The organism is Marinobacter segnicrescens, assembly GCF_900111555.1.
In the GTDB taxonomy this organism is placed as follows: domain Bacteria; phylum Pseudomonadota; class Gammaproteobacteria; order Pseudomonadales; family Oleiphilaceae; genus Marinobacter; species Marinobacter segnicrescens.
Map to the genome: position 1 here is coordinate 1 of NZ_FOHZ01000007.1, position 57,021 is coordinate 57,021.

At 60.7% G+C, this 57,021-nt stretch carries 54 protein-coding genes (1 of these 54 only partly in view); 23 read left to right on the forward strand and 31 right to left on the reverse strand.

Annotation, left to right across the window (positions count from 1 at the left end):
* Positions 1-412: 412 nt before the first annotated feature.
* From BM036_RS08785 to BM036_RS08805, 5 genes are all read right to left on the reverse strand, one after another.
* Complete coding sequence (locus BM036_RS08785; RefSeq protein WP_091850596.1) at positions 413-2,662, reverse strand: NADP-dependent isocitrate dehydrogenase; 2,250 nt, start codon at positions 2,660-2,662, stop codon at positions 413-415.
* A 303-nt stretch (positions 2,663-2,965) separates the two neighbouring features.
* Entirely contained in the window at positions 2,966-4,960 is a 1,995-nt protein-coding gene (locus BM036_RS08790; protein ID WP_091850598.1) for an acetoacetate--CoA ligase, read from the reverse strand.
* Positions 4,961-4,973: 13 nt separating this feature from the next.
* Positions 4,974-5,753, reverse strand: a complete 780-nt coding sequence (locus BM036_RS08795) for a 3-hydroxybutyrate dehydrogenase (protein ID WP_091850600.1) — start codon at positions 5,751-5,753, stop codon at positions 4,974-4,976.
* 150 nt (positions 5,754-5,903) lie between these two features.
* Positions 5,904-7,376, reverse strand: coding sequence for a sigma-54 interaction domain-containing protein (locus BM036_RS08800; protein ID WP_091850602.1), 1,473 nt, complete (start codon positions 7,374-7,376; stop codon positions 5,904-5,906).
* 91 nt (positions 7,377-7,467) lie between these two features.
* Complete coding sequence (locus BM036_RS08805) at positions 7,468-7,830, reverse strand: DUF6164 family protein (protein ID WP_091850604.1); 363 nt, start codon at positions 7,828-7,830, stop codon at positions 7,468-7,470.
* 83 nt (positions 7,831-7,913) lie between these two features.
* On the opposite strand from BM036_RS08805, the gene BM036_RS08810 reads away from it, so the two are divergent.
* From BM036_RS08810 to BM036_RS08825, 4 genes are all read left to right on the forward strand, one after another.
* A complete protein-coding gene (locus BM036_RS08810; RefSeq protein WP_091850606.1) occupies positions 7,914-9,293 on the forward strand; it encodes a DUF2868 domain-containing protein in 1,380 nt (459 codons plus the stop codon).
* Positions 9,280-10,734: a GTPase/DUF3482 domain-containing protein gene (locus tag BM036_RS08815; protein WP_091850608.1), complete on the forward strand. Its 1,455-nt coding sequence runs from the start codon at positions 9,280-9,282 to the stop codon at positions 10,732-10,734. Before BM036_RS08810 ends, BM036_RS08815 begins: the two co-directional genes overlap by 14 nt.
* Positions 10,735-10,809: 75 nt before the next feature.
* Positions 10,810-11,205 carry an ectoine synthase gene (locus tag BM036_RS08820; protein WP_091850611.1) on the forward strand — a complete coding sequence of 132 codons (396 nt, stop codon included), beginning with the start codon at positions 10,810-10,812 and terminating at the stop codon, positions 11,203-11,205.
* Positions 11,206-11,216: 11 nt separating this feature from the next.
* On the forward strand, positions 11,217-12,419 hold the full coding sequence (locus tag BM036_RS08825) for an MFS transporter (RefSeq protein ID WP_091850613.1): 1,203 nt from the start codon (positions 11,217-11,219) through the stop codon (positions 12,417-12,419).
* Positions 12,420-12,426: 7 nt separating this feature from the next.
* Here the strand turns inward: BM036_RS08825 and BM036_RS08830 are convergent, their stop codons facing one another.
* The 3 genes from BM036_RS08830 to BM036_RS08840 all read right to left on the reverse strand — a co-directional run bounded on the left by BM036_RS08830 (position 12,427) and on the right by BM036_RS08840 (position 16,343).
* Complete coding sequence (locus tag BM036_RS08830; protein ID WP_091850615.1) at positions 12,427-14,031, reverse strand: Na/Pi cotransporter family protein; 1,605 nt, start codon at positions 14,029-14,031, stop codon at positions 12,427-12,429.
* A gap of 187 nt (positions 14,032-14,218) precedes the next feature.
* Positions 14,219-15,394 carry a type III PLP-dependent enzyme gene (locus BM036_RS08835; protein WP_091850617.1) on the reverse strand — a complete coding sequence of 392 codons (1,176 nt, stop codon included), beginning with the start codon at positions 15,392-15,394 and terminating at the stop codon, positions 14,219-14,221.
* 139 nt (positions 15,395-15,533) lie between these two features.
* Positions 15,534-16,343, reverse strand: a complete 810-nt coding sequence (locus BM036_RS08840; protein ID WP_091850620.1) for an ATP-grasp domain-containing protein — start codon at positions 16,341-16,343, stop codon at positions 15,534-15,536.
* Between the two features lie 148 nt (positions 16,344-16,491).
* Here BM036_RS08840 and BM036_RS08845 point away from each other — a divergent pair, with 148 nt between their 5' ends.
* On the forward strand, positions 16,492-16,860 hold the full coding sequence (locus BM036_RS08845) for a DUF6746 family protein (RefSeq protein WP_091850621.1): 369 nt from the start codon (positions 16,492-16,494) through the stop codon (positions 16,858-16,860).
* A gap of 389 nt (positions 16,861-17,249) precedes the next feature.
* Here the strand turns inward: BM036_RS08845 and BM036_RS08850 are convergent, their stop codons facing one another.
* The gene (locus BM036_RS08850) at positions 17,250-18,266 is read right to left on the reverse strand and encodes an AraC family transcriptional regulator (protein WP_091850623.1); all 1,017 of its coding nucleotides are present in this window, start codon (positions 18,264-18,266) and stop codon (positions 17,250-17,252) included.
* 98 nt (positions 18,267-18,364) lie between these two features.
* Here BM036_RS08850 and BM036_RS08855 point away from each other — a divergent pair, with 98 nt between their 5' ends.
* The 6 genes from BM036_RS08855 (at position 18,365) to BM036_RS08880 (ending at position 23,624) form a co-directional block, all read left to right on the forward strand.
* Positions 18,365-19,666: a flavin-containing monooxygenase gene (locus BM036_RS08855; RefSeq protein WP_091850625.1), complete on the forward strand. Its 1,302-nt coding sequence runs from the start codon at positions 18,365-18,367 to the stop codon at positions 19,664-19,666.
* A gap of 6 nt (positions 19,667-19,672) precedes the next feature.
* On the forward strand, positions 19,673-20,575 hold the full coding sequence (locus BM036_RS08860; protein ID WP_091850627.1) for a bile acid:sodium symporter family protein: 903 nt from the start codon (positions 19,673-19,675) through the stop codon (positions 20,573-20,575).
* A 5-nt stretch (positions 20,576-20,580) separates the two neighbouring features.
* Positions 20,581-21,522 (forward strand): SDR family oxidoreductase, encoded by a 942-nt coding sequence (locus BM036_RS08865; protein ID WP_091850629.1) that lies wholly within the window; start codon positions 20,581-20,583, stop codon positions 21,520-21,522.
* Complete coding sequence (locus BM036_RS08870; protein WP_091850631.1) at positions 21,519-22,352, forward strand: SDR family oxidoreductase; 834 nt, start codon at positions 21,519-21,521, stop codon at positions 22,350-22,352. The genes BM036_RS08865 and BM036_RS08870 overlap by 4 nt, the downstream gene beginning before the upstream one ends.
* Entirely contained in the window at positions 22,349-23,080 is a 732-nt protein-coding gene (locus BM036_RS08875; RefSeq protein WP_091850633.1) for a sulfite exporter TauE/SafE family protein, read from the forward strand. Before BM036_RS08870 ends, BM036_RS08875 begins: the two co-directional genes overlap by 4 nt.
* A 136-nt stretch (positions 23,081-23,216) precedes the next feature.
* Entirely contained in the window at positions 23,217-23,624 is a 408-nt protein-coding gene (locus BM036_RS08880) for a CBS domain-containing protein (protein WP_091850635.1), read from the forward strand.
* 6 nt (positions 23,625-23,630) lie between these two features.
* Here the strand turns inward: BM036_RS08880 and BM036_RS08885 are convergent, their stop codons facing one another.
* The 9 genes from BM036_RS08885 to BM036_RS08925 all read right to left on the reverse strand — a co-directional run bounded on the left by BM036_RS08885 (position 23,631) and on the right by BM036_RS08925 (position 32,674).
* Entirely contained in the window at positions 23,631-24,353 is a 723-nt protein-coding gene (locus BM036_RS08885) for an aspartate/glutamate racemase family protein (protein ID WP_091850637.1), read from the reverse strand.
* Positions 24,354-24,427: 74 nt separating this feature from the next.
* Positions 24,428-26,911 (reverse strand): ATP-dependent helicase HrpB, encoded by a 2,484-nt coding sequence (hrpB, locus tag BM036_RS08890; RefSeq protein ID WP_091850638.1) that lies wholly within the window; start codon positions 26,909-26,911, stop codon positions 24,428-24,430.
* A 36-nt stretch (positions 26,912-26,947) separates the two neighbouring features.
* Positions 26,948-28,150 (reverse strand): YbfB/YjiJ family MFS transporter, encoded by a 1,203-nt coding sequence (locus tag BM036_RS08895; protein WP_091850640.1) that lies wholly within the window; start codon positions 28,148-28,150, stop codon positions 26,948-26,950.
* Between the two features lie 35 nt (positions 28,151-28,185).
* A complete protein-coding gene (locus BM036_RS08900) occupies positions 28,186-28,485 on the reverse strand; it encodes a putative quinol monooxygenase (protein ID WP_091850642.1) in 300 nt (99 codons plus the stop codon).
* 51 nt (positions 28,486-28,536) lie between these two features.
* Positions 28,537-29,199 carry an SCO family protein gene (locus BM036_RS08905; protein WP_091850644.1) on the reverse strand — a complete coding sequence of 221 codons (663 nt, stop codon included), beginning with the start codon at positions 29,197-29,199 and terminating at the stop codon, positions 28,537-28,539.
* 51 nt (positions 29,200-29,250) lie between these two features.
* Entirely contained in the window at positions 29,251-30,162 is a 912-nt protein-coding gene (gene cyoE / locus BM036_RS08910; protein ID WP_091850646.1) for a heme o synthase, read from the reverse strand.
* The gene (locus BM036_RS08915; RefSeq protein WP_091850648.1) at positions 30,159-31,208 is read right to left on the reverse strand and encodes a COX15/CtaA family protein; all 1,050 of its coding nucleotides are present in this window, start codon (positions 31,206-31,208) and stop codon (positions 30,159-30,161) included. The genes cyoE and BM036_RS08915 overlap by 4 nt, the downstream gene beginning before the upstream one ends.
* 104 nt (positions 31,209-31,312) lie before the next feature.
* On the reverse strand, positions 31,313-31,948 hold the full coding sequence (locus BM036_RS08920; RefSeq protein ID WP_091850650.1) for a hypothetical protein: 636 nt from the start codon (positions 31,946-31,948) through the stop codon (positions 31,313-31,315).
* Positions 31,949-32,674, reverse strand: a complete 726-nt coding sequence (locus BM036_RS08925) for an SURF1 family protein (RefSeq protein WP_091850652.1) — start codon at positions 32,672-32,674, stop codon at positions 31,949-31,951.
* Positions 32,675-32,748: 74 nt separating this feature from the next.
* Here BM036_RS08925 and BM036_RS08930 point away from each other — a divergent pair, with 74 nt between their 5' ends.
* Positions 32,749-32,961 carry a twin transmembrane helix small protein gene (locus BM036_RS08930; RefSeq protein WP_091850654.1) on the forward strand — a complete coding sequence of 71 codons (213 nt, stop codon included), beginning with the start codon at positions 32,749-32,751 and terminating at the stop codon, positions 32,959-32,961.
* Between the two features lie 64 nt (positions 32,962-33,025).
* Here the strand turns inward: BM036_RS08930 and BM036_RS08935 are convergent, their stop codons facing one another.
* The 3 genes from BM036_RS08935 to coxB form a co-directional block, all read right to left on the reverse strand.
* Positions 33,026-33,913 carry a cytochrome c oxidase subunit 3 gene (locus BM036_RS08935; RefSeq protein WP_091850656.1) on the reverse strand — a complete coding sequence of 296 codons (888 nt, stop codon included), beginning with the start codon at positions 33,911-33,913 and terminating at the stop codon, positions 33,026-33,028.
* A 114-nt stretch (positions 33,914-34,027) separates the two neighbouring features.
* Entirely contained in the window at positions 34,028-35,614 is a 1,587-nt protein-coding gene (gene ctaD / locus BM036_RS08940; protein ID WP_091850658.1) for a cytochrome c oxidase subunit I, read from the reverse strand.
* Positions 35,615-35,706: 92 nt separating this feature from the next.
* On the reverse strand, positions 35,707-36,846 hold the full coding sequence (coxB, locus tag BM036_RS08945; protein WP_091851005.1) for a cytochrome c oxidase subunit II: 1,140 nt from the start codon (positions 36,844-36,846) through the stop codon (positions 35,707-35,709).
* Positions 36,847-37,171: 325 nt separating this feature from the next.
* Here coxB and BM036_RS08950 point away from each other — a divergent pair, with 325 nt between their 5' ends.
* From BM036_RS08950 to BM036_RS08970, 5 genes are all read left to right on the forward strand, one after another.
* Positions 37,172-38,512, forward strand: coding sequence for an MATE family efflux transporter (locus tag BM036_RS08950; protein WP_091850660.1), 1,341 nt, complete (start codon positions 37,172-37,174; stop codon positions 38,510-38,512).
* Between the two features lie 105 nt (positions 38,513-38,617).
* Positions 38,618-39,259: a hypothetical protein gene (locus BM036_RS08955; RefSeq protein WP_091850662.1), complete on the forward strand. Its 642-nt coding sequence runs from the start codon at positions 38,618-38,620 to the stop codon at positions 39,257-39,259.
* 196 nt (positions 39,260-39,455) lie between these two features.
* Positions 39,456-39,839: a DoxX family protein gene (locus BM036_RS08960; RefSeq protein ID WP_091850664.1), complete on the forward strand. Its 384-nt coding sequence runs from the start codon at positions 39,456-39,458 to the stop codon at positions 39,837-39,839.
* Positions 39,840-39,848: 9 nt separating this feature from the next.
* On the forward strand, positions 39,849-40,067 hold the full coding sequence (locus BM036_RS08965) for a DUF1653 domain-containing protein (RefSeq protein ID WP_091850666.1): 219 nt from the start codon (positions 39,849-39,851) through the stop codon (positions 40,065-40,067).
* Between the two features lie 148 nt (positions 40,068-40,215).
* A complete protein-coding gene (locus BM036_RS08970) occupies positions 40,216-41,550 on the forward strand; it encodes a Na+/H+ antiporter family protein (protein ID WP_091850668.1) in 1,335 nt (444 codons plus the stop codon).
* Positions 41,551-41,849: 299 nt separating this feature from the next.
* On the opposite strand, the gene BM036_RS08975 is transcribed toward BM036_RS08970, so the two are convergent.
* Entirely contained in the window at positions 41,850-42,104 is a 255-nt protein-coding gene (locus BM036_RS08975; RefSeq protein ID WP_091850670.1) for a YheV family putative zinc ribbon protein, read from the reverse strand.
* Between the two features lie 12 nt (positions 42,105-42,116).
* Entirely contained in the window at positions 42,117-44,168 is a 2,052-nt protein-coding gene (gene prlC, locus BM036_RS08980; protein ID WP_091850672.1) for an oligopeptidase A, read from the reverse strand.
* 290 nt (positions 44,169-44,458) lie between these two features.
* Between prlC and BM036_RS08985 the strand changes: the two genes are divergently transcribed.
* Positions 44,459-44,998, forward strand: coding sequence for a gamma carbonic anhydrase family protein (locus BM036_RS08985; protein ID WP_091850674.1), 540 nt, complete (start codon positions 44,459-44,461; stop codon positions 44,996-44,998).
* Positions 44,999-45,337: 339 nt separating this feature from the next.
* Entirely contained in the window at positions 45,338-45,793 is a 456-nt protein-coding gene (locus BM036_RS08990; protein ID WP_091850676.1) for an Hsp20/alpha crystallin family protein, read from the forward strand.
* A gap of 39 nt (positions 45,794-45,832) precedes the next feature.
* Here BM036_RS08990 and BM036_RS08995 read toward each other — a convergent pair whose 3' ends face one another.
* From BM036_RS08995 to BM036_RS09030, 8 genes are all read right to left on the reverse strand, one after another.
* The gene (locus BM036_RS08995) at positions 45,833-46,150 is read right to left on the reverse strand and encodes a PA4642 family protein (RefSeq protein WP_091850678.1); all 318 of its coding nucleotides are present in this window, start codon (positions 46,148-46,150) and stop codon (positions 45,833-45,835) included.
* Positions 46,151-46,258: 108 nt separating this feature from the next.
* Positions 46,259-47,098: a flagellar motor protein MotB gene (locus BM036_RS09000; protein ID WP_091850680.1), complete on the reverse strand. Its 840-nt coding sequence runs from the start codon at positions 47,096-47,098 to the stop codon at positions 46,259-46,261.
* A gap of 3 nt (positions 47,099-47,101) precedes the next feature.
* Positions 47,102-47,875 (reverse strand): MotA/TolQ/ExbB proton channel family protein, encoded by a 774-nt coding sequence (locus BM036_RS09005; RefSeq protein ID WP_091850682.1) that lies wholly within the window; start codon positions 47,873-47,875, stop codon positions 47,102-47,104.
* Positions 47,876-47,985: 110 nt separating this feature from the next.
* Positions 47,986-48,813 carry a shikimate dehydrogenase gene (gene aroE / locus BM036_RS09010; RefSeq protein WP_091850684.1) on the reverse strand — a complete coding sequence of 276 codons (828 nt, stop codon included), beginning with the start codon at positions 48,811-48,813 and terminating at the stop codon, positions 47,986-47,988.
* On the reverse strand, positions 48,803-49,738 hold the full coding sequence (gene hemF, locus BM036_RS09015; protein WP_218144800.1) for an oxygen-dependent coproporphyrinogen oxidase: 936 nt from the start codon (positions 49,736-49,738) through the stop codon (positions 48,803-48,805). The genes aroE and hemF overlap by 11 nt, the downstream gene beginning before the upstream one ends.
* Positions 49,739-49,746: 8 nt before the next feature.
* The gene (gene tsaC, locus BM036_RS09020) at positions 49,747-50,322 is read right to left on the reverse strand and encodes an L-threonylcarbamoyladenylate synthase type 1 TsaC (protein WP_091850686.1); all 576 of its coding nucleotides are present in this window, start codon (positions 50,320-50,322) and stop codon (positions 49,747-49,749) included.
* A gap of 44 nt (positions 50,323-50,366) precedes the next feature.
* Positions 50,367-51,578, reverse strand: a complete 1,212-nt coding sequence (gene dprA / locus BM036_RS09025) for a DNA-processing protein DprA (protein WP_091850688.1) — start codon at positions 51,576-51,578, stop codon at positions 50,367-50,369.
* Between the two features lie 80 nt (positions 51,579-51,658).
* On the reverse strand, positions 51,659-52,675 hold the full coding sequence (locus tag BM036_RS09030; protein WP_091850690.1) for a LysM peptidoglycan-binding domain-containing protein: 1,017 nt from the start codon (positions 52,673-52,675) through the stop codon (positions 51,659-51,661).
* A gap of 346 nt (positions 52,676-53,021) precedes the next feature.
* Here BM036_RS09030 and def point away from each other — a divergent pair, with 346 nt between their 5' ends.
* The 4 genes from def to trkA all read left to right on the forward strand — a co-directional run.
* Positions 53,022-53,528, forward strand: a complete 507-nt coding sequence (gene def / locus BM036_RS09035) for a peptide deformylase (RefSeq protein ID WP_091850692.1) — start codon at positions 53,022-53,024, stop codon at positions 53,526-53,528.
* 97 nt (positions 53,529-53,625) lie between these two features.
* On the forward strand, positions 53,626-54,561 hold the full coding sequence (fmt, locus tag BM036_RS09040) for a methionyl-tRNA formyltransferase (protein WP_091850694.1): 936 nt from the start codon (positions 53,626-53,628) through the stop codon (positions 54,559-54,561).
* The gene (gene rsmB / locus BM036_RS09045) at positions 54,561-55,871 is read left to right on the forward strand and encodes a 16S rRNA (cytosine(967)-C(5))-methyltransferase RsmB (protein ID WP_177186033.1); all 1,311 of its coding nucleotides are present in this window, start codon (positions 54,561-54,563) and stop codon (positions 55,869-55,871) included. Before fmt ends, rsmB begins: the two co-directional genes overlap by 1 nt.
* On the forward strand, positions 55,868-57,021 hold the 5' portion of the coding sequence (gene trkA, locus BM036_RS09050) for a Trk system potassium transporter TrkA (protein ID WP_091850698.1). Its footprint extends 220 nt past the window's final position; only the first 1,154 of its 1,374 coding nucleotides appear in the window; it begins with the start codon at positions 55,868-55,870; the stop codon falls past the right edge of the window. The genes rsmB and trkA overlap by 4 nt, the downstream gene beginning before the upstream one ends.

Consider the following 57,021-nt stretch of genomic DNA (forward strand, 5'->3'; position numbering starts at 1 on the left):
AGCCATTCGTAAATTCGTGCCCGGCTCATGCCAAGCGCTTTGATGACGACTTCCGGGCTCTCGCCATCCATGACTCGTTGAACGGCGCGAACGCGAATGGCTTCTAATGTTTTGTGATCAAGTTTACGACCGTCATCGTGGCGCATGTGTGTAGATATCCGATAAGCTTGGCAAACGACCGCTACATTATAAATGATGTTCGCTTACTTTTGTACCCATTAGTATATTTCGTGTTCTTTCGTGGATTTCGTGGCTAAAACAATCCTTTCATCTTTTCCTTTCGCGTTCTCCCTCTCACCCTCTTTCCCGCTCACCCTCTTTCCCGCTCACCCTGAGCCTGTCGAAGGGCCGTGGCAATAAAAAACCCGGAGAACGTCGCCGCTCCCCGGGTTCTTTTCAGCCTGCCAGTGTATTACTTGCTGGCGCCTTCCTGGCGGGCTTCCTCAAGGATCGCATTGAGGGTCTCGCTGGGCTGCATGACCTTGCATACCTTCTCTGCGGGCGGGTGGTAGTAACCACCGATATCCGCCGGATGGCCCTGGATCACGCTCATTTCTTCCAGGATCTGGTCCTTGTTCTCTTCCAGCTTCTTCGACAGTTTCTCGAAGAACGCTTTCAGGTCCTTGTCCTTGTCCTGGTTGGCCAGCTCTTCCGCCCAGTAACGGGCCAGGTGGAAGTGACTGCCCCGGTTGTCCAGCTCACCGGTCACCCGTGATGGCGACTGGTTATTCTCCAGCAGACGGCCAGTGGCCTTGTCCAGCGCTTCGCCCATCAGGCGGGCACGGTCGTTGCTCTGCTTTTCACCGAGCTCTTCCAGGGAAACCGCAATGGCAAGGAATTCACCCAGGGAATCCCAGCGGAGGTGGTTCTCTTCGAGCAGCTGCTGTACGTGCTTGGGTGCAGAGCCGCCGGCACCGGTTTCGTACAGGCCACCACCGTTGAGCAGCGGTACGATGGACAACATCTTGGCGCTGGTGCCCAGTTCCAGGATCGGGAACAGGTCAGTCAGGTAGTCGCGCAGTACGTTACCGGTTACAGAGATAGTGTCCTTGCCACGGATCAGGCGCTCCATGGTGTGACGGATAGCCATTACCGGCGGCATGATGCGGATGTCCAGCCCCTCGGTGTCGTGCTCCTTCAGGTAGGTTTCCACCTTCTTGATCAACTGGGCGTCGTGGGGACGCTCGTCATCCAGCCAGAACACCGCCGGCATACCGCCGGAGCGTGAACGATTGACCGCCAGCTTGACCCAGTCGCGAATCGGCAGGTCCTTGGTCTGGCAGGCGCGCCAGATATCACCCTGCTCCACCTTGTGTTCGGTGAGTACGGTGCCGTCTTCGGTAACGACGCGGACAATACCGTCTTCGGGAATTTCGAAGGTCTTGTCGTGGGAACCGTATTCCTCGGCCTTCTGGGCCATCAGACCCACGTTGGGTACGGTACCCATGGTGGTGGGATCGAAGGCGCCGTGGGTCTTGCAGAAGTTGATCACTTCCTGGTAGATGGTGGCGTAGGTGGACTCGGGCATGACGGCCTTGGTGTCCTTCAGCTTGCCGTCACGGGCCCACATCTTGCCGGAGTTACGGATCATCGCCGGCATGGAAGCGTCGACGATCACGTCACTGGGCACATGCAGGTTGGTGATGCCCTTGACGGAATCCACCATGGCGATTTCCGGGCGGTGCTCGTAGGTCTTGTGCAGGTCTTCCTGAATCTGCTCCTGCTTGGACTCCGGCAACTGCTTGATCTTCTCGACCACGGACGACAGGCCGTTGTTCGGGTTAACGCCGATTTCCTGGAACAGGTCGCCGTACTTGTCGAACAACTCCTTGTAGAAGACCTTTACCGCATGCCCGAACACGATCGGGTGGGAGATCTTCATCATGGTGGCCTTGACGTGCAGGGAGAACATCACGCCGGTCTTTTCGCAGTCTTCGATGGCATCTTCGAAGAACTTCACCAGCTTCTTCTTGCTCATGAACATGCCGTCGAGCACTTCACCTTCCAGCAGGGGCAGGTCAGACTTCAGCACGGTCTGCTCGCCCTTGGTGCTTTCGAACACGATGCGGGCATTGGTGGCCTTGTCCAGGGTCACAGACTGCTCGCTGGAGTAGAAATCACCACCACGCATATGGGCTACGTGGGTGCGTGAGGCCGGGCTCCACTCCCCCATGGTGTGAGGGTATTTGCGGGCGAAGGCCTTGACCGCGGCCGGGGCGCGACGATCCGAGTTGCCTTCACGCAGCACCGGGTTTACCGCGCTGCCCAGTACCTTGGAATAACGGGCCTGGATATCCTTCTCTTCGTCGTTTTCCGGGTGTTCCTTGTACTCAGGAACCTTGTAGCCCTGATCGTTCAGTTCCTTGATCGCGGCACGAAGCTGGGGAATGGACGCGCTGATGTTCGGCAGCTTGATGATGTTGGCTTCCGGATCCTTGGTGTACTCGCCCAGTTCAGCAAGGGCGTCGGGAACACGCTGGCCTTCTTCAAGGTAGTCGGGGAACGTAGCCAGGATACGGGCGGCCAGGGAAATATCGCTGGTCTCGAAGGTAATACCCGCCGGCGTAGTGAACGTCTGAAGAATAGGCAGAAGAGAGCGGGTCGCCAGTGCCGGAGCTTCGTCGGTCAGTGTGTAGACAATCTTAGGGTTTGATTCTGTCATGTGCGTCCTCAAGGTTGGTTGTCAGTTCAGGACGGTCAGGGCTGATACCGGCGTCTTGTGGACTCCGGATTCAGGAAGCTCTGTTGCACGGGGCATCAGATAGGTCAGAGCCTCCATACGCAGACACTGATTACGAACTTTTTATTGGAGCTAGACAATATACCAGTTTTTAGGTCACTCAGGTTACGATTTTAGTCTAAAGTCGCAGCGCCCGCCGGTTGACAGACCGCACTGAAAACGACCCACAAGCCAGCTTGCAGGCCGTTCCTGACAACAGTATGACGGTCGGTTACGCTATCCCCGTTACTGACCTGGCGCCAGCAGCCCCGCCTCGGCCAGCGTTTCGCGGATGCTGTCGAGGGCTTCCGGGTTGGCCAGCGCATCCCGGTTATCCGAGCGGGCCGAGCCGTTGAGTAACCGGGCCACCGCCAGCTCCACTTTCTTGCCACTGCGAGTGTAAGGGATATCCGAAACGGCGAGGATATGCTTCGGCACGTGGCGCGGGCTGGCCCCCTCCCGGATACGCTGTCGCAGGGTCTTGGTGAGCTCCCCTGTGAGCTGATGCCCGGGCGCCGGCACGAGCAGCAGCACGATCTCCACGTCACCCTCCACCTGCCGGCCCACCACCAGGCTGTCGGCAACCTCGGCGATGGTTTCTACCTGTCGATAGATTTCCGCGGTACCGATACGGACCCCACCGGGATTCAGGGTAGCGTCGGAGCGGCCGTAGATGATCGCACCACCATGCTCGGTGAATTCGATAAAGTCGCCATGGGCCCATACGCCCGGGAAGGTATCGAAGTAGGCGCTGCGATAGCGCTCACCCGCCGGATCATTCCAGAATCGCACGGGCATGGAAGGCAGAGGCTGGCGGCAGACCAGCTCGCCCCGCCCTTCGCTCACCGGCTTGCCGTCATCGCCGTACGCCACCGCATCTACCCCCAGGAAGCGGCACTGGATCTCGCCACGACGGACTGGCAACAATGGACAGGCGCCGACGAAACATCCGCAGATATCGGTACCACCGGCAATGGAGCCAAGCAGAACCGACGGAGCTCCGTCACTGTAGACCCAGTCATAGTCCTCGGGCAGCAGCGGCGAGCCGGTGGAGAAAATCACCCGCAGGTGGCTCTGGTCCAGGTCCCTGGCGGGTTGGATTTCCGCCTTGCGGCAACCGGCCAGGAACTTCGCGCTGGTGCCGAAGTGGGTTATACGTTCGCTGGCAACCACCTCCCACAGCATGCTGATATCCGGATAGCCCGGGGAGCCGTCAACCGTTACCACGGCAGCGCCGGTCATCAGCGCCGAAACCTGCCAGTTCCACATCATCCAGCCGCAAGTAGTGAAGTACAGAAAACGGTCTTCCGGGCCTACGTCCCCGTGCAGCATTAATTCCTTGGCGTGGTTCACCAGGATGCCCGCACTGCCGTGGACGATGCACTTGGGCTTGCCGGTAGTGCCCGAGGAATAGAGGATGTAAACCGGATGGTCCGGTGGCAACGGCACAAAGGACGGGGCTTCGCCCCCGCCAGCGGCCAACGCATCGTCCCAGGTGGTGACCTTGTCGCCGGCCAGGGGCTCACCATCGGGCAGCTGTGGGATGCTGACCACGCATTTCAGGGATGGCAGCTGTGCTACCAGTTCCGCGAATTCGTCTTGGCGACGGAAAACCTTGCCGCCGTATCCGTAACCGTTGACGGTAATCAACGCCGCCGGCTCAATCTGGCCAAAACGGTCATTGATGGCGCCCACACCAAAGTCCGGTGAGGCCGAGCTCCAGATGGCCCCCATGCTGGTAGCGGCCAACATGCCGACAATAGCCTCGTAGCCGTTGGTGACGATACCCGCGACCCGGTCGCCCTGTTGCACCCCCTTACTCCGCAGGAAGGCCTCCAGGGCCCCCACATCGGCTTTCAGGCGGCGGTAGCTGCGGCGCAGGACCGGGCGCGTCTCGCAATGGGCGACAACCGCTTCGCTGTCGGCATGGTCGCCTTCCGCCATGCGCAGCAGGTTGGCGGCAAAGTTCAGTTTCATGCCCGGGAACCACTGGGCACCCGGCATTTCACGACTCCCCAGCACCGTGTCGGCAGGCGTATCGCAGACCAGTCCGCAGAAATCCCAGACCTGCTGCCAGAAGACGTCGAGGTGCTCGATGGACCACTGATGCAAGGCGTGATAATCGGTAAACGGGCCATAGCCCTGCTGTTCCAGGGAGGCCTTGAAGCGGCCCATGCGCGACTGCTCCCGGGTCTCCGGCGATGGAGTCCAGACGACGGGGGATTGCTCTGTTGTACTCATCCGAATCTCCTGTTTACTGCATGTGCCAGCCGTGACTGACCACGATGGACTGGCCAGTCAGGGCAGAGGAGGGAAAGGCAGCCAGGTGCACAGCCAGTTCCGCCACATCTTCAACGGTGGTGAACTCGCCATCCACCGTGTTCTTGAGCATGACGTTGCGGATAACCTCCTCTTCGGAGATAGCCAGCTCCTTCGCCTGTTCCGGGATTTGTTTTTCCACAAGCGGCGTACGCACGAAGCCCGGGCAGATGATATTGCTGCGAACCTTGTGTTCGGCGCCCTCTTTTGCCACGGCCCTGCAAAGTCCCAGCAAGCCATGCTTGGCGGCGACATAGGGAGATTTGAGGGGCGAGGCCTCTACCGAGTGCACCGACCCCATGTATAGCATGGCGCCGCCCTTGCCGGCGTACATCTGTCGCAGCGCAGCCCGGGTTACGAGGAAGGCACCGTGAAGGTGGACATCGATGACCTTCTGCCAGTCAGCGTAGGCCAGCTTGTGGATGGGATCGATATGCTGGATGCCGGCATTGGCCAGGGCGATATCGACGCCGCCCCACTGGTCAGCCACCGCCTTGAAGCCGTCATCCACGGCCTGCTCGTCGGTTACATCCATGGCCAGGGCAATCGCTTCGCCACCGGCCGCCCGGATGGCGTCAGCCGCTTCAGTGGCGGTTTGCAGGTCCAGGTCGGCAATGGCAACCCGGGCGCCTTCCCGGGCGTAGTGTTCGGCAATGGCGCGGCCAATGCCCCGGCCAGCGCCGGTGATGAGGGCCGTTCTGTTCTTGAGTCGCATAGCGGATACCCCTTGTTGTTGCATTGTTGGTAGTCGGGACCCGGGTGTAGCAGCATCTGTGCCGGTTATTATTTTTATTTTATATCAATGAGTTAATGTTAAAACTCTGAATTCATGGCGAATGGTATGTCCTGTTTCCTGGACAAATCGTCAATCCGGTGTCCGGCTTCCAGGACAAGTGTCCGGTTTGCAGGACATTCTGCCAAGCCTCTCATAAAGGGCCGAGCGGGACACACCCAACAACCTTGCCGCGCGCGTCCGGTTACCACCCGTTGCATCCAGTGCAGCAGTAATGGCATCGGCTTCAGCCCTGGCTAACACGTCGGCGAGAGGCCTCACAGGCAACGCAGCCGCGTCCCCAGGCCCCACACCAGGGTTCCGGCCGGTTTCGGCCGTCCCCAGCCGCGGCAACGCCTGGGCCAGTGCCCGCACATCCAACACTGAAGCATCCTCCGCCAGCGTCAGTGCCCTCTCCAGGACATTACGAAGCTCACGTACATTACCTGGCCAGCTGTGGCGCCCCAGCAGTTCCAGCGCCTCACGGGTAATGCCCGCTTCCGGGCCAGCTCCGCCGGCAAGTTCTGCCAACAGCCCCTCACACAATATGCCGAGGTCAGCAGGCCGTTCGCGCAGTGGCGGCACAAGTATCTCCAGCACATTCAGACGATAGTAAAGATCGGATCTGAACTGTCCCGCGGCAATCATGGCCGGCAGGTCACGGCTGGTCGCGGCAATGACCCGAACATCCACCGACTGAACCTGGCCCGAGCCCAGTGGCTCCACCTCACCTTCCTGCAGGGCTCGCAGAAGCTTTGCCTGCATCGGCAACGGCATGTCACCGACTTCATCGAGAAACAGGGTACCACTGTGGGCCAGCTGAAACCGGCCGTCACGATACTTGCTCGCACCGGTGAACGCCCCGGGGGCCACACCAAAGAACTCCGCTTCCAGCAGGGTTTCCGGCACGGCGGCCACGTTGACGGCAACAAAGGGGTTTTCTGCTCGGCGCGACGCGGCATGGATAGCCTGGGCCAACACCTCCTTACCGGTGCCGGTTTCTCCCCGGATAAGCACAGGCATGTCCCGCCCCGCCGCCAGCCGTGCCTTGCGCTTGACCTCCAGTGCCTGCGGTGTCGCACCAACAAAGTCAGACAGGCTGTACCGGGCACTTCGCAAGCGCCTGGCCAAAGCCTTGCGCGCGGCCTGCAGGTCCTGGTGCAACCGGCGATAGCGGGCAACCAGTGGCGTCAGCGGTTGCAGGTCATCATAGAGAACGCACGCGATAGCGCCGTTGGCGTCTCCCTGCCCGTCGTACCAGGGCAGGCGCGTGACCACCAGTTGCTGTCCCTCATGCTCCATGATGTCCAGCAACAGGGGGTCGCCGCTTTCCACCACTTCCGGCATACGACTGTGGGGGATGATGCGCCGGACCGGTTGCCCGATAATGTCGCTCTGACGTTTGCCGAGCAGCTGGCAGTAACTGTCGTTGATCCAGGTAATCCGGGATTCCCGATCAACAGCAATGGCACCGGCACTGGCCTTCTCGAACATCGCCATTAGCGCGTCGATCATTTCCCGGGTCAGCCCTTGTATACGGCCGGGCTCATAGGCTTCTGATGACATACCTTTCTCTTGTTGTTTCTACTTAACGCTTTGCCCAGGAACACCGGTATCCGACCCAGCTCCGTGACCTGCAGTGATCTCACGCCTACCGTCATCCCAGCCGGAGAAACGGGGCCAGCGAGATACCCAGAATGAACAGCAACGCCAGCAGTGCGGCAATGACGGTCACGGGCTTGCGCAGGAACTGGTGCCACACCCCCGTACCCCTGCCTTCCTGCACGGCGTCTTCCCAGGCCTGACGCTGGGTGCTCAGACGCCTGGATTGGTAGGCCTTGAGCAATTCCTTCGCACGCTCTGCCTCTGCCTCATCATGCACCCAGAAGCCGCCCATACTGATGCCCCAGAACGAGGGCGGCGTTTCGTAGTAGTTCACCTCGTGCTCCTCGAACAGGGCGCGGATTTCATCGGCCTCGTCATCGGGCACATGGCGCAGATTCATCAAATGGTGGGGCATCGGTTACACTCTCCCAGGAGTCTGCACGGCAAAAATCGTACGGACTCCAAGCCTGTTCGGTGTCATTCATACAAGGATACTCCATGCCCGGCCACCTTGAGACCCTGCTGGCCTTTGATCGTCAGTACCAGCGCGACCAGCAGCAGTCGCCGGTCTTTCTTCACCGCCGGGATCGTCGTTACGCACTGGATAGCAGTGAGGGACAGGCGCCCGACATTTCCCGGTGGCTGGCCCAGCTTCACGCCATTGGCAGCCACGGTGCTGACCGGTACGACTTTCCGGAAATCCGCTTCTGGCGGCGCTTTTCCAACGGCTTCATTGCCGCAGGAGCCCTGCTGGGTGTCATTACCATGTCCGGCCTGCTGTTCTATGACGGCGGCCAGCAGATCAATGTCACAGTCATTCTGGGCTTTGTCCTGCTGCAGCTGATGCTTGCCCTGTACACCGCCGTCCAGGGCCTGGCCGGATGGCAGCCCTGGGCGCCGTTGATACACAGCCTGCAGCAACGCTTACAGAAGCAACAGCCCTCGCCAGCACTGTCGCCCCTGCTGGGCCCGATGATGACCAGGACCGCCCAGACAGCCGGACTTGTTTTCGGGGCCACTGCCCTGATCACCCTGCTGCTTTCGGTGGTGTTCCAGGACCTTGCCTTTGGCTGGAGCACCACCCTGGACACATCCGCTGAGGCATGGCACCGGGTAGTCAGCTGGGTGGCCTTGCCCTGGTCAGGCTGGCTGCCGGTGGCCAGCCCCTCGCTGGACCTGGTGGAAGATACCCGGTTCTTCCGGCTGGAAGGAAGCGGGGTGGACACAGCGTCGGCCCGCTGGGGCGCGTGGTGGCCCTTTGTGGCCATGACCTGGCTGGCCTGGATCATCCTGCCCCGCGCCATCCTCCTGGCCGTTGCCACCGTGGACCTGCGTCGCAAGGGTCGCCGCGCCCTGACGCGACACCCGGGGTACCAGGCTCTACTATGGCGTATGGAAACGCCCGCCGTCGATACTGGCGCCGACACCCGCGACAGTGGAAAGCTTCCCGAAGATCACCATTCGGCCACAGTGACGGTTCCCCACTCTCCACTGGCGGTCAGCTGGGCAGGAGCAACGGCCGACGCCCTGCTGCCGGGAGTCGACAAGCCCCTGCCCAGGGCTGGCGGCGCCCAGAGCCTGCAGGCGGACCGGGACACGCTGGCGAACCTGGCTCATCAAATCACTGAAGGTCGCCGCCAACTGGTGGTGGTGACCCGCAGCTGGGAACCACCCACTGCAGAACTGGCGGATTTTTTGGAAGACGCCAGCGAACAGCTACCCGGTGTCACCATCACCCTGCTTCCAGTCGCTACAGAACCGGGCCAGCGACCGGATGAACAGAAGCTGGGTCAGTGGCTACGGTTCGCCGAGCGAGTCGGGCAGGGGGTCCGTGTAGCCGCGGCTGAAACACAGGAGGCCGCCCATGGTGTCCAGTGAGGAGGCGCCGGTATTCGCTGTTGTGGGCCACCCCAACCGGGGCAAGTCCAGTGTCGTAGCCACCCTTTCCCAGAACGACAGCATCGCCATTGCCCTGGAACCGGGTACAACCCGGGAGAGCCAGACCTACCCCCTGCGGGTGGACGGCCGCACGCTCTACACGCTGGTGGACACCCCCGGTTTCCAACGTCCCCGGCGGGTACTGGAGTGGCTGGAAGCCCACAGTCTGTCCGCCTCGGACCGCCCGGATACCGTAGCCGCCTTTGTTCACCAGCACCGGGACAACCCGCGCTTCCGGGACGAATGTGAACTGCTGGCGCCGATCATCGAGGGCGCCGGGATCATTTACGTAGTGGACGGCTCGGTGCCTTATACCGCGGAACAGGAAGCGGAAATGACGATATTGCGCTGGACAGGTCAACCCAGCCTGGCGCTCATCAACCGCATCGGCCCGGACGATCACACCGCCAGCTGGCAATCCGCACTGGGGCAGTTCTTCCAGATTGTCCGCAATTTCGATGCGGTTCGCGCCCCGTTTGAGCAGCACCTGGGTCTGCTGAAGGCATTTGGCCAGCTGCGCCCGGACTGGGAGCAGCCGCTGGAAGACGCCGTGGGCTTCCTGACCCGGCAACGGGAAGACCGGCAATGGCGATCCGCCCATCTGATTGCCGCGGCACTGGCCGAGATGATGACCCACCAGGAATCCCGCACACTGCCGAAAACCCTGGACACTGCAGGCAGCGATAGCCGGCAGGCCCTGGAAGCGCGCCTGCGGGAACGCTGGTACCAGTACCAGCGGGAACGGGAGGAGACGTTACGGAGGGACGTCGAGACGCTCTACCAGCATCACCAAATCGCCCGCCAGGAAGCTGCCCTGAGCTGGCACCATGACCACGACCTGTTCAGCGAGGAAACCCGGCAGGTCTGGGCCGTCAGCAAGGCCTACCTGGCCACCGCCGGTTTTGGCGCCGGGGCGGTCGGGGGTGTCGGTATCGACGCCCTGACCCTGGGGCACTCCCTTGGCGCAGGCGCCCTCATCGGAGGTTTGCTGGGGGCGGCGGGCAGCTACTTCTATGGCGACCGACTCGCTATACGAGCACTCAGTCTGGGCTCTCTCAAGGGCGCAGGTGACCTGCAAACTGCCACCTTTGGCCCGGTGCAGGACCTCCAGTTCGGCTATATTGTTCTGGGAAGGGCCGTAGATCACTGGTGGCATATCAGCCAGCGGAACCATGCCGGTCGTGAGCCGCTGGAGTTACCGCCGTCAGAAAGCCACTGGCTGGAGAACCTCCATAGCGAAACCCGCAAGGCTATCCAGCAGGCCCTCACCCGGCTACGCAAGAACCGCAAGCTCAGCCACGGTGAACAGCAGGAACTTGAAGTGGCCCTGCACAGTGCTCTGGAAGGGTATAGCCACTGGCGCCTGGAAAGCATCGCTTGAAATGCATAGAGGTCTAATGTTTATACTATAAAGCTGTTTCACCCGATTCTGGCCAATCAACCATGAGGTACGCCCATGAAAATCGTTAGAGTTCAGGACATCATTGGTACCGAGCGTGAAGTCAGTGACAAGCAGTGGACCAGCCGCCGCCTTCTGCTCAAGAAGGATGGAATGGGATTCTCCTTCCACGAAACCATCATCAAGGCAGGCTCCGAGCATACCTTCTGGTACAAGCACCACCTGGAAGCGGTTTACTGCGTTGCCGGTAATGGTCGCATCAAGGACCTGGCCACGGGTGAAGTCCATGAGATCACCGACGGTACCCTCTACGCCCTCGACAACCACGACAAGCACACCCTGTACGGTGGCACCGAGGACATGCGCCTGATTTGCGCCTTCAACCCGCCGGTGACCGGCCAGGAAGTCCATGACGAGGACGGCGCCTACTTGCCGGACACCAGCGATAACTGATCCGGTCTGATATGGCAGCTGACCCGACCGCTGTCACACCGCCACCGCCAGCGCGCCTGCTGCCGGTGGCGGTTTTGCTTTGGCTGGCGGGTCTTTACCTGCGGGTCCCGATCCTGGTGGCGCCGCCGCTGGCACCGTTTATCAGTGCCGACCTGGGTCTGAACCAGGCCCTGACCGGGGCGCTCACTACCCTGCCCATCCTGATGCTCGCCATCGGCGCCATGCCTGGCTCCCTGGCCATATCCCGCCTCGGACCCCGCAATACCCTGGTACTGGCCATGGTCATTATGGCGCTTGGTTCCGCCGCCCGCGGCATGGCTCCCGAAATTGCCACCGTGTTAGCCGCCAGCACCGTCATGGGACTTGGCATTGCCATGATGCAGCCAGCTTTACCGGCACTGCTACCCCGATGGCTGCAGCCCCACCATGTTGCCATGGGCACGGCAATTTATATGAACGGCATGCTGATGGGGGAATTCGTAGGGGCTGGCGTGACCCTGCCGGTCCTGGTCCCCCTGATGGATAACAGCTGGCGGCTGACCCTGCTGGCCTGGTCACTTCCGGCCCTGCTGGTAGCCGCCGGCCTGTTCCTGCCGAAACGGGACCTGGCCCGCCCGGCACAGCGTGCCGCCTGGTTGCCGGACTGGTCCAACCCACTGACCCTGAAAATCGGTGTGTTGCTGGGTCTGTCCGCATCCATGTTCTTCGGGCTCAATGCCTACATGGGCAACCTGCTCGAGCAGACCGGGCACTTCGACAAACTCTCCCGGGCCCTGTTCTTCTACAACATTGCCCAGGTGTTCGCCTCGCTGGTGATGCTGAAAACCGCACGCCGATGGGTTGGCCGTCGCTACCTGATCGGGGTGATGGCGGTGGTCAGCGTGGTAGGCACCATCGGCGCCATTGTGCTGGAAGGCTGGTGGGCCATTGCCAGTGCCACGGTGATGAGCTTCGTGGCAGGCATACTGCTGATCCTGCTGGTGGCCCTGCCACCATTGCTGACCCGCCCCGGAGAAACCGGTCGGCTGTCGGCAGGTACCTTTCTGGTGGGTTACACCATTGCCTTCGTTGTGCCCATGATCGGCGGAGCCGTAGCCGACATGACCGGCGATGTTCGTCACAGCATCCTGGTAATGATTGTCTATAGTGTTCTGGTACTGCCGGTGATCCGGACCCTGGACCTTACGCCTGCAAGGCGCGCCCAGGAAAGTTGATCCCGATTCAGGGTTCGGCCTGGGGCGATTCACCGCCTGAGTCTGAGCCGGCCAGCATGGCCTTTGCCTTGATACCCTGATCCAGCATCCGTCGCAGGGCGCTCAGGTCATCCAGCGCTGCCTGGCCCCGGTCTTCGTCCACCTCACCGTTCACGATGGCCCGTAATACGGACACCTTGAGCTTCTGGTAAAGGGCTTCCGCTTCCCTGACGGCTCCACTGTCGCGGTCTTCCGAAGTCAGTAGTTGGTTGAGCGCTTCCAGATATCGGTCCATCAGCAGCCTGACCGTCTGTTCCGGCATCGCACGACGTAGTTCACGCAGCCGGATGGCACTGCCAGCCTGTCCGGCCACTTCCGACAGGTAACGGGCGGTGCGAACCGCCACGGTCAGTTGTTCCACCAGCTCTGGAGACATTTTCTCTGCCCGGGTCCTGGCGGCAAATCCGGTAATGGCGTTATACAGGCTATGGATAGCCGAAGTCTGGCGGGCACCCGCCACCACCGTCATACCCTCCCGGGTGAGGGCGGCGTGGACCAGGCCGGTGACCAGCTCTTCCATCCGCTCCAGCTCCTGTTGCAACGCACCCACCGCCAGCTCCGGGGTCGAGGCGACGGTACGGTCAAGGTAGCGGGGCCGTGACAGATCCTCCTCGGCACTGCGAAAAAACCGGTCCAGCCGACGGGCCAGCCAGGGCACCAGGGGCAGGAGCAGGGCAATACCGATGAGCTTGAACAGGGTATGGAAGGCCGCCAGCAGAATGGCCGGGCTGCCTTCCAGGTCCAGCCAGTCCGCCAGCAGGCCCGCAAGGGCCAGGACAAGGGGCATAACCGCCAGGGCGATAACACCGGCAACAACATTAAACAGGATATGGCTCGTGGCCAGGCGGCGAGCATTCGCGGTCGCGTTGAGCACCGCCACCGCCGCGGTTGAGGTGGTACCCAGGCTGGCACCAATCACGCCGGCAGCGCCGGCTTCCAGGCTGATCACGCCGGTACCGGCCGCCGTCAACACAATGGCCAGGGTCGCCGACGAAGACTGGGTAAGCAGGGTGATCACAAAGCCGATACCCAGGTACATGGCCCAATGGGCACCTGCACCGCCTTCAACGGTGGAACTGAAACCCGTGGCAAAGCCCCCCAGGGAATCCTTAAGCAGGTCCAGTCCCAGGAAGAACAGCCCGAAACCAGCCAACGCTTCACCAAGCGAAGCCCAGCGGCTACCGGAGCCGGCAATACGGAGAATGACACCCACGGTCAGGATAGGCAGCGCCAGGGCACTGACCTTGAACCCACTGCCCACCAGCGCTACCAGCCAGCTGGTCACCGTAGTACCCACGTTAGCCCCGAACACCACGGCAATCGCCTGGGACAGGGTCAGCATCCCGGCGTTGACGAAGCCGATGGTAGCTACCGTCACCGCACTGGATGACTGAACCAGGCCGGTAATCAGGATACCCGTGGCCAGCCCCCGCAGCGGTCGGTCTGTCCATCGCTCCAGCAGGCGTTTGAGCCCGGCACCGGCAAAGGTTTTCAGGCCATCGGTCATCATGCCCATGGCCAGCAGGAACAGGGCGAGGCCGCCAGCGGCCTGGACAATCACTGAAAAACTCAAGAAAAGGACTCCATGTCAGGTGGGTCGAGGCCAATTCCGGTTTGCTTCTTCCAGAGCAGGCCACCCCATGGATAACAAGCCGTGGGGTGGGGGCAGGTTTCTGTAGGGAACAATTGTCTGAGCGAAGCGAGTTTTTTGTTTCCGTAAGAAACCTGCCCCCGCCCTGCGGCTTACACCGAGAGTGACCTCAGATGTAGTAGTCTTTCAACGGAGGAAAGCCGTTAAATTCCACCGCACTGTAAGTCGTAGTATAGGCACCGGTGGACAGCCAGTACATCCGGTCACCGATAGCCAGGTTCAGCGGCAGCGGGTACTTGTGGTGCTCATACATGATGTCAGCACTGTCACAGGTCGGCCCCGCGATCACACAGTCCTCGCCTTCACCGGTTTTCTCGGTCCAGATAGGGAACTTGATGGACTCGTCCAGGGTTTCGATCAGCCCGCTGAACTTGCCCACATCGGTGAACACCCATCGGTGCAGCGCGGTACGGGATTTACGGGAAATCAGCACCACCTCGCTTACCAGCACACCGGCATTGGAAATCAGTGAGCGCCCCGGCTCAATGATGATCTCCGGCAGGTCATCGCCGAAATCCTCCTGCAGGAAGCGGGCGATTTCCTCGGCATATACACGCAATTCGTTGGTGCGGGTGATGTAGTTGGCCGGAAAGCCCCCGCCCATGTTGATCATCTTCAGCTCGATGCCGTCTTCTTCCTTCAGGCGCTCGAAGATGACCTTTACCTTGCCAAGGGCCGCATCCCAGGCACCGATTTCCCGCTGCTGGGAACCCACGTGGAAAGATACACCGTAAGGTACCAGGCCCAGGTCGCGGGCCAGGATCAGCAGATCCATGGCCATATCCGCCTGGCAGCCGAACTTGCGGGACAGGGGCCAGTCTGCAGTCAGGGTGCCTTCGGTCAGAATGCGCACATAGACCTTCGATCCGGGCGCCGCCTTGGCAATATTACGCAGGTCTGCCTCGGAGTCAGTGGCAAACATGCGGACACCCTTCTCGTAAAAGGTGCGCACGTCCTTCGCTTTCTTGATGGTATTGCCATAGCTGATCCGGTCACCGGTCACCCCCAGTGCCATCACCTTTTCCAGCTCGTACACCGATGCAATATCGAAATTGGCACCCTTGTCCCGCAACATGGTCAGAATCTGCGGAGCCGGGTTCGCCTTCACTGCGTAGTAGACCCTGGCATAGGGAAAACCTTCCACCAGCTCATCGTACTGACGGTTGATTGTGGCGGTGTCGATGACCACGAATGGCGTTTCCTTCGTGTTTGCAAAATCCTTGATGCGTTTGAAGGTCTCGGCGTCGTAGTAATCGGCGATGTTGGCGTTGGCGAGGTCGGTCATGGGTGGTGTTTCCCTCCACAGGGTATACGCGCAATAAAAAAGGGTGACAGTCTGGCTGCCACCCCGTAATTTGCGCGATCATCGAGCTTTTTCAGATACCCGGATATGAGCAGAAGTACCCATAACCAAAGGTGTTAATTCACACCGCAACCGGCCACAAAGGCGCTGGTCCATCCGGGTCTTCCGGCGCACTCTTGCTACGCAGGTAACCCAGAATGGCGTCTTTCAGCTCCGAACCCTGCCCAAGCCCCTGATTGCCGAATAACCTGTTGAATTCGAGCACGTAGGGATAGCCCTCAACCAGGGCAATATCAAAACCCACATGGTCCACACCCAGCCTCTGGGCCATTCGTAACGCCAGGTCCGTAACAACCGCCGGCACCGGCGCATTATCAATGCCCCCGCCGCGGGCCACATTGTTATAGAACCCCTGCTCCGCCTGGGTCCGCCAATAGGCAGTCACCACCTGGTCACCGACAACCACTACCCGCACATCCCGGTCGATCGGCAGGTATTCCTGCACATACAGCACCGGCGTCTTCTCGCAGTAGGAAAGCCAGTCCTTGCGGGATTCAATCAGCCACACGCCTTCACCCATGGAAGCCTTTGGTAGCTTGGCGACAAATGGCAGCGGCATGGTGTTCCAGATCTGGTCACGTTCTTCCGGGCCGTTGGCCTCGATAAGGGTCCAGGGGGTGTGCTCGGGCGCCACCGTCTGGAACGCCCGGGTCATCTCCACCTTGTCATGGCCAATGCGGTAGCTCGCCTCACTGGGGAAAACCCGGCAGCCCAGGCCGTAGACCAGCGCGTTCAACTGCCAATACTCCGGAAACAATACCCAGTCCGCATCCTGCAACAGCGGTTTATGGTTCAGGAACTGTGCTGGCTTGAGCACAGTGGTATCTGGGAAGCCGAGGGTTCGGAAAATATCAAAGGAAACCAGGTGCATGGGACCAGGGCACTCGAATGGAAAGTGTGCATTTTATGCGCAACCCGGGAACTGGCAAGAATTATTTACCGAAGCTTGATCTGCGTCATTTAATAGGACTATGATGCGGATGATAATGCTTATCACTTAATAAACGGAGATGAATTCCATGAAAACCCTGATCCAATGCACCACCCTGACCGCCGCCCTGGCTTTCTCTGGCCTGGCTGTTGCCACTGACGTTGAACACTTCGAAGGCAAGGACTCCAATACATTGCCGGAAGCTGTCGCCAACTTCTCTGAGTACAATGACAAGCTGGAAGCGGTTCTGGACGGCGAGCTGACGCCGGAGGCCATGAATGAGGTTCACCAGCTGACCTATACCCTGGAGAAAGCCATTGCCAAAATGAGTGAGGAGCTGGATAACCTGGCGGTGACCCTGGAGGAAGTGCACCTGGCTTCCGAGAGTGCCGACGGTGACACGGTATCTGAGCAAGGCGCTGCCTATCTGGAGAAGTCCCGGCAATTGGTGAAGTAATTCTCAGGCCAGTGGCCAGCGTAGGTAGCCGGATTGGCTCGGAGTCTGGCGGCAGGGTGAGGGGGTATTTTCTTCGCCGCAATTCACGGTCCATCCCTGGACCGGCCTTGCTCCGCGCCATCCCTGGCGCTGCTACGAAAATACCCCCTCACCCCACCGCCGACGATTTACTCGGTAGTCCGCCAGAAAAAACAGTCAGCGCCTTGGCTCGATATCAGAAATATCTCTTACGTCGATAACACGGAGGTGCTGGAAGGTCTTTTTAGAGCAGGGCCATGGATGGCCCGAAGCAAGGCCGGCCCAGGGATGGGCCGTGAATTGCGGCGGCAAAAAGACCTTCCAGCACCTGCGTGCAGGCACCCAACCAAGCAGGCTACAATAATCCAGCACTAATCGAGCAAAGAAGAACGAAACCGGGAAGGACTAACCCCCTCCCACCGCCGAAAAGCCCGCGAAAAAGCCGCCTCCTCAGAAAAACCAAGTTGTTCGGAAACCGAAGTCACCGAGCCCCCCGACCGAAGCAATCCAACCGCCAGCCGATGCAATTCCCGCTCGCGCAACACCTTGAAGGAAAGCCCCTCCTCGGCGAGCAACCGGGTCAAGTGCCGCCCGCTCATATGTAGGTCCGACGCAACCCGCTCCTTGCCCCAGCCGGGATGCTGCCGGACCAGCTGACTCACCTGACCACTCAGACTCTGATGACCAAGCGCCTCCAGCGTATAATCCGCCAGCTGCCGCAAATGGTCCCGCAGGGCGCTGTTGGCCTGGATCAGCGGCAACTGCCCCTGGTCCCGATGGAACTGCAGACAGTTACGACCAGCGCCGAACGCCACCGCCATACCCAATCGCTCACGATAGACTGACTCACCGACCTCCGGCTCATGGGCAAACAGGAGGGTTTCAGGCAAAAAGGCCTCCCCCGTTGCCCAACCGGCCAACCGCACCAGCGACGCCATAACGGCTTCAACCCGTTCGGCCAACCGCACCAGCGACGCCATAACGGCTTCAACCCGTTCGGCCACCCGCACCCGGAACTCCGGGTGATAACACAACAACAGGTGATCTCCTTCCTCCGACAGCGAAAACTCACCGCCATCGCCCACCACCGGCGCATACTCCACCAGTGCCTCCAGGCCATCCCGCAAGGTATCGCAGCTGACCAATAGCATGCCGGCGCTGTCCAGATGCCCAACCTGCAAACCCAGACCAATATCGAGGCCCGCCAGCGGATCATTGGCCTGGCGGCAGTATTCCTCCCACAGCTGATCCTGCACCGCCAGCGGCACCCGTTGACCTGGCACCACCTCACAGGTAATAGAGTCCGGCAGGGTAAGTCCACGGCGATGGGCCGCCTGCAGGATCGCCTGGGCGTAGAGGTGAGTTACACTGGGTGTGCTTCCGATCATGGCCCGAATTGTCGTGGTTTGTGTCCCGTCCGGTCAGGAAAACCGGCGCATCAAATCGTAAGATACGGGATCATAACAACAAAATCAGGAAAACCATCATGTACGCAGTGATCGGCGCCGGCCCCATGGGCCTGGCCTGTGCCCGCAACCTTCAGAAACAGGGTATCCCCTTTACCGGATTCGAACTCCACAGCGATGTGGGCGGTCTGTGGGACATCGACAACCCCCACAGCACCATGTACGACACCGCCCACCTGATTTCCTCCAGGCGAATGACCGAGTTCACCGAGTTTCCCATGAAGGATTCGGTGGCCCAGTATCCCAGCCACCATGAGCTGAAAACCTACTTCCGGGACTTCGTGGACCATTTCGGCCTGCGGGAGCATTACGAGTTCAACACCCGGGTGGTCCGTGTCGAGCCCGACGGCGACGAGTGGCAGATCACCACCGAGCGTGATGGCCAGCAACAGACCCGGGCCTTTGCCGGAGTGATGATTGCCAACGGCACCCTGCATACCCCCAACATGCCCGAGCTGCCCGGTGACTTTGCCGGCACCGTGATGCATTCCGCTGAGTATCGTAATCCCGAAGTCTTCCGGGACAAGCGGGTGCTGGTGGTGGGCTGTGGTAACTCAGGGGCGGACATTGCCGTGGATGCGGTGCACCATGCCCGCTCCGTCGATATGAGCCTGCGCCGGGGCTATTACTTCCTGCCCAAGTTTCTCAAGGGCAGGCCCATCGATACCATCGGCGGCAAGCTGAAACTGCCCCGGCCCATCAAGCAGCGTATGGATGCCCTGCTGATTCGCATGGTGATGGGCAAGCCTTCCGATTACGGCCTGCCGGACCCGGATTACCGCATGTACGAGTCCCACCCGGTGATCAACTCGCTGGTACTTCACCACCTTGGCCATGGCGATATCCACCCGCGCCGCTCCATTGACCGCATCGAGGGGCACACGGTGCACTTCAGCGACGGCGAGTCCGGGGACTATGACCTGATCCTGATGGCCACCGGCTATCTGCTGGACTACCCGTTCATCGACCGCAAACACCTCAACTGGCCAGATAACGAGGACGCCCCCCGGCTGTACCTGAACATGATGCACCCGGACTACGACAACCTGTTCCTGATGGGCATGATCGAGGCCACCGGCCTGGGCTGGGAAGGCCGTAACCAGCAGGCGCGGCTGGCTGCCCTGTTCATCCGTGAACAGCAGAAAGGGTCGGCAGCGGCCGGTGCCCTGCGCCAGAAAAAGAAAACCCATGCCGGTGAACGGCTGGACGGCGGCTATAACTACATCAAGCTGGCCCGCATGGCCTACTATGTAAACAAGGACGCCTACCTGGACAGCCTGGCCAGCCATATTGCGGACCTTGAACCCGGCAGCAAGGGGTAAGCGGCCATGACGGTGCAGTTCGACCCCGCCAGCCTGATCACCCTGAACGTTATCCTCGCGTTGATGATGTTCGGGGTGTCGCTCAACCTCAGACCCGCGGACTTCCAGCGGGTACTGACTATCCCCCGCGCACCGGTGGCCGGGCTGATCGCCCAGTTCCTGCTGCTGCCACTGGGCACCTGCCTGTTTACCTGGGTTTTCCGCATCGACCCGGAGCTGGCCCTGGGCATGATCCTGGTGGCCTCCTGCCCCGGCGGCAGCTTCTCCAACATCATGACCTGGCTGGGCAAGGGCAGTGTGGCGGTATCGGTGAGCATGACCGCGGTCTCCAGCCTGGCGGCGACGGTGATGACGCCATTCAACTTTGCCCTGTATGGCTGGCTCAACCCCCATACCCGGGCCTACCTGCAGGAAATCGCCATCGAACCCGGCAATATCCTGCTGCTGGTATTGCTGGTACTGGCCCTGCCACTGATACTGGGCATGGTCACTGGTGGGCGCTTTCCCAAACTGGCGGTACGCAGTGAAAAGCCCCTGCGCCTTATCTCGCTGTTGATCTTCCTGGCCTTTGTGGCCATCGCTTTCCTGAACAACGTCGAACTGTTCCTGGCCCGATTCCACACCTTCTTCTGGTTGGTGGTGGGGCATAACCTGCTGGCCCTGGGGCTGGGCTACGCCATGGCCCGGCTGATGAAGCTGTCGGTCCCGGACCAGCGGGCAGTCACCATGGAAGTCGGTATCCAGAACTCCGGTCTGGGACTGGTCATCCTGTTTACCTTTTTCCCGGATGCCGGCGGCATGATGCTGATTACCGCCTTCTGGGGCGTCTGGCACCTGGTTTCCGGGCTGACCCTGTCGCAGATCTGGGCCCGCCGGCCCATTCCCCATCCAACAGAACAAGCAATCTGACCCCCATGACCCAGGAAAAACGCATTCTCATCACCGGCGCCGCCGGCTACATTGGTCACCAGCTGGGCAACCGGCTGGCGAAGGACTATTTCGTCTTCGGCACCGACATCAACAAGCGGGACGGCCTCACGTTTCCCCTGGAAGTGCTGGACGTGCGCGACAATAACCTGGTGCTCACCCTGGCGGAATACCGCATCACCCATGTAATACACCTGGCATCCATACTCCAGGCTTCCCCGGACCGGCAGCGAGACTACGACATCGACGTCAATGGCATCCGCAACGTCCTGGAAGCCTGTGTCGCAGCGAAGGTAAAGCACATCACCGTCACCAGTTCCGGCGCCGCCTACGGCTACCACCCGGACAACCCGGCCTGGATCGACGAGGATGACCCGCTACGAGGCAACCCGGAGTTTGCCTATTCGGACCATAAACGCCAGGTGGAGGAGCTGCTGGAGAAATACCGGAACGAGCACCCGGAGCTGCAACAGCTGATCTTCCGGCCCGGTACGGTACTGGGGGCCGAAACCCGCAACCAGATCACCAGCCTTTTCCTCGCTCCCCGCCTGCTGGCCATTCGCGGCAGTGACTCACCGTTCGTGTTCATTTGGGACCAGGACGTGATCGGCGCCATGGAGCAGGGCATCCGTGAGGACAAAACCGGCCGCTACAACATGGCCGGCGATGGCGCCCTTACCATCCAGGAGATTGCCCGCACGCTGGACAAGCCCCTGCTAACCCTCCCGGCCAGCGTGGTGAAAGCGGGCCTGAAGGTCGCCAAGTGGCTGGGCAAGCCGGTGGGGCCGGAACAGATCAACTTCCTTCGCTACCGCCCGGTGCTGAGCAATCGCCGGTTGAAGGAAGAATTCGGTTATCGGCTGCAGAAAACCTCGGCGGAGACCTTCGAATACTTCATCGAACAGGCGAGAAAGAAGGGGGATCTGTGACCGTTACCCTGATCACCGGCGCCGCCAGTGGCCTGGGCTGGGCCATGGCGCAACGCTGGTACAAGGCCGGGCACTGCCTGGTACTGGCGGATATCGACGCCGAAGCACTGCTGCGCCGGCGGGATGAACTGGGCGACGACACCCGGGTGCATATTGTCACCGTGGACGTCACCCACACACCGGACCTGGAGCGACTGGTACGGGAAACCGAAGACGTGTACGGACGCCTGGACCTGCTCGTGAACAACGCTGGCATTACCCACCGTTCCCCGGCCGCGAGCACCCACCCGGGCGTATTCCGCAAGGTGATGGCTGTCGACTGGCAGGGGCCGGTGGAGCTGACCCAGCTGGCACTGCCACTGCTGGAACGCAGTAAGGGACAGATCGTGTGCATCGGTTCCATGGCCGGCTGGATGCCGGTACCGGGCCGGGCTGGCTACTGCGCCGCCAAGGGTGCCCTGACCCAGTTCTTCGAGGTGCTGCGACTGGAACTGGAACCCCGGGGTATACACCTGCTGATGGTCTACCCCAGTTTCCTGGACACGCCCATCGAGCAGAACGCCCTGGGAGCCGATGGCCGCAAGGCTACCCACGCCCGCTCCACCATCGGTGGGATGGGCAGCGCCGATGAGATGGCCCGGATGATCGATGGCGCCCTGGCCAGGCGCAAACGCTGGCTCCTGCCCGAGCCTGTCTCCCGCTTTGGCAGCCTGCTGTGGCGAATTGCACCAGCACTGTACCTCAGGGCCGTGCGCCGCAGATTCGCCGCTGACATTGCCGACAGCTCAGCTCCGCTGACTGACACCTCCAGCGGGAACCCGGCAACATGATCGACCCCTGGCTCTGGCTCGGCCTGGCCATCCTGCTGGCCTACACCATTGAAGCCATCACCGGTTTTGGCTCCATAGTGATCGCCCTGTCCCTGGGGGCCATAATGCTGCCTATCCCGGAGATGCTGCCGGTGCTGGTGCCGCTGAACGTGTTCATGAGTGGCTACCTCACCTGGAAGCACCGCCAGCACATCCACTGGCGACTGCTGGCCACACTGATCCTGCCATTGATGGTGGCCGGCACCCTGACCGGCTATGTGCTCACCCCCTGGCTGGGAGCCAGTATCCTCAAGGCGTTATTTGGCGTATTGGTAGTGTGGTTTGCCGGCAAGGAGCTGTGGCGTCTGTTCGGCGGCCATGTAGCCGAACCCCATGGACTCATGACCAGCCGCATCATCACCTTCGGCGCCGGTATCACCCACGGCCTGTTTGCCTCCGGCGGCCCCTTGCTGGTCTATGCCCTGGCCGGCATACGGCTGGACAAGGGGCGCACCCGGGCCACCCTGCTGACGGTCTGGTTCACCCTGAACCTGACACTCAGCGCGCTCTATCTGTTCGACGGCAGCCTGTTAGCCAGTTCCGGTCGCCTGGTGTGGTACCTGCCGTTACTGGTCGTCGGGGTGTTGGTGGGGGAATTCCTCCATCACCGACTCAATGAAGAGCGGTTTCGGCAAGCGGTATACAGCGTGTTACTGGTCACCGGGTTACTGCTGATACTGCGGGCATAAAATTCCAAAAAGCTATCGAATTTCATCTACTCATAGCTTTAACGAATCAAAAGCATTGGAAAGCCCCATTGGGCATTGGACAGCGCCTTGAGGATACTGAGAGTCAGACGCATCAACTGATTCCCAGGAGGTACCCATGCGCACCGTAAAAGACCTGATGTCCAAGTGGACTCCCGCCCTCCACGAACGGGATTACCTGAGCCGTGCCGTGGACCAGATCCTCTCCAGTGGTCATACCGGCCTGCCGGTCGTGGACGATAACAACCGCCTGGTGGGGTTCCTGTCCGAGCAGGACTGCATCCGCTCGCTGGCCAGCAGCAGCTATCACTGCGACAACTGGGTCCGGATCAGCGATATCATGTCCCGCAACCCGGTATCGGTTACCCCGGAAATGTCAGAACTGGCCCTCGCCAACCTGTTCTCCGAGCAAAAGCCCAAGGTGTATCCGGTGGTGGACAAGAACGACCGCGTACTCGGCGTACTCACCCGTTCCCGGGTCATGGCCGCCCTGAACGACCAGCTAAAGGCCTGCCGGGTGGCGTAATCCTTGTCAGGACGCCCCTGATGTTCCGGAACCCGTCCCCTGGTCCAGGGCGTAAGCCACTGCCTGGTCGGCATGAATGGCGGTGGTATCGTAGAGCCTGACCGGGGTATCGGGTGCCTGGATCAGCAGCCCGATCTCGGTGCAGCCGAGGATGACGCCCTGGGCGCCCCGGTCAGTCAGGGAGGATACTACCTCCAGGTAGGCCTGCTTCGAGGCGGGCCGGATATCACCCAGGCACAGCTCCTCGTAGATGACCCGGTGAACCAGTTCCCGCTGGGCCTTATCCGGAACCAGCACCTCGATCCCCCGGGCCTCCAGTCGTTCACGGTAGAAAGCCTGTTCCATGGTAAACCCGGTTCCCAGCAAGCCGACCCGGGTTACGCCGTCACCCTGCAGAACGTCTGCGGTCGCATCCGCGATGTGCAGCAAGGGCAGTTCCGAGGCCTGCTCAATCCTGGGCGCTACCTTGTGCATGGTATTGGTACAAAGCACGAGGAAGTCAGCGCCAGCCGAGCGCAGGGACCGGGCAGCCCCGGAGAGGATAGCGGCGGTGGCTTCCCAGTCACCCTGATGCTGGAGCGCCTCAATTTCCGCAAAGTCGACACTGTAGAGCACAAGCTGTGCGGAATGCAGCCCTCCGAGCTGTTCCCGGACTGCCTGGTTGATAAGCCGGTAATAGGTTTGGGTGGACTCCCAGCTCATACCGCCGATCAGGCCCATGGTTTTCATCTGAACGTCTCCTTGTTCTGTTATGCAGACAACCAACGTAGCAGAACACGCGGAATTTACTAAGGCCGACGCGGCTACCTGCCCGACTTTTTGGTCCCCATCTTCGCCTCCGCCGTCAGGGGATCTTCAGGCCAGGGATGTTTGGGGTAACGGCCACGCATTTCCTTGCGGACTTCCGGGTATACCTGCGTCCAGAAGTTCTTCAGGTCGGCTGTGACGGCAAGGGGTCGCTGGGCCGGCGACAGCAGGTGAATAACGACCGGGATGCGGCCATCGGCGAGCCTGGGGGTTTCCCTCCAGCCGAACAGGGCTTGCAGTTTTGCCGCCAGGACCGGGCCGTTCTCGGCGGTGTAATCCAGTCGCAGGTGCTGGCCGGTGGGGATCGCCAGGGTGGTGGGCAACACCCTGGACAGGCGCTGTTGCTGATCCCAGGATAACAGGGACTGCAGGGCATTGACGATCGGAAGCTGCTGCAAACCTTTCCAGTTGCGCACACCGGCAAGAAACGGCGCCAGCCATTGATCCAACAGAACCAACAGGCCCTCATCGGAAACATCGGGCCATTGCTCTGGCTCCAGCCGTCGCATTTGCTGAACCCGGGCCTGCCATTGCCTGGCAGCCTCGTTCCAGGGCAGACTTCCGATGCCCTTCTGGCGCACGGCATTGAGCAGCCCTTGCTGAATCTGCTCCGGCCCCGGATCCGGCAAGGACTGCTCTGCCAGCACCAGTGCGCCCAGGCGGGTTACCCGACGGGCAACAACCGTGCCCCGCCTGTCATCCCATAAGGCTTCTTCAGTCGTTAGTATATGGGCCGCAAGGTCGGCTTCCAGGGTGGTGCGATCAGTAGCGGCGGCCAGGAAGACCTGGGCCTCCCGGGCCTGTCCGTCCAGGTCCGCGGCGACAATCCACTGCTGGCTGCCCAGGGCATCATCGTCAGCCAGGCGTGCCCCCCGACCATTGCTCAGCTGGTAACGGTTGGCATCACCGGTCCGCCGTCGGCCAATCCGGTCCGGGTAAGCGAACGCCAACAGACGGCCGGCCGGCATGGCGTTGTCCTCGTCTTCCGCCTTCCTGTGTGGCAACAGGCGTTCCGCCGCTCGTCGAATGACATCCAGCCGGTTGCTGTCCAGCCCCGGTGCACGATAATAGCCGGCCAGCGCCTGTAGCCGGTACACAAGATCTGCCCCGGCGCCGCGACCCAGTAAATCGCGCTCTTCAAACAACGCAGCGAGGCGGGCAGCGGTTCTCGGGTACCCCAGCTCCCGGCCCTTCAAGACCATATGGGCCAGCCGCGGATGGATGCCAAGCTGCCGGGCCTGGCGACCATGGTCGGTAATGCCGCCATCTCCGTTCAACAGGTCCAGCCACTGCAACAGGTCTACTGCCTGCGCCCAATGGGCTTTCGGGGGCAGGTCCAGCCACTCCAGGTCGTCGGGGGCCCGGGCGCCCCACTGGGCCAGTTCCAGGGCCAGCGGTGCCAGGTCGGCTTCGAGGATTTCCGGCGGCGTGTAATCCGCCAGGCTGTGCTGTTCCGTCTCACTCCACAAGCGGAGGCACACACCAGGCTCGATACGTCCGGCGCGGCCCCGGCGTTGCTCTGCCGCAGCGCGGGAAACCCGCCCCGTCACCAGGCGGGTCATGCCGCTGTTGGGGTCGAAGACAGCCCGACGGGCCTGGCCAGCGTCGACCACTACCCGAACACCCTCAATGGTCAGGCTGGTTTCGGCAATGGCAGTGGCCAGCACCACCTTGCGCTGGCCCTCCGGAGCCGGCTCGATGGCCTGGTCCTGGGCATCTCCTTTCAGATTACCGTATAGGGGCGCGAGCCGTGTGTCGGCTGGCAGGTGAGGCCTGAGCAACTGTTCCACCTTGCGGATTTCACCGGCGCCCGGGAGAAAGACCAGGATCGAACCGGGTTGTTCGGCCAGGGCCTCCCGGATCACCGTGACCACGTGGTCCAGCAAGCGGGGCGGGCGCCCTGCCAGCGTCCTGGGGGGACGATAATACACCTCAACCGGGAAGGCCCAGCCCTCGCTCGATACCACCGGGGCATCCCCCAGCATACTGGCCAGCGTTCCTGTGTCCAGGGTGGCGGACATGACCAGTACTCGCAGATCCGGCCGCAACACCTGCTGGGTTTCCCGTACCAGGGCAAGGCCAAGGTCTGCCTGGAGGGAACGCTCATGGAACTCATCGAACAGGATCGCGGCGTAGTCCTCCAGCAACGGATCGCCCTGGATCAGCCGGGTGAGGATACCTTCGGTCACTACCTCAATAATGGTGTCAGCGCCGATTCGCGTGTCCAGGCGGGTGCGATAGCCGACGGTCTGCCCGGGCTTCTCGGCCAGCTGCCGGGCCATGTAACCGGCAGCAGAGCGGGCCGCAAGGCGACGCGGCTCCAGCATCAGGATCTTGCGGCCATCCCGCCAGGAGGCGTCTTTCAGGGCCAAGGGAACCCGCGTGGTCTTGCCGGCCCCCGGGGGTGCCTGCAGCAGCACCGTGGTGTGCTGGTCCAGCTCGCGGATCAGTTCGGGCAGGGCCTGTTCGATGGGTAGCATGGCGTTCAACCTGGCAGGTGCGAGCCAGCGTCCACGTCAACGGGCATGCCAGTCCTCCGGCCGGGGCACAAACAGCGCCAGCAGGAGCCCCCATCCCAGCGCTACCGCCCCCAGGGTAAAGGCGCCCACCAGGGTGCCACCAGCATCCAGCCACTGGCGGGTCAGCCAGGGGCCAGCCATCTGGGTCACGCTGTACAATGCGACCATCGCAGCTGAGAGTCTCGGCCCCTGATGAGGGTGCAGGGCACGGCCAATGCGCTGGGTAAGCAGCACGGTGCCTACAAATGTACTTCCCACCAGCAGTGCACAAAGCACAATACCCAGCGGTCCGGGCCAGACCACCACCGCCAGGGCACCCAGGAACTGGATCAGGTAGTTGAGTCGCAGGGCCGGTAAGTCACCGAAGCGGGACCCCAGGAAACTCCAGATAATGGGCGTGGGTATGGTCACCACAGCCACCAGTAACCAGGACCCGTCCACCAGCCAGTGACCATCGGGCAACTGGGTCTTGGTCAGCAGGGGCAGGAAGGTCATGGGCAGGATATAGCCCAGGCCGGCGCCAGCGTAGGAAAGGAACAGGGGGATGCTGGCCCGGTCCAGCAAGGGCCCTTTATCCGCATAGGAACCATCATCCCGCTGGATACGGGCCGGCACATTCAGCCCGACCAGTCGCCAGGTGGCCCACAGCGCCAGCGGAATGGACAACAGCGCAGCCGGCCACCAGCGGGCCGGGCCAGAGAGCATGTCTGCAGTGCCGGAGACCAGGAAGCTGGACACCAACAAGCCCACACCCACGCCCACATACACCAGGCCACTGGCACCGGTACGGTTACGTCGCACCAGCCATTCCAGGATCAGTGCCGGCGCCTGCACAAACACCACGCCATTGACAATTCCATTGATCAACCGCAGGCCGGACAGCGCGGCCACAGGCTCCACCTGGGTCTGGGCGAGCGTCGTGAGCACGTGAACACCCATGGCGACAGGCAGGGAGATGCGGATCTGGTCAGGGCGGTACCATCGAACCGCCAGCAGGGCACCGATGAGATAGCCCAGGTAGTTCCAGGTGGCGACGGACGCGCCTTCGCTGGCGGTCAGCTGGCCATCGCCGACAAGGTAAGGCAGCAGGGGCGTATAGATAAAGCGGCCCAGGGCGTGGACCACCAGCAGGATAGTGGCACCGGCCAGCACGACCGACATGAGCTGCCTGGCGTCCGAGGCTGGCCGATGATCTGTCATTGTTACTCCAGGGGATAATTCCGGTACAGGTGCGGTTACTTAACGTCAACCTTGGCCGGGGTAATGTACTCGATCCGGGGAGGTCCTGCCAGGCAGCCGGCGGCGACCTTGCCAAAGGCCTTCATGTGATCACTCTTGCCATGGGGCCCCAGGTGTTCTGCGGATTCCCATAGTTCGAGGAATACCAGGCGATTGGGATCGGACAGGCTGGTATGCAGCTCGTACTCGACACAGCCGGGCTCTTTCAGGGTGGCTTCGATGCAGGGCTTGGCCGCTTCAATCAGGGTTTCGCGCTGATCGGGTTTGACGTTCAGAATGGCACGTACGTATAGCATGGTTTTCCTCAGGTATGGTGCGCCCGTCCGGGCGTTCTTGTTACAGGACCCTCAGCCAGACCGCGCCTGGTTCTGTCGGGTCCACTCGTAGATTTGCCGGTAGGCCTTTACCAGTTTATCGGGATCGTGGGGCGGCTGGATAACGGCTGCCATGCGACCATCCGGGTTGATCAGCGCCAGGTGGCCGCTGTGGTCGACCAGGTTGTTGCCATTGCCATCATCCCGGTGAACAAAAACAGCACCTACGCTTTTTGCCAGCGCCCGCAGCACATCAATATCGCCGGTCAGGCCATGAAAATCGTCACCGAAAAAGCCGAGGTAATCCCGCAACTGCTCGGGTGTATCCCGTTCCGGGTCTGCGCTTACCAGCAGGTAGTCCGGCTGGGGCAGTTCTGCCGGCATGCGGCTGTCAGCCTGACGCAGGGTGGCCATGGTGGCAGGGCAGATATCCGGGCAATGGGTATAGCCTACAAACACGAAGGTCCAGCGGCCACGCAGGTCCTGGCGGGTCATTTCCTCACCTTGTTCACTGGTCAGGGTGAACTCTGTCAGCTCCCGGGGCTCTTCGTAGACAAAGGTATTCATGGCACTGAGGTCAGGCGCAGGCTCCGGCTCCCGGGCCTGCATGCTCATCTGCTGATAGATGACGAGTGAGAAAATAGCGGCAACAACAAGCAGAAGCAGCACCAGCGTGCGCCGGACCGAGCGAGTCATGAAATCTCCTGTCAGTGGTCACGAGCGGCCCCTGAAAGGGCCGCAGGAACATCAGAAATAGAAAAAGTGGTCGACCAGCAACACCACGAACAGGGCCATCAGATAGGTTATGGAGTATTTGAAGGTTGCCAGCGCGACACGCCGGTCGTCGCCCCTGAGCAGACGTACCGAGTACTGGAGGAAGCGTAACCCAAGTGCGGTAGCACCTGCCAGATAGATCCAGCCCGACATGCCTGTGGCAAAAGGTAGCAGGGTCACTGCCAGCAGCATGAAGGTGTAAAGCAGTATATGCAGCTCGGTATACCGGTTGCCATGGGTCACCGGAAGCATCGGAATACCTGCCTTGGCGTACTCCTCCTTGCGGTGGATGGCCAGGGCCCAGAAATGGGGCGGTGTCCAGGCGAAGATAATCAGCACCAGCAGCAGCGCATGGCCTTCGACCTGGTTGGTCACAGCAGTCCAGCCCAGCAAAGGCGGCATAGCGCCAGCAAGGCCGCCAATGGCGATGTTCTGGGGCGTGGCCCGCTTGAGGAAGAGGGTATAGACGCCGGCATAGCCCACCAGCGAGGCCAGCGTGAGCCAGGCGGTCAGGGCATTGACCTGCCACATCAGGATCATCATGCCTGCCAGCGCCAACACCGTGGCGAACAGCAACGCGTCCAGCTGGCTGACCCGGCCGGTGGCCACTGGCCGGCGGCGTGTACGGGCCATGACGGTATCGATCTTCTGGTCCACCACGTGGTTCACCACGGCCGCCGCTCCGGCCAGCAGGGCAATACCCAGGTTACCAAAGACAAGCACATCCCACCCCGGCACCCCGGGCGCGGCAAGCAACATGCCGATCACCGCCGTCAGGATCATCAGCGCAACCACACGGGGCTTGGTCAGCTCCAGGAAGTCACGCCAGGAAACCGACCGGGTTGTGGTCGGGCGGGCCGTAAGGGCCTTGGCCTGGTCAGTCATGCGGGTACCTCGCGATTTGTTGTTGTTTGCACCGGTTCTGCGACCGGCTGGCGTGCATATCCGTGAACCTGCCATAGCATGTGGATCACGGTCAGTAACAGCCCGGCGCCCATGGCGTTATGGGCCACGGCCACCGACAGCGGAATATGAAAAACGACATTGGCAATGCCGAGGCCAATCTGCATGACAAGCGCCCCGGCGGTCAAGAGCACCATGGACTGTGCCGGTGTGTTCCGGGTATGGCGCCAGAGGGCAAGCAAAAGCAATACAAAGTAGGCCAGCACAATCACGGCACCGAGGCGGTGGGTTACGTGGATGGCAATCCGTCCGTCAGCGGTAAGCTGGCCGCCGAGGTAGTTGGGGCCAATAGTTTGCAGCAGGTCAAAGCCATGGCGGAAGTCCATATTCTCTGGCCACCACTGGCCCTGACAGGTGGGCAGGTCGGTACAGGCCACGGCCGCATAGTTCGCGGCAGTCCATGCCCCGAGGGCAATCTGCAGGATAACCAGCGCCAGGCCACCATAGATCAAGGGTCTCAGTCGGGCTACCACACTGGCACGGTCTGCAGGAAGGGATTTACGGCGGCCCCGCAGGCGCAATGTCAGCAGGGTAAGCAGACTCAACGTGGTAAACCCTCCCAGCAGGTGCAGGGCGACCACCTTTGGCCACAACTGAAGGGTCACCGTCCACATGCCGAACAGGGCCTGCAACACGATGAAGCCGGCAATAAAGAGGGGCAGTTTTACCGGCACCCCTTCACGGCGATGCCTGACCGCAAAGGCCGCAATGCCAAACACGATAAGCCCCAGGGTACCGGCCGCATAGCGATGGATCATTTCGGGCCAGCCCTTGGACACGTCCACGGGGGATTCAGGAAAGCGGGCGTTGGCAACAGCGATACTGGACTCACTCTGGGGTACCGTCAGAAACCCATAACAGCCGGGCCAGTCAGGGCAACCCAGCCCCGCATCCACCAGCCGGGTCCACGCGCCCAGCATGACCACGACGATGGTAAAAAGAGTGGCAATCAGCGCCCAGCGTGCCATCACGCGGCGGGCCCTGCTTTGCGGTGTCCGGGTGTCTTGTTGTTGTTCTTGCACGATCCGTTACCTTGTCTGGTTGGCCCGGGGGACAGTGCCCGGCCAGGCGGCTAGCCTATCTGGGACAGTTTCATCAGATGCTTGAGGTCTTCAAGCATCTCCTTACCGGTATGCCCGCTGTTGTAATGCATCATGACGTTACCGAACGGGTCTACCACCAGGATACCAGGGGCATCGGCAGGGTCAGACCGGGGCGGCCATGAAGGCCGGGCCCCTGGCGCTACCTGCAACCGTTCCATTGAACGGTATTCAGAGTGCCAGCGCTGCTGGAGCGCCGGGGGAACCTCGCCAAGCCAGGCAGCGCGTCCAACCCGATTGGCATGTTTGCCGAGGGCGATATTCACCTGGCGGGCAAGGTAGAGCAGTTGTTCACAGTCCTCACCACAGGTCTGCGCAGTCACGATCAGTAGCCATTTTGGCTCCTGCAGCTGGGGCCCGAACCGGTTTTCAAGAGGGGTGCCGTCAGCGTCCAGCAGATTCAGTTCGGCCACTGGAACGGCCGGCTGGATCAGCTCGCCGTGATTACTGCGTGTTTCCGGGTGGAGCCAGCCGGTGTAATACATGACGGTGGCGAAGATCATGGGGCCGAAACCAATGGCAAACAGAAGCAATGCGGTGCGGCGACCACGACGGACCTGTTCCGGAGTCGGCTCGGCTTCCTGTAGCTCGGCAGTGGTGTCAGTCATTCAGGACTCCTGCTTACGATAGCTCGCTATTATTGTCAGTATGATGAGCGCCGCTGCCAGGGAAAACCATTGCAGGGCATAACCATAGTGAGTCTGAGGTCCCATCATATCCGGTTCCCAGTCCGCCCGGAAGGCACCCGGTTGATTACTGTCATCCAGTTTCAGGATGTTATTTGCTATAGACGGCTCGATAACCGCTGCAAGCGCTTTCGGCAGCGCCTGTACCCGTTGCACCCCATTGCCCGAGGGCGACTCTGCCGCGGGCTCGCCGGCCAGCACCGGTGGCTCCGGATAGGCTGCGATACGTCCCAGTAACAAGACTTCTTCTTCCGGGGTGCTCACCTCCGGTAACTCTGACCGTTTTCGCTCGGCGGCTATCCAGCCCCTGTTGACGACCACCGGAGGCCCTTTCGCAGGCTGAAACAGGGTCAGTACCTCATAGCCGGGAACACCATCGCGAGTGCGGTTATCCAGCAGCCATGTAGTGGACCGATACCGGCCACTGACCGTGACAGGCTGCCCAGTCAGCGGGTCAGTCTCTGTCAGCGCGCTCCAGTCAACAGCACCCGCCGGGTCCTGCCACTGCGCAAGGAGCTGTTTTTTTTCACCGGCGCGGTCCAACTGCCACAAGCCGAGGCCAAGCAGAACCGGCAGAAAGGCGCCGGCAAAGAGCAACAGCCGCCAGTCGGGTGCCCACACCCGACGGCGGGATTCATGTTCGGACATGCTCTGTTATAGTCACAGGTTCATTGCCTTCATACAGACAATAATAAAGACCTTCCAAAGCGGGGACGAGGCTCATGCTTCTCAAAATCCTGATCGTGGTACTGATGCTGGCCGTAATCGTCAGTCTGTTCAGCGGTTTGTTCTTTCTGATCAGGGACGACGGAGGCCGACGGCGGGTGGTGAATTCGCTGGCGGTCAGGGTGGCACTCAGCGTACTGCTGCTAGCCGTTATCCTGCTCGCACTCTGGCAGGGCGGGCTGGATCTGAACCCCACGCCCTATCACTGAATTGCCACTGGGCGCCTGGGTGGCCCGGAAGGGGCTCCGGGCCCACCGCCCGGAGCCGGGTACATCAGATTACATAGACGAAGACAAACAGTCCCAGCCAGACCACATCAACGAAGTGCCAATACCAGCTGGCCGCCTCGAACCCGAAGTGATTGTCGCCGGTAAAATGCCCTTTCTGGATGCGAAGGAACATCACGATCAGAATGATCGTACCCAGGATCACGTGGGCACCATGAAACCCGGTGAGCATGAAGAAGGTGCTACCGTAAATACCGGACTGCAGGGTCAGGTTCAGGTCCTGGTAGGCGTGGACGTACTCCTCGGCCTGCAGGCCCAGGAAGACCAGTGCCAGCACAATGGTGGCGCCAAGCCAGATTTTTACCTTTTTGCGATTGTCTTCCTTGAGCGCATGGTGGGCCACAGTGACCGTAAACGATGACGTGACCAGCAGGATGGTGTTCACCAGCGGCAGGCCCCAGGCACCGATAACACCTTCCGGCGCCGGGTAAGCCTCCGGGTCGGGGTTATTGATCAAAGGCCAGGTTGCCTGGAAGCCTTCCCAGAGCATGGCGCTGGAGCCCTTGTCGCCTGCGCCGCCCAGCCAGGGCACCACAAAGACGCGGGCATAGAAGAGCGCGCCAAAGAAAGCGGCAAAGAACATCACCTCTGAAAAGATGAACCAGCTCATGCCCCAGCGGAAAGACCGGTCCATCTGGGGGCTGTAGAGCCCCGCCCGGCTTTCACGGATCACCGATCCGAACCAGCCAAACAGCATGTATGCCATGACCAGCGCGCCGATAAGGAAAATAAACCAGGACCCATCAGTGGATTCCCCCTGGGACCCGTTTACCATCACGGATGCCACGCCGTAGAGGGTGAGGAACATCCCGATCGTGGCCACGATAGGCCACTTGCTCTGTTCAGGTACGTAGTACGTCTGGTTGTTCGCCATGCTCGTCTCCAGAGGCCACTCCGCTGGCCTGTCCGTTCTCGTTTATTGTTGTCAGTTCACTCGCTGTCCCGGTCGGCCCCGGCACCGACCATAGGTGGCACCGGGGCTGATCATTCACTTGACTTCCGGCGGTGTCGCAAAGGTGTGGTAAGGCGCGGGTGACGGCACCGTCCACTCCAGGCCTTCGGCCCCCTCCCAGGGTTTGGCGGCCGCTTTCTCGCCATGGCCGCGGGCGCATTTCACCACAATAAACAGGAACAACAGCTGGGTAACACCGAACATGAACGCCCCGATACTGGAGATCATGTTGAAGTCCGCAAATTGCAGGGCGTAATCCGGGATACGGCGTGGCATGCCGGCCAGGCCCAGGAAGTGCATGGGGAAGAACGCGAGGTTCATGCCGATAAATGAAAGCCAGAAATGGGTCTTGGCCAGGGTTTCGTCGTACATGGTTCCGGTCCACTTGGGCAGCCAGTAGTAGGCAGCGGCAAAGATGCCGAAGATAGCGCCCGGCACCAGTACGTAGTGGAAGTGAGCCACGACAAAGTAGGTATCGTGGTACTGGAAGTCCGCCGGCGCGATGGCCAGCATCAGACCAGAGAAACCACCAATGGTGAACAGGATGACGAAGGCCACCGAGAACAGCATGGGTGCCTCAAACGTCATGGAGCCACGGAACATGGTGGCGACCCAGTTGAACACCTTCACCCCTGTGGGTACCGCGATCAGCATGGTGGCGTACATGAAGAACAGTTGCCCGAAGATGGGAATACCCACGGTGAACATGTGGTGTGCCCATACCAGGAAGGAAAGCAGGGCGATGGCACCCACTGCGTATACCATGGAGGCATATCCGAACAGCTTCTTGCGGGCAAACGCCGGGATGATGTGGGACACCACACCAAAGGCCGGCAGGATCATGATGTACACCTCGGGGTGACCGAAGAACCAGAACACGTGCTGGAACAGGACCGGGTCACCACCACCGGCGGCGTCGAAGAAGGAGGTACCAAAGTTGATGTCCATCAGCATCATGGTGACCACACCCGCCAGTACCGGCATGACAGCAATCAGCAGGAAGGCGGTGATCAGCCAGGTCCAGACGAACAGGGGCATCTTCATCAGGGTCATGCCCGGCGCCCGCATATTGAGAATGGTGGCGATCACGTTGATGGCGCCCATGATGGACGACACACCCATGATATGGATGGCAAAGATAAAGAAGGTGGTACTCGGCGGCCCGTAGGTCGTCGAGAGCGGTGCGTAGAAGGTCCAGCCGAAGTTGGGAGCCCCGCCCTGCATGAACAGGGTGGACACCAGCATCAGGAAGGCGGCCGGCAGCAACCAGAAACTCCAGTTGTTCATCCGGGGCAGGGCCATGTCAGGCGCACCCACCATCAGTGGCAACATCCAGTTCGCCAACCCCACAAAGGCCGGCATAACCGCACCAAACACCATGATAAGTCCGTGCATGGTGGTCATCTGGTTGAAAAATTCCGGCTCCACGATCTGCAGGCCGGGCTGGAAAAGCTCCGCCCGGATCACCATCGCCATACTGCCCCCGAGCAGGAACATGGCGAAACTGAAGATCAGGTACATGGACCCGATGTCTTTATGGTTGGTGGTTAACAGCCACCGGGTAATGCCCTTGGCGGGACCATGGTGGTGGTCCTGGGCGTGGGTATCTGCGACCGCACTCATTTGAAACCCCCGTTGCCGCCTGTTTCTTGTAGCTGGCGTGTTTGTTATCTGGCGAACCTGACGGTGGGAATACCCCACCGTCCGGCTGTCTCTTATTGATTCTTGTAGTCGAAGACTTCCTTGGGTGTCACCATCTCGCCGGTGTTATTACCCCAGGCGTTACGTTCATAGGTAATGACCGCCGCGAGATCAGCCTCGCTGAGCTGACTACCGAACGCCTGCATGGCAGTGCCACTGACCCCGTTGACCACTATATCCATATGCGCATCAATGTCTTCGGTAACCACTGGCGTTCCCCGCAGCGATGGGAACGGCCCACCGCCGGAACCGTCGTCACCATGGCAGGCGGCACAGGACGTGGCATAGACACCCTCGCCGCGCTCCACCAGCTCTTCCAGGGTCCAGTCCTTCTGTGTCAGCTCGCGCTCTTTCTCTGCCGCTTCACGCAGGTTCGCCGCCCATTGGGTGTATTCCTCCTCCGGCACAGCCTCAACCACTACCGGCATAAAGCCATGGTCCTTGCCACACAGCTCGGTACACTGGCCGCGATAGATCCCGGGCTCGTCTACCTTGAACCAGACCTCATTGATAAAACCGGGGATGGCGTCTTTCTTGATGGCAAACTCAGGAACCCACCAGGAATGGATAACGTCATTGGCCGTCAGGAGCAGGCGCACCTTCTTACCCACTGGCACAACCATGGGGTTATCAACGTCCAGCAGGTAGTTCTCGTTCTTGTCCATCCGGTTGTAGATTTCGTCCCGGGAGGTGGACAGGTTTGAGAAAAAGCCGAATTCAGGATCACCCTCTGTACCCGGATTCTCGAGATACTCATAGCGCCAGCGCCATTGATAACCGGTGACCTTGATGTCGACCTCAGCTTCCGTGGTGTCGTACATGTCCACCAGGGTAGCTGTCGCGGGAATAGCCATGATGACCAGGATGGCAAAGGGTATAATCGTCCAGAGTATTTCCACGACGGTGTTTTCGTGGAAATGGGCCGGCTGGTGGCCCTTGGACTTACGGTGAGCAAAGATTGACCAGAACATGACCCCAAAGACCACGACGCCGATGACGACGCATATCCACAGGATGGTCATGTGGAGGTCAAAGACCTGGTTACTCGTTTCGGTGACCCCGGGGGACATGTTCATTGTCCAGTCGGCTAACGCCGGCGCAGACAATAATGTTCCCGCAATAAGGGCACCTGCCCGTTTAACGTGCACGTGCATACCGCGTCTCCACAGAATGTTGTTCTTGTTCATGACAGACACGCTTGTGAGCCGTCTTTCCTGCGACTGCTACCTGTCATGTCTGGCGGATCTGCGTGACACTTCCAGAAACTGATGGAAGTACGTCCTCCCGGGCGTCAGAAAATCCAGTTACGCTCGCACACGCAACCGGTGATGCCGGGAAGTCTGTTCACGGATAACCAGAACCCAGTATAGACAGAGAGTTAGGTGACACTCAAAAACTTGGGCACATTTTGAAAAATTTTATAATTATAAGCTTATTCGATATTGACATAAATCATTGCACCCGGGCTTTACAGACCCTATGCGCAAACTGACCCGATATCAGCTCACCCGCTCGGACCGGCACCTCTGGCGCCTGGCCTGGCCACTGATGCTGACCAACCTCACGGTTCCCCTGCTGGGACTGGTGGATACTGCAGTGCTCGGCCACCTTGAAAGTCCGCTGTACCTGGGGGCCGTGGCGGTGGGCGCCAACCTGTTCAGCATCCTTTACTGGTCGTTCGGCTTTATGCGCATGGGCACCACCGGCCTGGCCGCGCAGGCCTACGGGCGCCGGGACGCAACGGCGCAGGCCGCGCTGTTACTACGTTCGCTGCTGCTGGCCCTCGCCATCGCGATGATCCTGATTGCCTTGCAGGCGCCCCTGATCCGTATCGGCCTTACGCTGATGAACCCCGGCTCGGAGGTGGCAGAACTGGCCGCAGAGTATGCCGCTATCCGCATATGGAGTGCACCAGCAGTGCTGGCACAATACACGCTGGTGGGCTGGCTAATCGGTTGCCAGCTGCCCCGGGGACCGATGGTCATGCTCATAGCCGCCAACGGCATGAACATCGTGCTCGATGTGTTGTTCGTCACGCTGCTGGGGTGGAACAGCAGGGGCGTGGCCCTGGCCACCGTGATGGCCGAATATTCCGCCGCCGGTCTTGGGCTATGGCTGGTCTGGCAACGGCTACCCGATCACCGGGCGTCGTTCCGCTCGCTCCTGGGCCACCTGTCAGACTACCTGGCCCTGATCCGGGTCAATCGCTACCTGATGGTAAGAACGATCGCCCTGCTGCTGGTGCTGGCGTTCTTCACCGCCCAGGGGGCTCGGCAGGGGGAAGTCATTCTCGCTGCCAATGCGGTCCTGCTGACCTTCCTGCTGGTGATCTCCAACGGACTGGACGGTTTCGCCAATGCGGCCGAGGCCCTGGTCGGGCAGGCTGTGGGCGTCGGCTCGCACCAGCGCTTCCTGGTAGCTTGCCGCACCGCCGCACGCTGGTCGCTGATCGGGTCCCTGGTGCTGACCGTTTTGTTCGTTACCGGCGGCCACTGGCTTATTGGCCTGTTAACCAGCATCGAGGAGGTACGCGCCAGCGCCCGCCAGTTCCTGCCCTGGCTGTGGTTACTGCCCTTTACGGCGGTCTGGGGTTACCTGTTCGATGGCATTTTCATCGGCGCCACCCGTACCCGGGATATGCAGAACACCATGCTGTTTTCCGCCCTGGTGGTCTTCCTGCCCGTCTGGTGGCTAACCACCAGCTGGGGGAATCACGGGCTCTGGTTTGCCCTGATTACCCTGATGCTGGCCCGGGCCGGCAGCATGGCGACAGTGTTCATGGTGCGGACACGAAACCGTTCATGGTTCCGACATGAGTGATTATTAATCCCGAACGCACACCTTCAAATCTCAACTACACTGCAAATCAAGGGGCGTCCGGCGCCGGATACCCTGCGATACCCAGCAAACCCGGCATTGTCTGACATGACTCCAGAGGCAGTATTGAACATCATTGATCAGGCCCGTCGGCAGGAAGCCCATTCCGGTGAGTTTCTCCGCCAGATGCGTGAGAAGGCAGCCCAACTGCCCGCCAGCGTAACCATTGAAGGCTACCAGCCTGCCATGTGCCTGTTCCAGTTCGCCATCGAGTACATCGAAATGGCGCCCCGCCTCATTGATTGTATTGATGCCTGTGCCCGCAAATCCGGCAGGCGCCGGCTGTTCGACCCGTTCATCCAGACCGCCGTCTGCTACTTCACCCAGCCGTCACTGATCTTGACCCGGTACGAGGGCCTGGATGGTCTGCTGGTCAAGGCTTACCTGTGCCACCGCCTGATGGAGGAAATGTACGAGAACAACCTGTCTACCCGGCGCAGCAAACTGGTGGAGCTGGAAGCCACACAGGCCAACCTGCTGGCCCACCAGCTGATCGGCGAGCCCTTTGCCAACGAACTGGACGAATCCGTAACCCTGACGGTGATGAACCTCGCCGGCTCGCCAGACTACTACGAATTGAACCTGGATCCCTTTGTTACGGAGTTACGCAAGGCCGCCCATGACTGGATGCGGGAATACTGGGAAAACCTGCTGACCCGCAATCACATCCGCTTCACCCTGATGCCCTGAACCGTCAACCACCCTACTTGCCCTGGCGTTTCTCCCGTTAAGTCCGTTCCAGGGATGTGACCCGGTTTTGCCCTGACGACAGCCAGCCTTGGCGGCAGCCACCGTCAACGGTAAGCTTGCCTGCGTTCCACGGCCCATGGCCCCCGCAGGGGCGACCGCAAGCCACTTACCACATCGTCAACGGAGTACCATCACCATGGATAATGCCGATCTCGGAAAGCTGATTATTCGCCTGACTCTGGGGGGGCTGTTGCTGTTTCACGGCATCAGCAAGCTTCTCAACGGCACTGGCTTTATCGAGGGGCTGCTGGCAAGCCATGGCATTCCGGCATTCTTCGCCTATGGTGTATTTATCGGTGAGCTGCTGGCTCCACTGATGGTGATTCTGGGCTATCACACCCGCATTGGCGCGTTGCTGATTGTATTCAACATGCTGGTAGCCATTGCCCTGGTGCATACCCATGAACTGCTCAAACTCGGCGGCAACGGCGGGTGGGCCCTGGAACTGCAGGGTTTCTTCCTGTTTACCGCACTGGCGCTGATTTTCCTGGGACCGGGCCGTTACAAGCTCAAGAACTGAGGCACACCCATGAGCCGCACTGTCGAACCCGGGCGCTACCGGCACTACAAGGGCAAGGATTACCAGGTAATCGGTACCGCCCGCCACAGCGAGACCGAAGAGTGGCTGGTGGTCTACCGTTGCCTGTATGGAGACCACAGCCTTTGGGTACGCCCTCTGGATATGTTCCGGGAATCGGTAGAGGTTGCTGGCGAGCAGGTACCCCGATTCACCCGTATAAGTGATTGATCCTGCATGCCCGGATGCCAGGCAGCCCGGGCATTTTTGACTCTGACACCGGTTTCCTGCAAATTAGCGCCCCTTCCGAACCTGTCCCAACTGTCACCAAACGCGCATAAAGCCCCAAAAGGGCTTTAGCCTGTCACGGAGTCTTACCATGAACGCCGTTGTCGCTGCGGTCGCCGTCATGCTCGTACTGAGCCTGCTGCGCATACACGTTGTCGTTGCCCTCATCATTGGCGCCCTGACCGGGGGGCTCATTGGTGGTATGTCACTGGAAGCCACCATCGAGGCCTTCAATAGCGGTCTTGGCGGAGGAGCCACGGTCGCTCTGTCCTACGCCACCCTGGGCGCGTTTGCCGTCGCCATCGGCAAATCCGGCCTGGCCCACGCCCTGGCGGACCGTGCGCTGGCGCTGATTGGCCGCCAGGACAGTGGTGATGCCAGCGGGGTCGCCAGCAAGGGCGTCCGCTTCCTGATCATCGGGCTACTGCTGGCAGTGGCCATGTCCTCCCAGAACATCCTGCCGATCCACATCGCTTTCATTCCACTGATCGTGCCGCCGCTGCTGTACGTGATGGCGAAGCTCAACCTGGACCGGCGGCTGGTGGCCTGCGTGCTGACCTTTGGCCTGATCACGCCCTACATGTTCCTGCCCATAGGCTTTGGCGGTATTTACCTGAACGAAATCCTGCTGGCCAATGTCAGCGATAACGGCATAGTTACCGATGGTCTGAACGTTATGTCGGCCATGGCATTGCCGGCACTGGGTATGCTGGTTGGCCTTCTGGTTGCCGTATTCTTCACTTACCGGAGCGGCCGCACATACGACCTGTCCAGGATCGAGCAGACCGAGCGGGTCGATACCCAGTACAACAGCTGGACCCTGTTCATGGCCCTGGTGGCTATTGCGGCGGCCTTTGTGGTCCAGCTTTGGCTAGGCTCTATGATCCTCGGCGCCCTTACCGGCTTTGTGCTGTTCAACCTGTCTGGCGTGGTGCGTTGGAAGGAGTCGGACGACCTGTTCACCGAAGGCATGAAGATGCTGGCCATGATCGGCTTCATCATGATCGCCGCCAATGGGTTTGCGGAAGTGATGCGTGAAACCGGCCAGATCGCCACCCTGGTCCAGGGCTCGGTGGAAGCCATTGGCGATAACAAGGCGCTGGCGGCTTTCCTGATGCTGGTGGTGGGCCTGCTGATTACCATGGGTATCGGGTCGTCGTTCTCGACCATTCCCATTATCGCCGCGCTCTATGTGCCGCTGGCCCTGGAGCTGGGTTTCAGCCCGCTGGCCATCGTTGCCCTCGTGGGCACGGCTGGTGCGCTGGGTGATGCGGGGTCACCGGCGTCCGACTCCACCCTGGGGCCCACTGCCGGCCTGAACGTAGACGGCCAGCACAATCACATCTGGGATACGGTGGTGCCCACGTTCCTGCACTATAACCTGCCGTTGCTGGTGTTTGGGTGGTTGGCGGCTATGGTGCTCTGACTCGTTTTATTGGCCTGTTGGTTTTGGGGGATGTGAGGGTTTGGTGGGGTGGTTTCAAAACGAAAAACTTCGTTTTCCTGACTGTTTTGAAACCACCCCACCAAACCCTCACGGCAAATTCCAGGCTGGCCGTAAGCCAAAAGAACTACCCAGGGCAATATTCAAAAAGCGAAAACGAAAGGGTCCGGGTGGGGGTTCCGAAACAGTCAGAAAACAGGGTTTTCGTTTCGGAACCCCCACCCGGACCCTTGAAGCCCCCATAACCCGCAGGCTACAGAGTCAAACCATAATCCAAAGAATCAGTCCTCAGAGCGGGCCTTAAAGAACACCACCTGCTTGACCGTATGATCCTCCTCATTAGTCCGCTTGTTCACCCGGGTCTCCAGCTCCGGGTTGCCGGAAGGGCCGTCGCCCCCCTGGCTGTCGGTAAACCCGCAGGACACACACTCCCGGTGCTGAACCCCATCGTCATCGGTAAACATGGTCAGCCGGTCCATGGCCGCGCACCGGGGGCACACGGCCCCGGCGATAAAACGTTTCGGTGTACGGGCCATCAGTCTGACTCCTCAGGCTGCGTGATCGTGGTCGGTAATACCGGACTGACGGAGCAGGGCATCCACATCCGGGTCACGGCCACGGAACGCCTTGAACAGCTCCGCCGGCTCCCGGGAACCACCCATCTCCAGGATATTCTCCCGGAAGGAATGGCCGGTCTCCGGGTCGAAGATACCGTTCTCCTCAAACAGTGAGAAGGCATCGGCCGCCAGCACTTCTGCCCACTTGTAGCTGTAGTAACCGGCCGCGTAGCCACCGGCAAAGATATGGGAGAACGCGTTGGGGAACCGGTTGAACTCCGGTGACTCCACCACCGCGATTTCCTTGCGGACCTCCCGGTGCATCTCCAGCGGGTTGGTGGGTGCCTCCTTAGTGAATTCCGCGTGCAGGCGGAAGTCAAACAGGGAGAACTCCAGCTGCCGAACCATCTGCATGCCCGCCTGGAAGTTCTTTGCAGCGAGCATCTTGTCCAGCAGATCCTGGGGCAGGGGCTCGCCAGTCTCGTGATGGGCAGCAATCAGCTCGAGGGATTCCGGGTTCCAGCACCAGTTTTCCAGGAACTGGCTGGGCAACTCCACCGCATCCCAGGCGACGCCATTGATACCGGAGACATCCGCCACATCCACCTGGGTAAGCATATGGTGCAGACCATGACCGAACTCGTGGAACAGGGTGGTTACCTCATCGTGGGTCAGCAGTGACGGCTTGCCTTCCACCGGCGGGGTGAAGTTGCAGGTGAGGAAGGCCACCGGCAGCTGCAGCTGGCCACGCTGGTTTTCCCACCTTACCCGGCAGTCCGCCATCCAGGCGCCACCACGCTTGCCCTGACGGGCGTAGGGGTCCAGGTAGAACCACGCAATGGCTTCACCATTACGGGAGATGCGGTAGGCGGTGGCGTCCTTGTGCCAGGTTTCCACCTGCGGCTGCTGCTCGATCTGGACGCCGAACAGCTTCTCGGTGACCTGGAACATGCCAGAAATCACCCGCTCGGCGGGGAACCAGGGACGCAAGGTTTCCGGGGAGATGTCGTAGCGCTTCTGGCGCAGTTTCTCGCTGTAATAGCCAATATCCCAAGCCTGCAGATCCTCAACACCATACTCGTCCTTTGCGAACGCCTTCAGTTCTGTGACTTCCTTCTCCGCTACAGGCTTTGATTTCGCGGCCAGCTGGTGCAGGAACTCCAGCACCTCATCCACGCTGGACGCCATCTTGGTAGCCAGGGAACGTTCTGCGTAATTGTTGAAACCCAGCAGCTTCGACTGGCCGTGGCGGCGTTTGAGGATCTCCGCCATGATCGGGGTGTTGTCCCAATTGCCGGCATCCGGGCCCATATCAGACGCCCGGGTAACAAAGGCTTCGTACACTTCCCGGCGCAGTTCCCGGTTGTTGCAATAGGTCATCACCGGGAAGAAGCTGGGGAAATCCAGGGTGATCACGAAACCGTCCAGGTCCTTCTGCTTCGCGGCCTGACGGGCGCCATCAATGGCCGACTCGGGAACGCCGGACAGTTCCTTCTCATCGGTGATGTGTTTGAACCAGTTCTGGGTGGCATCCAGTACGTTATCACTGAAACGGCTGGACAGGTCGGCCAGCTCCCGGGACAGGTTGGCAAAGGTTTTCTTCTTGTCCACAGGCAGGTCAACACCACCCAGGTGGAAGTCCCGCAGGGTGTTGTTCACCATCTTCTGCTGGGCTTCACTGAGATCCTTGAAGTCCGGCCGTTCGGCGACTTTCTTGAACGCCGCGCACAATTGCTCGTTTTGACTGACCTCGGTGCCGTATTCAGTCAGCTTCTCCAGACACCGCTTATGGACCGCGCGGATCTCCTCGTTGTTCATGACTCCGTTAAGGTGGGAGATCACCGACCAGGCGTTGTTGAGCCGGTCGTCCAGGGACTGCATGGGCTGTACCAGGGTGTCCCAGGTAGGATCGTCCTGGCCGGCAAGGTCCTGGATCTGGACGCGGTTGTCGCTGAGGATCTGGTCAATCGCGGGCTCCATGTGTTCGACACGGATGTGGTCGAAGCTGGGGAGCAGTTCTTCGGTGAGCAGTGGGTTGTTCATGTGGCCTCTTCTGTGCTGACAAATTTGGACATTGACGTTCAGGTAGCCTGTAAATTCGGGGGCGGGCCAGGTATGGGGGAGTATTTTCTTCGCCGCAATTCACGGTCCATCCCTGGACCGACCTTGCTCCGCGACATCCTGTCGCTGCTGCGAAAATACTCCCCCATACCTGTCCTTCCGGCATTTCTGATACCGCCAAGGCTAGGCTTGCGATACCGGCACCCGTGATATTGTGAGGTTTATCTGTGAAGATAACCTCAGACAAACCTCCTGGCTAATAGGTGTATGTAATGGCGAGCATACGTTCTCACAAGGGTTACACCCCAAAATTCGGTGCCCGGGCGTGGGTGGATGAGTCCGCGGTCGTCATCGGCGACGTGGAAATGGGTGACGACTGCTCCGTCTGGCCCATGACCGTGGTACGCGGCGACATGCACCGGATCCGCATCGGTGACCGCTGCAGCATCCAGGACGGTACCGTCATCCACATCACCCACGCCTCCGACTACAACCCCGGCGGCTGGCCCACCACACTGGGTGACGACGTCACCGTTGGCCACAAGGCGCTGATCCACGGCGCGACCATCGGCAGCCGTGTGCTCGTGGGGATGGGTGCCATCATCATGGACGGCGCGGTGGTGGAAGACGACGTCATAATCGCCGCCGGCTGCCTGGTCCCGCCCGGCAAGACCCTGGAGTCCGGACACCTGTATGTTGGCTCCCCCTGCAAGAAAGCCCGGGCGCTGACCGACAAGGAGAAAACCTTCTTCAAGTACACGGCTGCCAATTACGTGAAGCTGAAGGACGAGTATCTGGCTGAGCAGGAGTGAGCGCTCTCCCTCAGCTGCTCGCTCTACGGGGGCCGGGGAAGAGCTTCCGGAACAATCAGAAAAACCTGAGTTTTTCGTTCCGGAAGCTCTTCCCCAGCCCCCGTAGCACCCGCAAACCTACAGACTACAAGTGATCAAATCTCCAAGCCCAAACCTACAACCCTGACTCAGATCAAAAAACAACCAGAACAACGCTTGAAAATCCCCAATCCGCACCTAGATTAAAGTCCAGCAGAAGTTCACGGATAACCATCCGGCTGGCGCCACCGTGATGGGGCTGTTCCGCGACTGAAGCTGAATAAACACCTGTTATTCAGATTCATAAGGAGGAGTTTCATTATGAGTAACCTTACCCGCTGGAATCCGGTCAGTGAGTTCGAAGACCTGATCAACCGTTACAACCGCTACTTCGGCCTGCCCGCCACCAATGGCGACAAGGAGGGCAAGGACCTGTTCCGTCGCAACGACTGGGCGCCGGCCGTAGATATCAAGGAAAACAAGGATGCCTTCGTGATTGATGCCGAATTACCCGGCATGAACAAGGAAGATGTCAAAGTCACCGTCCATGACGGGGTACTTACCATCCAGGGTGAGCGCAAGCAGGAAACTGAAACCGGCGACGACAAGCATCACCGTGTGGAACGGGTCTACGGCAGCTTCATGCGCCGCTTCACCCTGCCCGACAACGTAGATGCTGACAGCATCAAGGCGAAGTTCAAGGATGGAGTGCTTTCTCTGACCTTGAACAAGGTCGAGCCGCTGGAACCTAAAGCCATTGAGGTCAATGTCGACTGACACTGCAGATTTTTACAAGAGTGCGGTGAGAGTGGAAGCTCAGGCTTCCACCTCAGCTGCTTTCCTTGCACCCGCTGCCTCCAGCGCTTCCGCATAGGCCGTCATGCGCCGATGGCGAGCCACATGATCCAGCATGGTCTCGCCGTTCTCGTCCCGGGCGTTGACATCCCGGCCAGCTTCCACGAAGAACCCCAGGAACCGCTCGAAATCCTCGGCCCGCATGGCTTCATAGGCCTTGATCAGCACATAGTGGTCGGGATTGGTACGGGCGTCGAAAGGGCTCAGGAACAGGAAGCTCTTTACCCGCTCGTCGCTCCATTCCTCGCCGATAACTTTCGGCTTCTCCGGTCCGCTCATGGTCTCTCTCGTTATAAGGGTGTCAGAAAATTAAGAGAGAATAGTATAACGACAGGGCGCCAGGGCTACCTAGACGAATTGTGTCTTAGGTTCTAGCCGGCGGGAATATCAGGGCAGGATTTCCACTGGCAGGTCGCCGGTGGGCACCGAATCATCACACTCAGGTTCGCGAATCGAGATTTCCACCCGACGATTCAGGGCCCGATTGGCTGCGGAGTTGTTCGGCACCAGCGGCTGGGTTTCAGCCCGCCCTGCCGCGATGACCCGCTCAGCGGGTATCTTGCGGTTCAGCACCAGTTCATGCACCACGGACACCGCCCGGGCCGCCGAGAGGTCCCAGTTCGATCGGAATCGGCTGCTGGTGATGGGGACATCATCGGTATATCCGGCCACGATAACATCGCCCATGCACCCTGCGACGACCCCCACAACCCGGTCAATGATAGGGAGCATCTCGGCCTTGATCTTCGCCTCCCCGGAGTTAAACGTGGCTTGCTCGGAAAAACGGATCACAACCTGCTGTTGATCGTAGTTAACGCTAAGGGACTCATCAGCCACCTCTTCCTCAAGCTCGCCAATCAGTCGCCGGGACAGCTCTACAATACCCTCCGGAATGGTAGTCAGTTCCGGGGATGTGCCCCGGTCGTCAATGAACTCCGCCTCTTCCCTGGGGCTGTCCGGCGGCTCGGGCAGGGATACCGTGTCCGATTCGATCAGCGTCAGCGGCGACCCGCCTATATCATCTGCCATCACGTTAGCCGTGCCGAAGGCTACCGCCATTGACTGGGCCATGGCCCGGTACTTTTCCACGTCCATTTCCGCAAATGACAGCAGCAGGATAAAAAACGTGAGCATCAGGGTCGCCAGGTCCGCAAAGGTCACCAGCCACGCCGGGGCACCGGTGGAGCCTCCTTTCCTGGATCTTGGCGCCAGGGGGCGTAGTGCCACCGGTCAGGCCTCCTGGCTCGCTTCCGGGGACGGCTGCTGGCCAGGGTGCACGAAGGAGGAGAGGATCTCGGTGATCACACGTGGATTCTGGCCGCGCAGGATATTCTGGATGCTGGTGACAATCAGCACCTGGTTGCGGCGTTCGTCCTCCGCCTTCAGTTGCAACTTGTCCGCGAGGGGGATGGCAATCAACTGGGCGATGAATGCCCCGTACAGGGTAGTGAGCAAGGCGATAGCCATGGCTGGCCCGATGGAAGCGGGATCATCCAGGGTGTTCAGCATCTGCACCAGGCCGACCAGGGTACCGAGCATCCCGATTGCCGGGGCGGAGTCACCAATACCCCGGAATACCCGCTCAGCCACGTCGTAGCGCTCGCCGGTCTGCTGAATATCCTGGGCCAGGGTTTCCTCGACCATTTCCGGTGGATGACCGTCCACACAGAGATTGATGGCCTTCTTCAGGAAGGGGTTCTCGGTTTCATGGCTTTCCAGTCCCAGAATGCCGTCCTTGCGAACTACCCGGGCCAGTTCGCTTACCTCACGGATGAGGTCATTGGGACGATCGAGTCGGTCGGTAAAGGCCGTGTGCATGGCGAGCTTCACCGATGTGGTAACCGTGGGCAGGCGAAAACGCACCAGGGTGACGGCAAAGGTTCCCCCGAGCACAATGGCCAGGCCCGGAAGGTTTAAAAAGGTCAGTACCGAGGCATTGGCCAGCATGGCGATGATGACGATGGCAATGCCTGCCACCAGACCGACCAGGGTAAGGATATCCATGTAGCGCCTTATTATTGACGGATGCCAAAATCAGCTCACAGCCTGCAACCAGTTTCGCCGGCCCGGGCGGCTCACTCAAACCGCAAATGGTAACGATGCGTAACCATCTGTCAGTGGTTGCGCAGTTCCTCGATCACTGGCGCAGTTTCAGGCTTCACACCCCGCCACACCCTGAAGGACTCAGCGGCCTGTTCCACCAGCATACCCAGGCCGTCGAGGACCTTGCCGGCCCCCTGTCCCCTGGCCCAGGCATTGAACGGGGTATCACCGGCGGCGTACATCATGTCGTACACCACGGTTTCAGGTGAGATTACACCGGCCGGCACCGGCGGCAAATCGCCCTGAAGGCTCGCACTGGTGCCGTTGATAATGACATCGAACGGATCAGTGGCTGCCTCGAATCCACAGGCACTGAGTTCCGTCGCGACGGCCTGAGGGCGAAACAGGGACACCAGTCCGTCCGCCTTGATGACCGTGCGGTTGGCCACCACTAACTCCCCGGGGTTTTCCGCCAGCAACGGCCCCAGCACGCCCCTCACCGCCCCACCGGCACCGAGCACCAGGACGCGACCACCTGACAGGCTGACACCAGCGTTCACCTTAAGGTCCGTTACCAGGCCAACGCCGTCCGTGTTATCAGCCACCAGCCGGCCCTGCTCATCCTGGTAAAGGGTGTTTGCCGCACCGGCCTTTTCCGCCCGCTCACTGCGGCGGTCTGCCAGACTCCAGGCCTGTTCCTTGAAGGGAACGGTAACGTTCAGGCCCTTGCCACCCTTGGCGAAGAATTCCCGGACTGTCTCAGCGAACTCCTCCAGGGGTGCCTGAATGGCCGTGTACTCCACCGCTTCGCCGGTCTGCGCCGCAAACAGGCTGTGAATCCTGGGAGATTTACTATGGCTGATGGGGTTGCCCACCACCGCGTAGAGATCATTGTTCATCTTCATCCTCCAGCCAGTTGCGCCCGGTCAGGAAGTGCTCGGTAAGGCGAGCCTCCTCCGAACCTGGTTCCGGGCGGCGGTCATAGTCCCAGCGCACCAGCGGCGGCAGGGACATAAGGATGGATTCCGTGCGCCCACCGGACTGCAGCCCGAACAGGGTGCCACGGTCGTACACCAGGTTGAACTCCACATAGCGGCCCCGGCGGTAAAGCTGGAATTCCCGTTCCCGTTCGCTCCAGGGGGTGTCCTTGCGCCGCCGGACGATCGGCTCGTAGGCAGCAATATAACTGGAGCCCACCGACTGCATCAGGCCAAAGTCATCGTCGAAGTTGCCAGTATTATGATCATCGAAGAACAGTCCGCCTATGCCCCTGGGCTCCTGCCGGTGCTTCAGGTAGAAATACTCGTCGCACCATTTTTTGTAACGGCTGTACACATCGGCGCCAAACGGGCGGCAGGCATTGCGGGCGGTCTCATGCCAGTGGATACAATCTTCATCGAAACCATAATAGGGGGTCAGGTCATAGCCGCCACCGAACCACCACACCGGGTCGCCATCCTTGGGGGTAGCGACAAAGAACCGTACATTCGCATGGGAGGTGGGTACATAGGGGTTGTGCGGGTGCATCACCAGCGATACACCCATCGCCTGCCACGGCGCTCCCGCCAGGTGAGGGCGGTGCGCCGAGGCCGAAGGCGGCATCTGCTCGCCCATTACCCGGGAAAAGTTCACCCCGCCCTTTTCAAATACGCCACCCTCGGTGATTACACGACTGATACCACCCCCACCTTCCGGGCGGTCCCAGGAATCGGTGACAAAGCGGGCCTTGCCATCCAGGGCTTCCAGTCGCTCACAAATGCTTTCCTGCAGGCGCAGCAGGTATTGGTGGACGGCATCGGAATCCGGCATTGCGGAATCGGTCATCAGGCCTCCTATCGCAGAGTCTCGCCAGTGGTGATATCGATAATGGTACTGGGCTGGCGGGCGCCACCCAGGGCGCCGGACACCATCAGGTCGATGCCTGCCGGGAAGTAGCGGCTGACCTGCCAGGGCGCCCGGGCCGGCTCGCGGCCGGCGGGGTTGCAGGAGGTAGACACCAGTGGCATCCCCGCCAGGATACACAGTCGCTGCACCAGGGGATGCGCGCTGACCCGAACGGCAATGGTGTCGTGGTCACCCCGCACCCAACGGGGGATCTGCTCCAGCGGATCGGGCACAACACAGGTCACCGGCCCGGGCCAGTGTTGCTCGGCTCTTTGCCGCAGATCTGAGGGCAGGGGATCCAGCAGAAAGCGCACCTGCTCCACCGAGGCAGCCACCAGGATCAGCCCTTTGTGCATGGGCCGCTGTTTCAGCGCCAGTATGGTATCAACGGCAAACTCGCTCCAGGGGTTACAGCCAAGCCCCCACACCGCTTCGGTTGGATACGCAATGACGTCATTGCCTTCGACGGCACGGACCAGCCGTTGGCGGCCCCATTCGGTGGCAAGGTTGATGGTTGCAGTCATGACACTCCGCTTCCAGTGTCGACCACCATGATTGCCAAAAGCCGTCAGGCCGGTGCCTGCAGTACCCGAAGGTATCCTCCGGGCGCCGATTCCACCAGTCCTTCCATCTCCAGCAACAGCAGGGACTGCAGTAGCTGGTCGGCGGGCAACCCCGTGGCAGTACAAAGTTGGTCAGTTGAGCGTGGATCATACCCTAAAGCCTGTAATACCGCGATTTCCCGCTCCGCCAGGTGGTCCGGCACGGGAGCTGCCGCAGGCTCGGCCGCAAAGAAGTCTGGTACCACCGCCGGGGGTTTGCAGGCAGGGCGGGGTTTTGGCGTCACCGGCTCGTTCCACCACGCAGTGAGTTCCTCTTCGATATCCTCTACCGTTTCCACCAGCCTGGCACCCTGGCGAATAAGGGAATGACAACCCCGGGCGAGTGGGTTGTGGATAGAACCGGGGATGGCGAACACTTCCCGCCCCTGCTCCAGGGCGAGACGGGCGGTAATGAGGGAGCCGGACCTGAGCCCGGCCTCGATAACGAGGATGCCCCGGCTCAGGCCACTGATGATGCGATTGCGTTTGGGAAAGTGGCCGGACTTCGGCCCGGTACCCGGCGGAAACTCCGAGACCAGGACACCCTGTTCGATGATTTTCCGGGTCAACTCGCCATGGCCTCTGGGATAGATGACATCTGCACCGGTTCCCACCACCGCCACGGTATCACCACCCGCTGACAGTGCTCCCGCATGGGCGGCACCGTCAACTCCCTGGGCCAACCCGCTGGTCACACCATAACCCTTGCCGGCCAGTGCTGCTGCAAATTGCCACGCATGGTCGAGGCCGGCACGGGTGGCATTGCGGGAGCCCACAATGGCCAGCTGGGGACGGGACAGAAGTTCCACCCGACCGCGGACATACAGCACCGCAGGGGCGTCCTGGATGTGGCGTAAGGGCTCGGGGTACTCCGGCTCGCCCCAACCCACCAGCCGGATCGATTTTTGCTGGCAGCTACTGAAAACCCGGGCCACCCCGGCAAGGGGTGGGTAAGCCAGGTCCCGGCACTGCCAGGCGGCAATCAGGGCCCGGGCTTCCGACCCCGCACCAAAGGACTTGTGAGTGGCCGCCGATGCATCAAGGAACTCCAGCGGGTTGGTGAACGAGTCGCACACCGCCAGCCAGCGTTTACCGCTAAAACGGGGCAGCATGGCCAGCAACAGCCAGGGCGCGGAAGGAGAGGCAAGGAAAGCAGTATCGGATGAAGTTGCCGCCATCACGGCCAACCTCCCTGTCGTAAAAGGGGCTGCCATCCTGGCAGCCCGGTCATCATTTCAGGGCAAGAAGCCCCTCTGGCTCAGGGGTTGGTGACCTTGTCACCAATGGAGAGGGCGCGAGTCGCCTTCAGCACCAGGCCATAGCTGAGTTTCTCATAGGTCTGGAACACCATCAGCAAGCCAGCACGCTCATCCGGCAGCTGAACGATTTCATCCGTTACCGGGTCCCTCGCCTGGTTGCCAGCCTTGAGCACCGCCAGGACATTGCCCACCTCAAGGCCATCACGGGCACCACGGTTAAGCACCACCACGTTGTATTGACCAATCTGGGTCACGCCTGTCTCCACCGCAATCATCTTGCCCTCAATGTCACCGTCCGGTGCGCTCGGCGTAAAACTGGTGTTGATTCGACGATCTTCACGGGCCAGCAGACGATCCTCGATACGGACTTCCTCTCGGGTCCTGGTCAGCTGTACGGTGAGGATATCCCCTTTCTCGTCGGTGACATTACCATCACCGATAGAGCGGGCTTCCAGGCCCAGGAATTCGCCGGTATCCGGGTCCACATGGGCCCGGCTCTTGCGGAAGATGCCAACACTGCGGGCAGGGGCCTCGCCACGGGCGTATACCCGGTCGCCAGCGCCGGTCACGATGCGACTTTCCTCACCCTCAAGCACATAGGGGGCATTTTCCAGCTCTTCCTGCGACACGATCCGGGTCTTGGTCAGGAAGCTTTCGATGGCATCCAGCGGAATGGCGGGGATGGGGGTATCGATAGGTTCGGAGCGCACCTTCGGCGACAGCTTGATCACGCCGCTGCCAGCCTTGGTCAGGCGGGGCTTGCCATCGATGTAGACCAGCGCAAGTTCATCCCCGGGGTAGATCAGGTGGGGGTTATTGACCTGCGGATTCACATGCCAGATTTCCGGCCAGTACCAGGGGTTGCTCAGGAAGCGGGATGAAATATCCCACAGGGTATCGCCCTTTTTCACGGTGTAACGCTCGGGGTGATCAGACCGGAACTCCGGGCCCTGTGCCTGTGCCCAGGAGGCGGACAGCAGCATTACGGCTGCCAGAGCGTACAGCAGTTTCCTCATTGTAGAATCCTTCATCGCGCGTGCCTTGATAGCGTGCTTCCCCCGTACAGAGAGAGTATCGAGAAAGCGGCTGAGCTTCCCGACCCCTCTAATATAGAGGAAAGTAAAGAAATTGTGACCTTATATTCTTGTCTTGTAGTAGTTTCTGGCTATCACCTGATCAGTTTGTATTCAATCGATCTTCGGGGGATAATATCAGCCAGATTAGGCTGTCTTCCCTTGAATACGGGGTTTTCGCTCCGATTATCATAGCCAGTAGACAGCAAAAGTCGCGGTACGCGATCGCATTTTGTGACACCAGCCAGAGATCTTTCCGAGATCATGGCAACTCAGGCAAGTACAGGCAATTATGATTCTGAACATTCTTGAATATCCGGACCCCAGGTTGCGGACCATCGCCAAACCGGTGGAAGAAGTCACCGACCGGCACCGCAAGCTGATCGATGACATGTTCGAAACCATGTACGACGCTCCGGGTATCGGCCTGGCCGCCACCCAGGTCAACGTCCATGAGCAGATCATCGTCATGGACCTGTCGGAGGACAAGAGCGAGCCCCGGGTATTTATCAACCCGGAAGTGGAAGTGCTCGACGGCGACTATCAGCCGATGCAGGAAGGCTGCCTCTCGGTACCCGGCTTCTACGAAGATGTGGAGCGTATTGAGCATGTTCGTATCAAGGCGCTGGATTACGATGGCAAGCCCTACGAGCTGGAAGCCACCGGCCTGTTGGCGGTGTGCATCCAGCACGAGATGGACCACCTCAACGGCAAGCTTTTCGTGGATTACCTGAGCGCCCTCAAGCGCAACCGCATTCGCAAGAAGCTGGAGAAGCTCCACAAGAAAAGTGCCTGACAACTTCAGGCCAGTCCGTGACAACAGGAACCGGGTGTAAGCACCCGGTTTTTTCGTTTGCTGCCGTCGACAACGCAGCCAGAAACAGGAAATTGCTGTGCGAATCGTCTTTGCCGGAACCCCGGACTTTGCCGCCGTCGCCCTCCGGGCGCTGCTGAAAACCGACCACGAGGTTGTCGCGGTCTACACCCAACCGGATCGCCCCGCTGGCCGTGGTCGCAAACAACAGTTTGGCCCGGTCAAACAGACCGCCGTTACGGCCGGCATCCCGGTTTACCAGCCCACATCACTGAAATCACCAGAAGAGCAACAGCAACTGCGGGAGCTGGCGCCGGATGTCATGGTGGTGGCGGCCTACGGCCTGATCCTGCCACAGGCGGTACTGGATATCCCCAGGATGGGCTGCCTGAATATCCATGCATCCATACTGCCCCGCTGGCGTGGCGCCGCCCCCATCCACCGGGCCATCGAAGCCGGTGACGCGGAAACCGGCATTACCATCATGCAAATGGATGCCGGGCTGGATACCGGCGACATGCTGCTGAAACATCGCACTCCGATCCATGACGACGATACCGGCGGCAGCCTCCACGACAGGCTCGCCGATATGGGTGGGGCTGCCATCGTCGAAGCCCTGGCCGCACTGGACTCCCGGGGCCTGGCCCCGGAACCCCAGAACGACAACGACGCCACCTACGCCCACAAGCTGAGCAAGGATGAAGCCCACATCGACTGGCAAGCGGACGCCGCGAGCATCGCCCGCAAGGTTCGCGCGTTCAATCCCTGGCCGGGGACTGATGGCGAGCTGGAAGGCCAGCGCATCCGCATCCACGAGGCACGTGACATTGATGAAACCAGCCACGCCGACGCCGGAACCGTATTGGCACGGGAGCGCAGTGGCGTCGACATTGCCTGTGGCAAGGGCATCCTTCGGGTCACGCGGGTGCAGCTACCCGGTACCCGGGCCATGTCGGTATCCGACCTGATCAATGGCGGCAAACCGGTGCTGGAACCCGGCCAGGTGCTGCAGTGATGGCCCGGGAACTGCCCCTCAGGGCCGTCGCCGCCCAGATCATCCAGGCAGTGGAGCAGGGGGAGTCCCTGAGCCAGTGCCTGCCACATACCGCTGCCGACCTGGATCCGGACCTCCGCCCACAGCTCCAGGCACTTTGCTACGGAACCTGCCGGTGGTTCCACCGCCTCGATTCCGAGCTTAACGGCCGCCTGCGCAAGCCCCTTCGCAGGCAGGACCGGGTGATCCATCACCTGATGCTGGTGGCCCTGTTCCAGTTGCGGTTCAGTGATAACGCCACCTATGCCATCCTCAATGAGACCGTAGAAGCCTGTAAGGCACTGGGCAAGACACCCCTGGCCGGGCTGGTCAACGGTGTTTTGCGAGCGGCAGAACGGGAAGGTGCACCGGAGCCGGCCACCGACGAAGCCCGTTACAGTCACCCCGGCTGGATGATCGCCAAGTTGCGGCACAACTGGCCGGACCATTGGGCTGCCATCCTCGATGCCAATAACATCCAGGCGCCCATGACCCTTCGGGCGAATACCCTGCATGGCACCCGGGATGAGTACCTGGAGCGGCTTCGCGAAGCCGGCATTCCCGGCAAGGCCACCCGCTTCGCGCCCCATGGCATCCAGCTGGATCGCCCGGTACCGGTGGACTTGTTACCGGGCTTTGCCGAGGGCGATGCCAGCGTCCAGGACGAAGCGGCCCAGCTGTGTACCCAGTGGCTGCAACCCGAACCGGGCCAGCGCATCCTGGACGCCTGTGCAGCTCCCGGCGGCAAGACCTGCGCCATCCTGGAGGCGGCAGCCAACCAGGCGGAGGTGATCGCCATCGACGAGTCCGCCCAGCGCCTGCCCCGTATCCAGGAAAACCTGGACCGCCTGCACCTGTCTGCCACACTGAAAGAGGCTGACGCAGGTGATACTGACAGCTGGTGGGACGGCGCCCTGTTTGACAGCATTCTGCTCGACGTCCCCTGCAGTGCTACCGGGGTCATCCGCCGGCACCCGGATATCAAACTGCTGCGCCGGGAGACGGATATCACGCCACTGGCGGGGATCCAGTCCGGACTGCTTGCGAACCTTTGGGCCACCCTGAAACCCGGTGGCCGGCTGGTTTACGCGACATGTTCCGTGTTTCCCCAGGAGAACAGTCGTATAATCCGTCGGTTCCTGGACCAGCAGACGGATGCCTCCCTGCTGCCAGCCGACGCACCATGGGGGCTGGACACCGGGTATGGCCGGCAGCTGCTGCCGGACCCTCAAAGTCACGACGGATTTTTCTACGCCTGCCTGGTCAAGGGCAGGCCGGAGGAGTGCCAGTGAAGATCATTATCCTCGGTGCGGGGCAGGTGGGCGGCAGCCTGGCCGAGAACCTGGCCAATGAGGCCAACGACATTACCGTGATCGACAGTGACGGACTGCGCCTGCGGGAACTCCAGGACCGACTGGATATCCGCACCGTTCAGGGCCTGGCCTCCTACCCCACCGTTCTGAGACAGGCCGGCGCCGAAGACGCGGACATGCTGATTGCCGTCACCAACTCCGACGAAACCAACATGGTCGCCTGCCAGGTGGCGTTTTCCCTGTTTCGCACGCCGTCAAAGATCAGCCGGGTGCGGGCAAACGCCTACCTGGCCCGCAAGGAACTGTTCGGCGAGAACGGCTTCCCGGTAGACGTACTGATCAGCCCGGAGCACCTGGTAACTCAGCACATCACCAGGCTGATCGAATACCCCGGGGCCCTGCAGGTGCTGGAGTTCTCCAACGGCCTGGTGCGGCTGGTGGCCATCCGCGCCACCGAGGGCGGTCCGCTGGTGGGCCATGAGCTGTCCTACCTGCGCACCCACATGCCCCGCATCGACACCCGCGTTGCAGCCATCTTCCGCAAGGACCGGCCCATCATTCCCCAGGGTGATACCGTGATCGAGGACGGCGACGAAGTCTTCTTCATCGCCGGCACGGACCATATCCGCTCGGTGATGAGCGAGCTACAGCCCCTTGAAAAGCCCTACAAGCGCATCTTTATCTGCGGTGGCGGCAACATCGGCCAGCGCCTGGCCCACACCCTGGAGAGCCGTTACCAGGTCAAGCTGCTGGAGCGTGACCGGGACCGTTGCGTGATGCTCTCGGAAAACCTGCGCAAGACCATCGTGCTGGAGGGCAACGCCGCCAACAAGGACATCCTGCTGGAAGAGAATATTGAAAGCACGGACGTCTTCTGTGCGGTCACCAACGACGACGAGGCCAACATCATGGCCTCATTGCTGGCCAAGCGCCTGGGTGCCCGCAAGGTCCTCACCCTGATCAACAACCCGGACTACGTGGACCTGATCCAGGGTGGCGAGATCGACGTGGCCATTTCCCCCCAGCAGACCACCATCGGCAGCCTGCTCACCCACGTACGCAAGGGCGATGTGGTCAACGTGCACGCGCTGCGGCGTGGTGCCGCTGAAGCCATCGAAGCCATCGCCCA

What these genes read in the sequence shown, in the direction of transcription:
- BM036_RS08925 (WP_091850652.1), bottom strand. Translation starts at nt 32,674, where the DNA reads ATGTCCGAACATGAATCCCGCCGTCGGGTGTGGGCACCCGACTGGCGG.
- tsaC (WP_091850686.1), bottom strand. Translation starts at nt 50,322, where the DNA reads ATGACTGCAACCATCAACCTTGCCACCGAATGGGGCCGCCAACGGCTG.
- BM036_RS08820 (WP_091850611.1), top strand. Translation starts at nt 10,810, where the DNA reads ATGAAAATCGTTAGAGTTCAGGACATCATTGGTACCGAGCGTGAAGTC.
- BM036_RS08915 (WP_091850648.1), bottom strand. Translation starts at nt 31,208, where the DNA reads ATGGCACGCTGGGCGCTGATTGCCACTCTTTTTACCATCGTCGTGGTC.
- prlC (WP_091850672.1), bottom strand. Translation starts at nt 44,168, where the DNA reads ATGAACAACCCACTGCTCACCGAAGAACTGCTCCCCAGCTTCGACCAC.
- BM036_RS08840 (WP_091850620.1), bottom strand. Translation starts at nt 16,343, where the DNA reads ATGCACCTGGTTTCCTTTGATATTTTCCGAACCCTCGGCTTCCCAGAT.
- rsmB (WP_177186033.1), top strand. Translation starts at nt 54,561, where the DNA reads ATGGCCCGGGAACTGCCCCTCAGGGCCGTCGCCGCCCAGATCATCCAG.
- BM036_RS08850 (WP_091850623.1), bottom strand. Translation starts at nt 18,266, where the DNA reads ATGATCGGAAGCACACCCAGTGTAACTCACCTCTACGCCCAGGCGATC.
- BM036_RS08995 (WP_091850678.1), bottom strand. Translation starts at nt 46,150, where the DNA reads ATGAGCGGACCGGAGAAGCCGAAAGTTATCGGCGAGGAATGGAGCGAC.
- BM036_RS08960 (WP_091850664.1), top strand. Translation starts at nt 39,456, where the DNA reads ATGGATAATGCCGATCTCGGAAAGCTGATTATTCGCCTGACTCTGGGG.
- BM036_RS08990 (WP_091850676.1), top strand. Translation starts at nt 45,338, where the DNA reads ATGAGTAACCTTACCCGCTGGAATCCGGTCAGTGAGTTCGAAGACCTG.
- BM036_RS08815 (WP_091850608.1), top strand. Translation starts at nt 9,280, where the DNA reads ATGGTGTCCAGTGAGGAGGCGCCGGTATTCGCTGTTGTGGGCCACCCC.
- BM036_RS08835 (WP_091850617.1), bottom strand. Translation starts at nt 15,394, where the DNA reads ATGACCGACCTCGCCAACGCCAACATCGCCGATTACTACGACGCCGAG.
- BM036_RS08920 (WP_091850650.1), bottom strand. Translation starts at nt 31,948, where the DNA reads ATGACTGACACCACTGCCGAGCTACAGGAAGCCGAGCCGACTCCGGAA.
- coxB (WP_091851005.1), bottom strand. Translation starts at nt 36,846, where the DNA reads ATGCACGTGCACGTTAAACGGGCAGGTGCCCTTATTGCGGGAACATTA.
- BM036_RS08810 (WP_091850606.1), top strand. Translation starts at nt 7,914, where the DNA reads ATGCCCGGCCACCTTGAGACCCTGCTGGCCTTTGATCGTCAGTACCAG.
- BM036_RS08985 (WP_091850674.1), top strand. Translation starts at nt 44,459, where the DNA reads ATGGCGAGCATACGTTCTCACAAGGGTTACACCCCAAAATTCGGTGCC.
- BM036_RS08970 (WP_091850668.1), top strand. Translation starts at nt 40,216, where the DNA reads ATGAACGCCGTTGTCGCTGCGGTCGCCGTCATGCTCGTACTGAGCCTG.
- BM036_RS08950 (WP_091850660.1), top strand. Translation starts at nt 37,172, where the DNA reads ATGCGCAAACTGACCCGATATCAGCTCACCCGCTCGGACCGGCACCTC.
- BM036_RS08855 (WP_091850625.1), top strand. Translation starts at nt 18,365, where the DNA reads ATGTACGCAGTGATCGGCGCCGGCCCCATGGGCCTGGCCTGTGCCCGC.
- BM036_RS08965 (WP_091850666.1), top strand. Translation starts at nt 39,849, where the DNA reads ATGAGCCGCACTGTCGAACCCGGGCGCTACCGGCACTACAAGGGCAAG.
- dprA (WP_091850688.1), bottom strand. Translation starts at nt 51,578, where the DNA reads ATGGCGGCAACTTCATCCGATACTGCTTTCCTTGCCTCTCCTTCCGCG.
- BM036_RS08955 (WP_091850662.1), top strand. Translation starts at nt 38,618, where the DNA reads ATGACTCCAGAGGCAGTATTGAACATCATTGATCAGGCCCGTCGGCAG.
- BM036_RS08935 (WP_091850656.1), bottom strand. Translation starts at nt 33,913, where the DNA reads ATGGCGAACAACCAGACGTACTACGTACCTGAACAGAGCAAGTGGCCT.
- BM036_RS08845 (WP_091850621.1), top strand. Translation starts at nt 16,492, where the DNA reads ATGAAAACCCTGATCCAATGCACCACCCTGACCGCCGCCCTGGCTTTC.
- ctaD (WP_091850658.1), bottom strand. Translation starts at nt 35,614, where the DNA reads ATGAGTGCGGTCGCAGATACCCACGCCCAGGACCACCACCATGGTCCC.
- BM036_RS09030 (WP_091850690.1), bottom strand. Translation starts at nt 52,675, where the DNA reads ATGAGGAAACTGCTGTACGCTCTGGCAGCCGTAATGCTGCTGTCCGCC.
- cyoE (WP_091850646.1), bottom strand. Translation starts at nt 30,162, where the DNA reads ATGACTGACCAGGCCAAGGCCCTTACGGCCCGCCCGACCACAACCCGG.
- BM036_RS08860 (WP_091850627.1), top strand. Translation starts at nt 19,673, where the DNA reads ATGACGGTGCAGTTCGACCCCGCCAGCCTGATCACCCTGAACGTTATC.
- BM036_RS08785 (WP_091850596.1), bottom strand. Translation starts at nt 2,662, where the DNA reads ATGACAGAATCAAACCCTAAGATTGTCTACACACTGACCGACGAAGCT.
- hrpB (WP_091850638.1), bottom strand. Translation starts at nt 26,911, where the DNA reads ATGCTACCCATCGAACAGGCCCTGCCCGAACTGATCCGCGAGCTGGAC.
- BM036_RS09005 (WP_091850682.1), bottom strand. Translation starts at nt 47,875, where the DNA reads ATGGATATCCTTACCCTGGTCGGTCTGGTGGCAGGCATTGCCATCGTC.
- BM036_RS08895 (WP_091850640.1), bottom strand. Translation starts at nt 28,150, where the DNA reads ATGACAGATCATCGGCCAGCCTCGGACGCCAGGCAGCTCATGTCGGTC.
- BM036_RS08975 (WP_091850670.1), bottom strand. Translation starts at nt 42,104, where the DNA reads ATGGCCCGTACACCGAAACGTTTTATCGCCGGGGCCGTGTGCCCCCGG.
- BM036_RS08930 (WP_091850654.1), top strand. Translation starts at nt 32,749, where the DNA reads ATGCTTCTCAAAATCCTGATCGTGGTACTGATGCTGGCCGTAATCGTC.
- BM036_RS08875 (WP_091850633.1), top strand. Translation starts at nt 22,349, where the DNA reads ATGATCGACCCCTGGCTCTGGCTCGGCCTGGCCATCCTGCTGGCCTAC.
- BM036_RS08795 (WP_091850600.1), bottom strand. Translation starts at nt 5,753, where the DNA reads ATGCGACTCAAGAACAGAACGGCCCTCATCACCGGCGCTGGCCGGGGC.
- BM036_RS08805 (WP_091850604.1), bottom strand. Translation starts at nt 7,830, where the DNA reads ATGCCCCACCATTTGATGAATCTGCGCCATGTGCCCGATGACGAGGCC.
- BM036_RS08880 (WP_091850635.1), top strand. Translation starts at nt 23,217, where the DNA reads ATGCGCACCGTAAAAGACCTGATGTCCAAGTGGACTCCCGCCCTCCAC.
- BM036_RS08905 (WP_091850644.1), bottom strand. Translation starts at nt 29,199, where the DNA reads ATGACTCGCTCGGTCCGGCGCACGCTGGTGCTGCTTCTGCTTGTTGTT.
- BM036_RS08885 (WP_091850637.1), bottom strand. Translation starts at nt 24,353, where the DNA reads ATGAAAACCATGGGCCTGATCGGCGGTATGAGCTGGGAGTCCACCCAA.
- BM036_RS08825 (WP_091850613.1), top strand. Translation starts at nt 11,217, where the DNA reads ATGGCAGCTGACCCGACCGCTGTCACACCGCCACCGCCAGCGCGCCTG.
- hemF (WP_218144800.1), bottom strand. Translation starts at nt 49,738, where the DNA reads ATGACCGATTCCGCAATGCCGGATTCCGATGCCGTCCACCAATACCTG.
- aroE (WP_091850684.1), bottom strand. Translation starts at nt 48,813, where the DNA reads ATGAACAATGATCTCTACGCGGTGGTGGGCAACCCCATCAGCCATAGT.
- BM036_RS08800 (WP_091850602.1), bottom strand. Translation starts at nt 7,376, where the DNA reads ATGTCATCAGAAGCCTATGAGCCCGGCCGTATACAAGGGCTGACCCGG.
- BM036_RS08900 (WP_091850642.1), bottom strand. Translation starts at nt 28,485, where the DNA reads ATGCTATACGTACGTGCCATTCTGAACGTCAAACCCGATCAGCGCGAA.
- BM036_RS08790 (WP_091850598.1), bottom strand. Translation starts at nt 4,960, where the DNA reads ATGAGTACAACAGAGCAATCCCCCGTCGTCTGGACTCCATCGCCGGAG.
- BM036_RS08865 (WP_091850629.1), top strand. Translation starts at nt 20,581, where the DNA reads ATGACCCAGGAAAAACGCATTCTCATCACCGGCGCCGCCGGCTACATT.